Below are 57,671 nucleotides of genomic sequence, written 5' to 3' on the forward strand. Positions count from 1 at the left end.
AGGCGTGGCGTGCTTTCCGATGAAGAGTTTGAACGAGTCCTCAATCGGCGCAATGCCGAAGCGTTGCTCGGGGCGGAATCATCGATTGATGTCTTCCATAAAGCCAAAAAAGTCTTCCCCATGGGCCAGGGGCAGGCGGCTTACATCGAAGCGATCCGCCAGCATGATCTCGTCTTCTGCTCGGGCCCGGCCGGCTCAGGCAAAACCTATCTGGCTGTCGCTATGGCAGTAAACGCTCTGAGAAACGAGCAGGTTCGCAAGATCGTGCTTGTTCGACCGGCTGTTGAGGCGGGTGAAAAGCTCGGTTTTCTCCCCGGTGATATGCTGGAAAAGGTCAATCCGTACCTGCGACCACTTTTGGATGCTTTGGGAGACATTCTCGATTTTGACACGGTGCAGCGATATCTGGACCGCGATGTAATCGAAATCGCGCCGTTGGCATTCATGAGAGGCCGTACACTGAACAACACCTTCATCATTCTCGACGAAGCACAAAATACAACCACTGTGCAAATGAAGATGTTTTTGACCCGTATGGGCCAAAGATCAAAAATCGTGGTGACAGGTGATGCTACCCAGATTGATCTCCCGGATAACGTGACCAGCGGGCTTGCCGATGCTGTCCAGCGGCTGAGGAATGTCGAAGGAATCTCCGTCATCGAGCTTTCTGGAGGGGACATTGTCAGGCACCCACTGGTAAGGCGTATCGTTGCGGCTTACGATAATGGGAAGTCGAATGACTCCCGTCCTCGAACACAGTTCGATGGCAATCGTACGTCCAACCCTATTGCCGGTTCTGCCTTAACTGGAACCCAGACTGCAAATCACAGTCCCCCGGATCCCAAAGACAGCACCGCTGTGCAGGAGTGAAACCCCGATCAACTTCCGCTCGCTCTCTGAATGAATTTCAAACCTGATAGGGGTTGAAATCTCATGCCGACAGAAAGCGAGCGGAAATCAGAGGCGACACTTTTCCTGAAGGTGCCGCTTCCGGGGAATAACATCTATGCCACTGTTTTCGCCTCGCAAGACACGCATCGGTCGAGCTGCCAATCTGGGCAGTTCCAGTTCATTACTGAATCGTTTTTCGCAACAGATGGGCCAGGCTGACATCCTGCTGCGTCTGTTGCTGGTCATGATTTCTCTCGTACTGATGGTGGTGTGTGTCGAGGGCTGGACGGCCCCCTTTCCCTACCGGCAAGGGCAATACAGCCGGGATGGAATTGTCGCACGCATTGATTTCGGTCGTCTCAATGACGAAAAGACCGAAATGGCCCGGCAACGCAACGAAGCAGAAACTCCACCGGTCTACCTGGCCCACACAGCAGCCTGGCGCACTCTGATCGATGAATTAAGAGAATCACTCTTCGCGATTCTCAATGCCAAACAGCCGGCAGACGTCCCCGCGGATGTTCTCATATCTTTTGGTTTATCCATCGATATGAATGGTGATATGGGTGATACTTCCAAAGCCTGGGAGACTCTCAAATCAACTCTCGGCTCCACAGAAACAGGTGAGCAGCGCATCGAGCAGATGATTGGTGAGTTCACCAAATTTATTGAGCCTTTGCGTCAGACAGGGATTCTGGATCCATCCGAGTTGGCACTTCACGATCTGCGAGAAGATGCCGTCATCCATATCATTCCGGATGAAAATCCAGCCGACGAGCAGGATATTGCCATCACTCAGGTTCTGCTGAAAGAAGTGCTCAAAAGCACGGGCAAACTGGGACGTAGCTGGAAATCTTTTGATCTGCTGCAACCACTGCAGCCTTTGCTCGAACGCTGGCTGGTCAATCGAGCTCCCAGCACGCTGGAATTTGATGAAGCACGCTCGCGGCAAGCCCTTAACGAAGCCCGACTGCAGACCGAGATAATTGTCGATAAGTACAAGCGGGGAACACTGCTGGTTGCCCCGGGGACGAATATCAGTCTCGAAACATTAAATATTCTGAAGGCTCAGTTCGATGAGATCGCTGCAGGCATTCCCTGGTACGAAGGCCTGTTAAGGGCTGTCGTCGTCTTTCTGCTGCTCTCAGTTCTCGCTGCCGTTAATGGTTATTACATTGTTCGTTCTGAACCAAGACTGGTAAAAAGCACTGCCCGCCTGACCGTTTATTTGGGCAGCTTGCTCCTGGCCATCGCCCTGGCCCGCTGGATGTCTTTCGATCCCTGGCGAGCGGAACTGATTCCCCTGCTCTGCGTTGTCATGGTGCTGACAATTGCCTATCAGCAGGTCATTGCGGCTTTAACGGGACTCAGCCTCGCCTTGATCCTGGTGCTTTCAAATGGTTTTGACACAGGAGAATTTGTCGCGATTCTTGGTGCGATCTGTGTGGCGATTGTCAGTATTGGGCAGGTCTCTTCCAGATCCAAACTCATCAAAGTCGGGATTGCTACCGCCGGAACTTACTTTTTGCTGACGATGACGATGGGCGTCATTGTCAGTCAGCGTCCCGACAGGCTGTGGGTCGACCACGAACTCTTCTGGCATGCGTTGCGAGGTGCGGGATGGTGTATTGCCGCAGGTTATCTTGTGGCTGGCAGCCTGCCATTTATTGAATCGACCTTCGGCGTCGTGACAGACATCAGTCTGCTGGAATTGAGCGATGTTTCGCACCCCTTGCTCCAGGAACTGGTTCGCCGGGCTCCTGGCACATACAACCACTCAATTGGTGTGGCGACACTCGCCGAAACAGCCGCCGATGCGATTGGTGCCAATGGTCTGTTATGTCGGGTGGGGGCTTACTTTCATGATATTGGGAAGATGCTCAAACCCCAGTATTTCGTAGAAAACATGACAGCCGGTGAGTTGAATCGGCACGAAAATCTTGCTCCCGCCATGAGTACTCTGATTATCATCGGTCACGTCAAAGATGGAGCCGACCTGGGACGCCAGCACCATTTGCCAGACTCGCTGATTGATTTTATTGAACAGCATCATGGCACAACACTTGTGGAGTATTTCTTTCACAAGGCTTCCCGATATGCAGGGCAACAGTCTGCCGAGGTGAGAACCGAGGTTGAAGAATCATCCTTCCGGTATCCTGGGCCAAAGCCTCAATCGAAAGAAACTGGAATTATGATGCTGGCCGACGCTGTCGAAGGCGCCAGCCGAACTCTCAGCGAACCGACTCCCAAACGCATTGAAACGCTGGTGCACGAAATCCTGCTCAAGCGGTTGCTCGACGGCCAGTTCGATGAAAGCGGTCTGACGTTGACCGAGCTGGCGATTGTGGAAGACTCTCTGGTGAAGTCGCTCATTTCGATTTACCACGGCCGCATCAAATACCCTGACCAGAAAACGGCCTAGCCCATCAACTTCTCTTCGATGAGCCAGATGAACATGACCCGGATGAATTTTCTTTTGGACAAGACTTTGCGCAAATGATTGATATTGAAATCACGGATCATCAATCAATCGCCACGATCGACCCGAAGCCTATCCAGATACTACTAAAACATGTTTTCGAAACCGAAGGTTTTCCAGAGGCAGAAATCAGTATTGCCCTTGTTAATAACGAGCAGATCCACAAGGTCAATCGCGATTTTCTGAATCATGACTACCCCACGGATGTCATCAGCTTCGTACTGAATGGAAATGAGGATTCTGTCTCGCATGATCACGAGCATGCGGACTCGAATCTCCGTGAACCTCTGATTGGCGAAGTCATCGTCAGTGTGGAAACAGCAGCGGGTATGGCTGCCGAGAACAATTGGTGCATCGCTTCGGAAGTCTTGTTATACTGCCTGCACGGGTCGTTACATCTTTGTGGGTATGACGATCTTGTCGAAATTGAGCGAAACAGGATGCGTGAACGCGAGCGGTTTTATCTGTTGCCATTAGGTCTCGATCCTCAGGTTGATCCATCAGAATGATCCCACGACTTGATTGACTGGCATGACGGTTTTGTTGAACCCGTGCCTGCCTCAGCAACCCAAGAATTGAATGAAAACGTTAGGAGAGATTTTGCTGCCAGGGAATGATCGAACTTTGTGTTATCCAAGGAGCCTGGTCGCGCTGCCATGATGATTGTCCTGATTGCAATCGGCGGGTTTCTGCTGGTGGCGTGCTGGAGCGCCTTGGGCTGCTACGCACTGAGAGATTTTTCTTACAGCCGTCTCGAAGAAATTTGCAACCAGAGGGGACGTTCCCAGAGGTTCAGCGAAATTCTCAGGCAGCAAGAATCAGCCCTCTTGGGGCTTGAGTTGCTCTTATCATTATCAACCCTATGTGTGGCGGCTTCCGTTGGCCTAGGAATCGGCTGGCCGCGTGCACAGGAAGCTGCATTAACCCAGAGTTTCCCATGGGATTTTGTAGCTGAGTACGTCTTCCTGGTTCTGGCGGTACTACTCGTCGCGGACATTCTTCCCTGGTGCATCGCACGGGTTGCCAGTGAGCCATTTCTGGACCGCTGGTGGCCAGTCATCAACAGTGTGCAATATCTATTGTGGCCATTACTTTCTTTGGCCAAGTGGCTCGATCGCATGGCCCATCGTCTCGTAGGACGTGGTGAACCCGAAGAAGACGACGCCTCTGTCTTAAGTGATGAAATACGGACTGTCGTCGATGAAGGGCAGCGCGAAGGTTACCTCGAACAGGGGGCTCGCGTGATGATCCACCGGGTGATGGAGCTGCAGGACGAAGATGTGGGCGGAATCATGACCCCGCGCACTGATATGTTCTCGATCCCCCTGGGTGCCTCGTTGGAAGAAGCTCGCCAGAAGCTGATCTCATCGGGTCATTCCCGCGTTCCCGTCGTTGCCGACAGCCCGGATGAGATTGTGGGCTTGCTCTATTCTAAAGATCTTCTCAAAGCTCTCGACCCTGCCTGCGCACGCGATTCACTCCCGAGACTGAGCGAAATTCTCCGCGAACCTAAGTACATCCCCGAAACGACTGGCATCGCTGCTCTCCTCGAAATGATGCAGAGAGAGCACTTTCAAATGGCAATCGTTCTCGATGAATACGGCGGTGTCGCTGGTCTCGTGACGATGGAAGACATTCTGGAGGAGATTGTCGGTGAAATCGCCGACGAATATGACACTCTCGAAGGTGAGTCGCCTGTCAAAAAGATTGCTCCAAACATCGTCGAAATCGATGCTCGAATGCATATCGACGATTTGAACGAGCAGTTTCTTTATGGGCTTCCCGAAGATGGCGAATTCGACACCATCGGTGGCTTTGTCTTTTCTCAACTGGGCCGTATGCCGTCGACGGGTGAGATCTTCGACTGGAACAATCTCAAGATGACGATTATTGAAGCGGATAAGCGAAAAATTCTGCGATTGAGAATCGAGCAACCCAGCGAAGTCACCACAGAATCTTCGACTTCTGATTCCTGATCGAGGTGCAGTCTGACCAGTTCTTCACAGACCTGGTCAGAACTTGCAAAGGATGACTAGAGAGCAGTCTTCGTATCCTGATTCAGAAAGATTCGGCGGCACTCGCTATTCATGCTGAAGAGATCTCGGGAAAGCTCTTTCGCTTCCTCTGCCGCATTCTTCCGAATAGCCTCCTGGACTTCTTTCAACCTGAGGCCGAGTTTGCGGACAGCCTCTTCCCTCGCCTCTGTCGTGAACCTTCCCCTGAGCATTTCACTGGTTTTCAGTTTGCTCAATTGCTGATTCCAGGCGGATAATCGAGTCTCGGCAATCCCCCATTGCCCCTGATTGATCGCTGTCAAAGCTTCAGCACGAATTGCACCAATCTCATCGAACACCTCTTCAGCGGGTGGATAGTAAATATAGACCACCAGCAGAAGGCCAGCCGTGGCGGCAGCAAGACCTAAGCCTTTTAAAATTCCGGGTGAAAGTGGGCGATTGAAGCTGTTGTTTCGAGTCTTTTCCGCCGCTTCTTCTTTGGCTTGCAAGACGGCTTCTGGCAAGAACAAGCCAATCCTCCGCCATCTCAAAACACCACCGACGACAACCCCAATCAGCACGAGACTCAGGGCCCAGGCATTGGCCTCACTCGAAAAGGTCGTGGCACTGGCCCAGATCTGCATGACAGGTGGAATCGTCGAGAAAGTCCCAAAAGGCTGTGAGAGATTATCCAGAGCATGTGTTTCATCGTCGTCTGTCGGAATTCGCGGCAAGGTCTCGTTGGCAGCAAAGCCCATGGCCAGAGTTAAGGTGAAGATCATTCCCAGAACGACCAGCATTTTCTTCAAACCCAGGACGCGGCTGAAGATGATCAGATTGGAGGCTGTCAGCCCGACACCTGCTGTCTGGAGCATCAGCGCTGCCGCAAGTGACCAGTGCACCTTCTCCATCGCCGCCATCTGCATGATCCCCGTTGCGGGTGAGACGAATTGCGTCGTCACAGCGGCCATCATCAGCAAAGGTGCCCACAGATTTGTATGCACCATTTCGTGACCCAGGCTGTCAGCCGGAATGACTGCCGCCGTCGCGCCTGAGATCACCATTCCCAGTATGACCCACGCGAGTGCCGGCCCAGCCAGCATGCGGAGAGTCATGATCATCAGGTTGAGCATGCGAACGAGGCCATAAACATGGACGTGCCGCTCATCTTCCGGATTGGCAAGAGCGGAAGAATCCGGCTCGCTCTCAGTTGAAAATCTTTCAATCAGTAGGCCGGCACTGATCGAAATCAGTAAGGCGCAGCCAACAACGGTCAAGAACATGGGAATGGTGAGCACCGTCAACCCATAACAGACAGTGATCGGATTCAGCAGTGGGGCCGAGACTCCAAAGGCGACAATGCGCCCCATGTTCACCCGGGCAGATCGCATTTCAAACAAGAGGGGGATCACACCGAGCGAGCAGACTGGCACCAGAGATCCGTAGACAGTCGCCTTGACCACCCCCTGCCAGCCTGAACCCGAAAATGCTGCGTGCAATCGAGAGCGTCCCACGACGACATGCAGAAATGCAGCACAAAAACAGCCAGCCAGCAAAGTGGGGGCGGCATCGACAGCGGCTTGTAATGTACGAATCAGAAATGTCACCAGCACGATCATAAGTCACTCACGACGAAAAAGTATCAAGGCTCTCAACGACTCAACAGCTTCTGGTTGCAATCGCAGATTCACAATCAAGGGACTGGTACCGATGAAATCAGTTCTGTAATCATTTTTTCAGTCGAGTCTTCATCAATCACCAGACGCACAGCCAGTACCGGATAAGCGACCTCCTGAAGATCGCTGGGCGTGACAAAATCCCGGCCTTGCAACCACGCCCAGGCTTGCCCCAGTCGTTGCCAGATGAGCAGCGCACGAGGACTCAGCCCTAAAGCAATTCGGGGATGACTACGAGAGGCACGGGCGACCTGAACCAGATAATTCTGCACGTTCGGCTGCACATGAATCGCCGCCGTCAACTGCTGCAAATGGAGCAATTCGGCAGGGGTCAGGCAGCTTTCATCAGCAGTGGTTCTGACGGACTTACCCTGCTCTGGACTCGACTTGACTGCCGCTGCCAGCATGCGAGCTTCATCATCTTCCTGGGGATAACCAATCGAAAGCTTCATGGCGAAGCGATCAAGCTGAGCCTCAGGCAAGGGGTAAGTCCCATGCTGTTCATGCGGGTTCTGCGTCGCAATGACAAAAAAAGTGGCGGGTAACTGATAAGTCAATCCGTCAATCGTCACCTGTTTTTCCGCCATGGCCTCCAGCAGCGCACTTTGAGTTCGTGGAGTGGCTCGATTGATTTCGTCGGCCAGCAACACTTCGGTGAATACAGGGCCTTTCTGAAATTCGAACTCCTGCGTTTTCTGGTTGTAGATATTGAAACCCGTCAGATCACTGGGAAGCAGATCGGGAGTACACTGAACCCTGCGAAATCGGCTGCCGATGGATTGAGAAAGGGCAATGGCCAGCGTTGTTTTCCCTAGACCTGGCTTATCTTCCAGAAGCACATGCCCCTGTGCGAGCAATGAAGCCAGCACATACTCCACAACAGCCGGTTTTCCCAACAACGCGGAATTCAACCGGCTTCTTAACTGATTGATCTTCTGACGGAAGTTCGCCAGATCATTCTCTCCGGCGGGATTCATGCGATGAGCAGGATCGTGTTCACTCGCAGAACGACTCCATCGCGATGAATTGTCGATGACGGCGTTATTCACTGAAGTTATCCATTCCTAGAGATCAAATTGATTTCGAAACTTACAAGTTGATTGATTAAGCACTGGCAATGAGCTGATCCTGATTCAGCCTGAATCTGGCGGCTGCTTTTCGAGTATCTGCCGAAATCACCACACCTGAGGATGAAACCTCCGTGAATTCACCTGGCTGATTTTTGGCTTCGCTCAATGCCTGAATTCGCTCAGATTCCTGAGTCAGAACCTTGAGCACGCGTTTGAGTCTCCAACTGCTCCAATGGCTATCCAGTTGCTTCAGCCGGGCCAGTAGTGATTGAGCTTCAGCGAATGGGAGCCTCTCGAAAAAGTCCTCAGGGCCATAAAGAGCTGCATCGTGCAATTCTGCAAAGCACTCGAATGATCTTGATAACTCTCGAAGTGCTGGAGTCAACGCCCGAATTTTCTCATTCGTTCTTGTCAGTGATTCATCCATGTCACTTGCTGATTTGAGGCCATCGATTCTTGAAACAGCGGAATCCAGGCTTCGCCGGATCTGTTGAAGCCAGCGTCCCAGAGTGCAGGAATCTGGCTTGTCCCATGATGCGGCTTTGAATCGCAGTGAAAGCACTTGCCCTGCCTCCAGCAGAGCTTCGCGATTCAGTTGATGGCAAGATTTACGCCACCTGTAAGCTTTCCATTCCGCCAGCAGATGATGACGCTGCCAGAATGCGACAGAAATCATCGCGAGACTCGCCAGCAGAACGAAAAAATTCTGCCAGATGATTTGTAACGACCACCAGATCGCCAACATGATCGATTCGGAGATGGTGGGAACCGGCTGCAAGACTTTGTAGCCGGGAGTGGGCTCGACAGTGACCCACCAGTTGAGACCGGCATGAATCTCGACCCAGGTGTGCACATCCTCTTTGAGAATCGCGGTATGCCTCAATCGATAATCGTATCGATCATCCCGGGCATACAGGCCTGTGACTAACCTCGATGGATAACCGGCAGCACGCAGGAGCATCGCTGTCGCTGCGGCAAAGTGATAATCGCTTCCCCTTTTGGAATCGAACAGAAACCAGGCAGGGACGTTCTCACAATCGACAGGGGGGCGAATTTCTCGATCAAGCTGGTAATGAGAACGCACGTAATCTCGAATAGCAGCAATTTGAGACCAGCCACGAGGATAGGGTTTGGTAATCTGCTCCGCTAACTCTTCAAAACGCAGAAGATGATCATCATCAGGCATTCCCAGATATTGCATGGCACCGCTGGGAAAGTTCGTCGGACTCGATCGCAGTGATTTCTCTGCCACAGGTGCTGATTGAAGATGGATGACCGTCAGGTCAGGCAATCTCTCGCGATCCAGCCGTAATCGGCCGGGGGATGCCCAACGGTAAAAAGAGGCATCCGTTAACTGATCAATCATGACGGCTTCAAGACCGGGAGGCGATGGAATCGCATTGGTGTCGAGCTGCACGAGCTTGATGGCATGCAGTTCACTCTGGCCAAACCCCATGGGGCGAGTTTCCACCGGAAGTACAAACCAGGGCTTCCCCTGAATCGTCTGGATTGTTCCCTGCATCGATGCGATCGAGGGCTCAGCCTCGGCCTGCCAGACCACACCATCAAATTCTGCAAACGTCTGCAGCGACAGATGCAGTGGCACTCGTCCGACTAAAAATGCCACGGCATCCGTCGAGATGTTGGTCGGAAGAGTCTTCTTTTCCGCCTCTGATTTTCTCAACATGGAAAAAGGACGGCCACCCGTCTGAGCCTTCGCCATTTTCTGCTCGGCAGTTGATCGAAACTGTCGAGGCAGCGCAATGGCTCGATCCTGATTCTTAGGGATGATCGGTTCGTTATAGGAATCATCGAAGAGGTCGTACAGACTGAGGTCATGAGATGTCATGAACGGTGCGTCATCAATCGGGGCAAAACTTTTGACGTTCTCCGTTCCCGCAATCACGGTGTCGCCATCATTGACACCCCCTCGCGCCCAGGGGCTTGAGTCTCCATTTCCACCTGAACTGGGCATAAACCCCGACAGCGAGCCTGTCACACCCGCATAACCCAGCGGAATGGCAAGCATCGTTAATCCCAAGAGCACAGGCACAATCAATAGCCAACTGCGCGGAAACCTCCTTGTACTGGACGAGATCAGATGGGAATGCAGACTCTCCCAATGTTTTCCCATCAGCCACCAGATTCCGGCAGCCAGATATCCAAGCACGAGAATCTGCAACCACCAGGGCTTGCCAAGTGCTGCCGAAAAGAGAATCAAAAACGTCGACATTACCGCGACCATGCCGTGATAGGTCCCCGAGCCACTGATGATGACCAGTGCCAGCATGACGGCTTGCAGCGCCAGGAGCAGAAGCAGTTCCAGAGGTAGCCAAAGCCCCAGTTGTGCCCGCGTGATGAGTTCGATACCCAATAGGGCCACGACCAACCCGCTGATGATGGGCAGTGAGTGATCCTGCCCTTCTGGCCTGGTGAAATAAGTTGGCAAACTGAATCTCAGCAGCCATCCAGCCAGCAATGCCAGAACGACTTTACTAATCCCGATGACGCATGAAAGCCAGATTGCCCGCTCGGGTTCACCAAGCACAACCTCAAAGGTCATACTCGACAACACGGCCAGCGTGTATGTGAGAAGCGTGCTGACTCGCTGATTAGCCGGCATGGCACACTCTCTTCCATTCGCGTTGAAACTGCTCTCCCAGATGTGGGTTCAGATCCAGCCAGAGTCCACGCAGACAGGCATCGTCATGGGCATGCTGGTCTTCGCAATGCCCTTCGTGACAGGTTCGAATCACGATCATCCGACCGGAAACTTCATGAGGCAGGTGCATCCCCTGCACACATTTGTCAGTCACAATTGCCAGATGAAATCCCCGGCGATCGCATCGATGCCCAACATGACGACCATCTGTCGTTTCTTGAACTCGCGCCAGCGCATCCAACAGCTTTGCTTTGCCTTTGGTGCTGTTCTCCACAGTGAGTGCCTGTGGGCCCACACGAACGGTCACAGTGCTGCCTGCAGCCAGATAGGCTAACCCCAGACTGGCCGCCAGACGGGTCGCCCAGTTCAAAGAGGCGTTGAAATCGTCAATGCTGCCGGTGTGCACCGAGTGATCTGTGGGGAGATCGATTTCGACCCTGGATTGGATCGAGGCCTGCCTTTCGACAACGATCATCTGCCCATGCCGTGCTGTCTGTGCCCAATGGACGCGGCGCAGCGAATCACCCTGACGGAACGCCCGCGTGCCGAGAAGATCACCCTGATCACCGACTCGATGATCGGAAAAGACTTCGGCAGTGGGAAAAACTTCAATCGCATCCAGCAACGATGTCAAAGTCCACACCCTGGGCCAGACAATCAGTCGATTCCTGACCTGAAGTTTTCGAGAGGCGACTTGAAAGCCAAATGGAAATGAAGATTCCAGGCATGGAATCACTCGGGGATACTCACCCCGAACTGAAGGGAACCACTCCCACGTAAACGTTGAATGAGTTCCGGCAGGGATCGATGCCAGCGATGCCCAGACTTCTTTTTTGACGGGAAGACCTTCACCTGTCGCCAGACCTGCCTGCGGAGATGAGGAACATACGATTTTCAGCCCCCAGACGGGCCATGGCCACCGATTGTTGACGACGAGTTGAATTCGAGCCGACTCCCCTTCACTGCAATGAGTCTGTTCAAATTCAATTTCCCCCGAGACTCCCCACATACTCAGGTAGGGCCAGACATACCCCACCGCAAGGATCAATAACGCCCCCGCAACTCCAATAAACGAATAGGGATTGATCCAGATCGCGCAGGCGATCGCAGCGATGGTTGTCAGCGAGAGAAAAGACAATGGGTGCTTGACCCAATAGACCCATCGATTTGCCCAGGGACAAAAATCATAGGTGAGCAGACCGTGAGCCGCCGAACTGACTTTCAATAAAAGACGGCCCAACATTTTTGCACCGCAAGAGCAACAAATTTCGATTGACGACCATGCCGATGGCTGGGCTGGATCATCCGGAAAGCTCTGAGTCCGGAGATCGAACAACACTGCAAACACATAATATTTGCATGTCTTTCCAAAATACCAAAGAACCTGAGAACCTGAAGCAATAAAAGCAAGAATTCGCGATAAATTATCGTCCCACATAGAGATAGCTACACACATCATCAACTGATGAAGTGGCGGAATATGAGCGAACCCGGCTGTTCGGACATGAAATCAAGCCACCAGATCAAGTCGCAAAAGGCAGTTGGAAACCTCTGAGTGCCGTCGAGAAAAAACTGCAGCTTCGCTTTCTTCGCGACGAAGAAATTTGCCGCGAGTCCGCAAATCTGATCTGCCCGTATCAGTGAAATTCTGATATTTCCCGGCTCTTCCTCACTCGTCGAACAGGGATGTTATGCTGCGTGTTCCAGGAGCCATGGTGGGCTCGAACACTTTTCCGCCGCCTGTGATTGCCAACCGGGATCGGGGACTGGATGCCCTCCGCGGTGGTGGAGCATTTCTTGTCGTCGTGCTCCATGCAGCCATCCCTTATCTGCAACATCCCCTCCAGGGATTGGCCTGGCCGGCCCGCTCCTCAACCTCTTCGAGTCTCGCCGACGGGCTCTTCTGGTGGATCGAGTCGTTCATCATGCCACTGTTTTTCTGTCTGAGTGGCTACGGCTGCTGGCAAAGTCTGAAAAACCGCAGTGCTGTCGAGTTCATGAGATCTCGACTCAAACGACTGGGGAGACCATTCCTCGCAGGCTGCGTGATCATCCTGCCCATCGAAATGTATTTGTGGATTGGTGGCTGGGTTCTCAGCGGAGAGTTACCAGCTGTCAAACTACGAAGCCTGAAGTTAACAGGTGATTACGCTCAACTCTGGGGGTTCAGCCACCTGTGGTATCTGCAGTATCTGCTACTGATGAGCCTTCCCCTGGCCCTCTGGAAAATTCAGCCGTGGATTTCATCCCCTGAACGATCGAGCGAGACAGCAGCCGTGCTTTCGATTTCAAGAAAGAATCCAGGAACCCTGCGAGCCATACTTTGCGGGCTCGTATTTTTAGGAATCGTCAGCCTGACTCTCACCTGGCGACCAGATGTTGTGACCGGATTTCAGCACGGATTTCTTCCAGATCCTGCCAAGTTTGCTTACTCCGCTGAGTTCTTTCTCCTTGGCATAACCCTGGCTGCACTCGGCCAACCTCGGTTTCTTGATCATCCGGCAGTTCTTGGATTTTCGTTATTGACGGCCATAGCCGCCTTGATCGCCGTTTATCAACTCACTCATGCGCCCCAAATGCTGAACTCTGCCAACGAGACGTGGACCTCGCCTCACCGCTGGCTGTCAGGTGGCCTGCTGGCGTCGACAGCCTTTTTCTGGACACTCACCTGCTGGGTGATGGCCACCAAACTGCCCCCACTTTCGCCACTGGTTTTTCGCTTGGCAAAAGCCTCTTTCTGGATCTATCTGGTCCATCATCCGCTGATTGTGGCTTTAGAAATTGGTGCCGTGCGGACATCGCTGCCAGCAACGATTCAGTTTGTGATCGTTGCTGGAATAGGATTTGCGCTTTCGTGGTGGAGCTACCATGCCTGGATTGAAGGAAGCCTGGCCGATCGACTCCTTCACGGTCAATCACTACGCCGAATCCCTGACCACTTCACGAGTTCAGTCAATCGCGAGCACACAGCTCAGGCTGCATAACTCATGAACAATCAGCCATTTCTATCGATATTTGACCTTGCGATCGGCTTATTGAGCCTCTGGCTTGCAAACGACCACCTGCAGGTCTGCAGCGGCTGAGTGGCCAAGATTGAGCGGTCGCCCCGAGAGTTCGAACGAAACCATGCCGGCTTCAGGACTGTTGCTGCGAACGATTCCTGTTGATCCAATCTCGATTCCAGCCTCAGTCAGAAATCTCAAAAATGCTGGGTCCTGGTTCACCACCCGACTGACACGAAACCATTCACCACAGGGGATTTCTGCTAAAGGAAACGTGGCTTCTTCCACGCCTCGCATGACACCATCAGAGGCCGGAATGGGGTCGCCATGAGGATCGGCGACTGGTCGGTCAAGAAACTCATCAATCCGCTCAACCAGAAAATCACTGACGGCATGCTCCATGTGCTCGGCTTCTTCATGGACCTGATCCCAGGTCAACTTCAATGTCTGCACGAGAAAGAGCTCAATCAAACGATGTCTGCGAAGCATTCGCAGAGCCAGAGTTTTCCCGGTTTCAGTCAATGCGACTCCGCCATAAGGTCGATACTCCGCCAGATGGGCCTCGCTGAGTGTCTTGAGCATGCTGGTGACCGAGCCAGGCGATACATTGAGCTCGGAAGCCAGTTGACCGGTCGTGACCCAGTGCTGCTGATGCTTGAGGCCGATCTGAAGCATGGCCTTCAGGTAGTTTTCGACAGTCAGACTGGTCATCTCAGCTCTCTCGACATTCGGGAATACCGCGCGAATTTGGATACCGAGTGTTCCTTTTCAGAGAACATTCTGCAACCGCTCTTGTCGAATCGGCAGTTCTTGCCATAGAACGTATGGCTCGCCGAAGAGGTGCTGGATAAACCTCTGCAGCCAATGTTCTCGACAAGGATGTCACGAATGCCTCGAATAAACTGCAGTTTTGCACTGATATTGAGCCTTTTGACCTTCGCAGCTGCTGGCTGCAGCGACACTGCCGGCACAACATCTGTGGGCGCAAACTCAGCCTCCGAGGCTGTCTCTCCCGGTGCCAATCCGTCCCCTGTCACTTCAAACCAGCCTGGAAGTGCCCTGCCTGTGGCTTCGATTCCTGCCCCGGGAACTGCGGCAACTCCCGGAAACGCGGACAACGATGAACCTGAAGAACCCCTCGAACCACTCACTGAGACGCCTGAACCGGAGAAAGGCTCACCTGAATGGGCCGTTCGTGAAATTCTGCGAATTCGCCTGCTCCCCTACCCTGTGATTGAGACTGCATCCGCCGATAAGCCAGCGGCTCAGGATAAACTCCGGGAACAAATGGAAGCGCAGAAGAAGCTCCGCACAGAACGAAACAAACAAATTATCGAGCTTGCGACCGGAGCCTTGGCAGTCACAGCGAAAGACAAAGCTCAGGAGCGACTCTTTACCGTTTCAGCTCACCACCTTCTCGAAAGCCACCTGCAACTGGCTTTGCAGGGTGATGCCGAGAGTACGTCGGCCTTGTATGACATTGCTGCTGTCTTTTTCGAGAATCGACCGGAATCCGATGCCGCTGCCGAAGCTCAGCAGACGGTGGTCAGTCTGGCACATTCCAATGCACTGCGTTCTTCAGAAACCGAGCCGCGCTGGCTGATTGAACTTTCCAGACAGTCGCAATTGTACGCGACACGTTTTCCCAAGGATTCAGCCAAAAGCTTACCTTTCCTCCTGGCTGCAGCCACAAGTTGCGAGATGAATGGTCAACTCGAAGAAGCTGTGACCTGCTATCGCCTCATCGAGCAGAAATTTCCAGGAACTCCCGAAGCACAGCAAATTACCAACGTCCTGCGCCGGATTGATCTCCCTGGGAAATCCCTTGAACTCGCCGGGCCCGCTCTCGATGGCAATTTTATCACCATGGATGAGTATCGCGGCAAAGCCGTGCTTGTGGTCTTCTGGTCGACAGCATCCAAACCATTTCGCGATCAACTTCCCCAACTGCTCGAAATCTCGAAAAAATACGAGAAGTACTGCGTCACGTTGGGCGTCAATCTGGATCTCGAAGAATCCGCGGTCGATCGATTCCTGGAGGAAACAGGTGTCTCCTGGCCACAGATTTTCCATTCAGAGCGAGCCAAGCGCGGGTGGAATCATCCTCTGGCTGCTCACTATGGAATCAATACCTTGCCCACAATTTGGCTGATCGACCCTCAGGGAACCGTCATCTCAACGCAGGTTCAGCCTTCAACCCTCGAACCAGAATTACGAGAAGTGCTGCTGAAGCATTTGCGGGCAGCGAAAGCTCAGGAGACGAATCAGAACTAAGGTCTCAGTCTCGATTTCCAAAGCCAATCGATCCAGTCACGGCTGTTCGCATTCTCTGCGAGCACCGTGGCTGTTTCGTTTTTTGGGGCGGCCGTTTCATTTTTTGGGACGGCAGTGCAGAAAAACATGGAATGACTCATTTCCCAAATACACCGCCTTGATCGAGGAATTTCACGGTGATGTGCAGAAAACAATAGATTTCCTGAAAGAGATCATGGAGAATACTGTATACATTTGGTCGGGCTATTGAATCATCACATCTTTGTTATCTGGATAAGTATCCATTCTGGTTTTTACTAAAGAAATCTGTCACATGTGGACAAAGGTGTCGATACTCACTTGTCACGTTCACGTCAGTATATTAGGATTTTTTCTAGTATCGCCGGCATGAGAAGACTTCGTAACAGGCGACGATTTTCATTCCCTGCCGGCGTGTATTCACCATGAAATGTCGAAAGACAATGCCTAGACACAGGATGGCATGAGCATGAAGGTCAATCTGACAACGCGGCAAAAAGAGATTTACGATTTTCTCCGCGACAAGATTATGAATCGAGGATACGGTCCGACTGTCAGAGAAATCGGAACTCACTTTGGTATTCGCTCTCCCAATGGCGTGATGTGCCACCTGAAGGCCCTCGAGCGAAAAGGACTGATCTCCCGAGAATCTCACATGTCGCGGGCGATTCAACTCGCTGACAGTCCAGCCTCCCGTATGACTCTTCCCATGGCTGGCCAGATTGCTGCCGGTATCCCGGTGTTGGCAGAACAGCAGGAAGAACGAGTCGATTTCAGCCATCTCTTCGATTCCGAAGATCATTTCTGTCTGCGAGTCAAAGGTGACTCCATGATCGAAGATCAGATTGCTGAAGGCGATTATGTGGTCATCAAGCGGCAGTCTGATGCCCGTGATGGCGAAATCGTTGTGGCCCTCGTCGATGGCGTGGATGCCACACTCAAGCGGTTCTATCGCGAACCAACTCGAATCCGTCTCGAACCTGCTAATAGCACCATGAAGCCGATCTACTCGAATCGAGTCGAAGTCCTGGGCGTGCTGGTCGGTGTCATTCGCCAATTCAACTGAGAGACACCAGCGAACTCACTCGCTGATTGTTTTTTGCTGACTGTTTTTCAAGAAGAGCCCGGCACGGATTTCAATCCTTGCCGGGCTCTTTCCCTCTTGCGACGAACAAAATGATGGCTGATTCGCAAACGGCATGCGCAGCCTTGATTTTCGGGATCGTGGCGGCGGCCTCTGCTTCGTTCTCAGGCAGAAGTGTCCAGAAAAGACTCAATATGACCGCGACATGTGGTTGGCCGACCAATGGTTGAAAATTGTTCGCCAGACTTGTCAACCGCTGGGGCAACTGACGAAAGAGATTGAACTTTTGATGGCGTAGCTGGCACCTTCCGTAGAATCCCCGCAGATAAAACGTACTCAGACTACTGGTCTGAAGAATGAATGTCTGAGCGACACATTGGCCGTCCCAGGTGCAAAAGCCCAATGAAGGGTGATTGCCTGCAACTGAGTGACTTGGCGGACAGATTGATTCATCTCAAATGGCCGAATAGACCGTGCGGCCATTTGGAGGCTACGCCAGTCGGCTGAAGACCATCAACGTAATATCGTCGTTCTGAGGACGGCCATTGGCATGGCGGCGGACATCCTGCAGAATCGTCCGTCCTAACTCTTCAGCCCCTTCATGCCCATGAGCCTGCATCAGTTCCCGAATCCGTTCAATGCCATAAAGATCACTGTTGTGATTCATGGCCTCGCTGACGCCATCGGTGTAAATCAGGCATGTCTCGCCTGGTGCAATCTGTCTCGTGACGACATCGAAGGGGTAATCTTCCATGACTCCTAACGGAATACCGACAGCTTCAGCTCCGAATTCCTCGACTGTCCCATCGGCCTTGCGGATCATGATGGGCATGTGCCCGGCATTCACGAGAGACATTTCGCCCGTTTGCGTATGAATGACACCCAGGACGAAGGTCACAAACCGACCTTCGACAGCTTTCGCACACATCTGATTGTTGATTCGTCCGACAGCCACGCCAACGTCTGTCACGAAGGCCATCACGTTCTGCACGACGCTGGAAATTCGGGACATGACCAGAGAAGCGGGGACCCCCTTCCCTGCCACATCGCCAAAAGCAAAGAAGACACGATCACCTTCGAGCTGCATGCAGTCGTAGTAATCACCACCCACTGCCTGTGCCGAATCATAAGAAGCGTAGAACTGATAACCCTCGACTTTGGGAAGACTCTCCGGCAGGAGGGCCAGTTGCACATTGGCCGCAATCTGCATCTCACGGTCCTGCTTCTGTTTTTCCAGTGCCGTCACCATGAGTCGGGCGGTTTCATAGGAAAGACCAGCCTGACCGGCAACCGCGATCAACAGATCGAGGTCATCTTTTTTGAACTGGTTAAAAGCATTCTGGGTATCGATATGAATGACACCCAGAACATCTCCGGCGACGCTCAGCATCGGGACTGCCATCATCGAGCGGATGGTGAGAGCCGAGATCGACTCGCTGGCTTCAAAACGAGAATCGTTCGTCGCGTCTGCCGAAAGAATCCCTGCTTTTTGCTCGAGCACAGTATTAAGGACAGTCCGGCTCAATTTCACCGATTCATCTTCATCCGAGCGGCGATGTTTAATCGCTCGCGGAATGAGTTTGCCATCGTCTTCTTTGAAAAGAACTACGCCACGATCTGCATGCGGAAAGATGTTGAACAGCGTGTCGAGAATTTTAGGGAGCAATCCATCAAGATCCGTGCTGCCTGCCAAAGCACGGCTGATTTCGAGCACAGCTTTCAGCTTGGCTTCGGGCTGAACTTCCAGGGCACCAAAGCCTTCAACACGCCCGGATGTTCCCATCACAGTCGCGACGTCGTCATCCCCAGAGGCAAACTCCAGATTGAAAGTCGCTGTCGCTGCCTGGTTTCCTGCTCCACTGACTCCACTTCCCGAGGCCAGCGCAGGGCGACTGGCAGGATTATCAGGATCTTCAAATCGCAGAAGAATCGGCCCCAGTTTAATACGGTCGCCATCTTTGATTTTTGTCGCTGCTTCGAGTTTTTTGCCATTCAAGAACGTGCCGTTACCACTCCCGAGATCCTCAATGACAAAGCCATCATCATGTGAGAATACTCGGGCATGCTTGCGGGAAACCATGTTCGAGTTGATCTGGATCGAGCATTCAGGATGTCGCCCCAGCACCACTTCGCCACCAGCGATTTCATAAGGGGTGGCTTCCCCTCCTTGAAGCAGGAGCAATTTGGCCATGTTCGACTCCAGAAAGGCATGAGAAGTAAGGATCAAAAATGCTGATCAGTCGTGATGATGAATAGGATAGCGGCATTCTAAGGACAAATGACCACATCTCCAAGTCGGGGGCGGCTCGTTTGCCCTGATTTCCCGGACTCATCATCAGAATTTCGGATGGCTGGTTCATTCAGGCTATGAATGAACGTCTAGCACGCCCCCGAAAAGATGGTCTCGACGTTGCCTCGAAGGATCTGCCGCCCCAGTTCGACCGCTCTCTCTTCCGACCAGTGGCGTCCGACCACAAAATCTTCGAAGAGAACTTTGGCGAGAACTCGACGATACATCTGGAACTTCGGCCAGCCAAACTCCAGTTTGTACATGTCACTGTAGTAGCCAATGTTCTTATTGCGAGGAATTGCTTCCAGACGGCTGCGGCAATCCGGTTCAATGAATGCAGGAATATTCGAATACCACCAGTGTCCATTGGCAATAACGTTCGGAAAGATCCACGCATAGCTCACCAGTTCCATATTGCTTGCGTGCGCCAGCACAGAGATCGGGAACTTGACTCTCGGGAAGGCATTGAACAGGCGGCGGTACTGATACAGCGAGACCCGTTGATCGAACAGATCCTGTCCCTGATAGACACCGGATTCATAGACTCGGCGGTTAACTCCGATCATGAGGTCAAATGGCAGGTGGTGCTCTGAACAGAATTCAGCAATTGTCCAGAAGACAAAGCGGCTTAAAACCTGCGATTGCTCAGTCGTCAGCACCTGGCCTGCGTACGCAGCCCTCAAGGGGCCTTCGGCATCAACGTGACTGACGGGAGTCGGTTCAAAATCAGGTGGTAAGGAAATGGCGCAGGCTTTGGCTCCGCGGGCAACGAAATGGGTAAAGAGCTGTCCGATGGCATGAATCAATTTGGCGGGGGTGGCACAATCAAAGCCAGTCGCTTTGGCCAGTCTTTGCCTGACTTCAGGCTTCTGCAGATGAAAGACAAGATCGTCAGTTCTTAAGCAGGGAATGTATTTTCTGGTGTCGAACCCAGTGAGTGGATCATCAAAGTCATTGGTCAGAAACACGGCTTCAAGATGACTTTTCTGCAGGACGGTTTGCTCCCAATCCGGTGCCGACATCAGCTTTTCTGAGTGATCATACAATGCCTCCCAATTGTCTGGAGTCAGTCGATCATCTTGAAAACCAAAGAAACGCTCGCACAGTTCAATCAACCATTTGACCTGGATCGTGTTGTCCAGGTGTGCCAGACCTTCAACAATTCGCCCCACCTTTTCTTTGGCAGTTATTCCGGGAGCTTCAATCACTTCTCTGGGCATGCCGGCTGAATGGGCCAGTTCGGTGAAATAGTGATATCCGAGGATATCCCCCAGATTTTTCGAAGCCGCTGCATGAGGGTTGATATGCGAATGAGGATCGATCAGCACAATCTCATCGAGTTGAGCGCAGAGTTGATCAATCGGCAAGCTGTTGTTCGCAATCATGGCGGTCGAATCCTGGAGGGAGAATGGTGCTTGATCGTGGATGTAAAGTCTGTCGAGGCGATGCTGGAAAACTGATCAAATACTTAAAGAGCGGGTGATTGGGGCAAGCCTGGCAGCCAACTGAAAAGGAACATGGCTCTCGGTGTCGTGGCATCGACGAGAGCCTGCCATTGGGCTGCGCTGACATTCTCGGTTTTGCTTCCGAGTAACAGATCGACAAGCTGTGGCTGTGAGCGATATTCGACGACGCGGACTTGATCCAGCTTTAACGATTTCTGCAGGGCCGCCAGGGCATCTTCTTCGAAGCCAATTTCATCAATCATCCCATTGGCTCGCGCGTCACGTGCCGTATAAATCTGACCGGTGGCGAGCTTTCGAGCCTGTTCCCGGTCGAGAGTGTCGCGGTTGGTGTCAATCAACTCGATGAACTGCTCAAAAGACTGATTGAGAATTTCTTCCCAGACTTTTCGCTCAGCTTCTGTCAGCGGATGAAACGGACTGAGTGCGTCTTTGAATTCCCCGGTCTTCAGCGGATCCGAACTGATACCAATTTTCTCCACCAGTGCGCTCATATCATACCGGGGAATGATCACACCAATCGAACCCGTCCAGGTCGTTGGTTCAGCAAAGATCTGCCCTTTGGTGCCAGCACCCATCGCGATGTAGTATCCGCCGGATGCTGCCAGTCGCTTCATTTGAATACTGATTGGCTTCTTCGCGCGGAGTTTTTCAAGTGCGTGGTAAATCTGGTGGCTGTCAGCGACAAACCCACCTGGGCTGTCAATCGTCAGGAGCACCCCCTTCACGCGTTCATCTTCAGCAGCAACTTCAATCTGTCGAATGATGCGTTCGGTCAGTGGTGGCATGATCGTGCCACTGACTCGCAATACGGCAATCCGCTGCGTTGTTGAGGAATTTCCCGAAAGAAATCGCTCACTGACTTCCGGACTACGGGCAAAATAGTCGCGAAAGGTGGCATACAGGCCCATGTTGAGGAGTACTGAAAACCCCAGAATGATGGCCATGCCGCGGAAAGCCCAGCTTTTCCAGAACGACTTCCCGGCATGGACAACAACGGTCGGCGAACTGGTGGTGGACATGGTGAAAGTTGTTTCTGTTCCGAATTGAGGGAAATGGCCAGGCAGAGGCTCATGATCCTAACAGACAACTCAATCTCTGACAAAATGGGAGGTTCGAAAATCAACAGGATGAGAGATGATCCTCAGATCTGAGGGCATTTCACTTCAAGGTTGTGCAACGACGGGTGACAAAATGAGTTTTCCCGCCGCGACCTGAAGTCGTACTTTTCCCGCGGGGAACAGGCTTTTGACGAACTCATCCAATGCCATGTTCTCGGCCACGACATCGATTTTTTGATCCAGCGGTAATCCCTGGGCGATGAAATCTTTCTCGCTGTACTCAATAACCATTCCACTTTGTGAGAGTTGCTCGAGGACTGCCAGTCGAGTGGCCTGTGTCGGTTTGAGTGTGATTTTGAGTTTGGCAGGATGAAGCCCCGTCGGATTCTCTGGTGTTTTCTTCTTGGAAGACTTCTTCCCCTGGGAAATCCCAGGCTCGACGGCAGTTGTTAATCCATGAAACGGAGGAGAATCTTTCGGTTGAGAGGCAGTGGTTGAACTCTCTGATTTGCCGCGTGTGAGCCAGTACAACTGCCTCAAGTCTGGTTCAGTTCCGGTAACGATCACTAAGGGTTTTTGATCCACGATCTTGATGTGCGGTAAATCGGCAGCCAGTTTGAGCAACCTGTCCTGCGGGACATCAGGAAATTGAACGCGGATTGTCAAATCATCTGGTTGCAGGGGACGAAATCTGCACGCCTCGCCCGAAGAGGAAACGTCAAAGGTCTGGTTGGAATTGGCAGCGATGAGTGAGAGAACATCGGCTAGAAGCACATTGGTGAGATGACCAGCGGGCAACAGATCGTGAGGAATTTCTCCTTCAATTCGCACATCCCATAATTGTTCCGCTTGTTCGATCAGTTCTGACATCGACGTCAGATCGTCCCAGGCGAGGCTGTGACGTGATTTCCAGGCTTGCTGGCGATGAGCAGGCCAGTGGATCAGTTGGGCGTGAAGTTCCAGCTTACGTAATGCTGCTGTTGTCACCACGACTGGCGTGTTTTCTGGCGAGCTGACATAAACAATCGTGTCGATGCGGAGAATTCCGAGGCCCGTCTTTTCGGCAAGTTTTTGTAACGCTTCCGCAGTGGTGTTTTGAAGGGCCTGAAGTTCCACCTGATGTGTCCCGTCAACTTCCGGATCAATCCAGCAGGACCATTTCTCGTTCTCCACAATCTTCAGGAGTGTCTCTCGCAGAGATTGTCCCGAAAGAATCATTGTTCGTGTTAGCTGCTTCTCAACAGCAAAGTTCAGATCTTTGATATCAAAGTATTCTGGACGCCGAATTTCTGGTTCCTGGGCAGCGAGGGATAATCCCCTGAACATCACCATCAGAGCCAGAAGGCACACGGATTTTCGGAAGAGTTGCACAGAAAGCAGCCTTGTGCACCTTCGGTCGAGAAAAATCGAGCTCATGCTCAGCAGCACTTTCGGTAGAAATTTCATCCAGTCACGCAGGGAAGTCAGCCAATGGGAAACTGATTATTACAGCTTAGATTTTGACTTTCTGGAACAGGCATGGGAAGGTGTGTTCTTGCCCTGATTGCCGGAAGTGGATTAAACTCCTCTCTCAACGGCAGAGAGTTTTACCACGTTTTACAAAACTTTGTTGGGAAAAGACGGGAGCATGGCGAAGGCGACTGACCTCCAGATAAAAGACGTAACTTGCGCCTTTGAGCCGATTGCGTTTAGAACGCCTCTCAAATTCGGTGATCGAGTCCAGAAGACTGCAGTTCTGGTGAATGTCGATGTGGTCGTCGAATCCCGTGATGGGAAGCACAAAGGACAAGGGTATGGAAGCATGCCCCTGGGAAACCTTTGGTCGTGGCCATCGACGGTTTGTACGCCCGATCAGACCGAAGCGGCAATGAAGCTCTTCGTCGAGGAAATCGTCAATCTCGCTCAGATCTGTACGGAGGCAGGGCATCCCATCGATCTGGTTTATCATCTGGCTGGTGAATATCCCCACCTCGCAAAAACTTTAGCCGTGCGGAATAAAATGCCAGAGGCCCTTCCCGCTTTGGCTCAACTGGTAGCCGCCAGTGCGCTGGATGCGGCTCTTCATGATGCCTTTGGTCGCATGCATCAGATGAGCAGTTACGACGTTCTCACCAAAAAGTACATGACCTTCGACCTTTCGGAGTATCTCGATAAGTCATTTGCGGGTGAATATCTCGACAAGTACACCTTGCGAGCACCGGCCGAGACGTTGGCGCTTTATCACCTGGTGGGAGCTGTCGACCCACTAACGGCTGGTGACGTGGCACAGAAAATCGGAGATGGTCTGCCGGAACATCTGGGCGAATGGATTGTTCGAGATCAATTGACGCATCTGAAAATCAAGCTCAAAGGGAATGATCCTGAGTGGGATCGGGCACGAATTTTAGGTGTCGATCAGGTAGCCACAACGACTGCCCCACAGACACAATGGCATTATTCTCTCGATTTCAACGAGCAGTGCGAATCCGCTGATGTTGTGCTCTCTTTGCTCAACTTTCTGAAGACGGATCACCCTGCCATTTATGAACGGATCGAGTACATCGAGCAGCCGACTCATCGCGATCTCGCAGCTCATGCGATTTCCATGCATGAGGTGGCCAAACTCAAGCCAGTGGTGATCGATGAATCACTGGTGGATTATGACGCTCTGGTCGCTGCACGTGATCTTGGTTATTCCGGTGTGGCGATCAAGGCTTGCAAGGGGCAGACTGAATCTTTGTTACTTGCGGCGGCAGCACAGAAGTTCGGGATGTTTCTGTGTGTGCAGGATTTAACCTGCCCAGGCGCCTCATTCCTGCATTCCGCCAGTCTGGCGGCTCACTTACCTGGTATCAAAGCTGTGGAAGGAAATGGTCGCCAGTATTGCCCGGCAGCCAACAAAATCTGGGCTCGCGACTACCCCGAAGTCTTCACGGTCAAAAATGGAGTGATCCAGACAGCCGGAATGAATGGGCCCGGCCTGGGCTTTTGACAATCCGCATAGGCCGGTTCGGAAAAATTACCAAACTTATTAACTCAGCCGCAAGTTACGCAATGTACTTGTGGCTGAGTTTGTATTTGGGTTGCTAGACAACCTTCACTCTTCGTTTTTCACGGTTTATTTAATATGTTCGATCAAAGTGATGAAGCTCTCTGGGCGCACTATGAAAAGTACAGCGATCCACCGAAAACAGAGGATTTTCAAATCTATGATGACTTCTCTGCCCGGCTTGTGAAACTGGCAGAAGATTCGCTGGAGATATCGATTAAGGCCCCAGAACGGAGCAATCAACTGACCTCCTGGGCGGCGATATTTCTCGCACGCGCCGCCTTCTTGAAATCCAAGGGTGCCTGCCCAGGCGATGCGACGTATATCTACCAACGATCACTGGATATCGTGGATTGCCATGAAGTCCGTGAAAACTATATAGAACTTCTCTGCCGCATGGGAAGCTTCACGTTAGCTGTCATCGAGTGCAACAAATGCGACATGAGCCTGGCAACAGGTCAGCTGTACTCAACCGCGAGAAGTATCCTCAACATGATCTGCGATCACCCAACACTTGCCTGGGGTGTCAGCGACGCCACGTTGCGGGCCTGCGTTGTGGCGTGCAGTAAAGAAAAAGAAATCCTGAAAAATCCCGCATAGAACAGTTTGCTGAATGGCTCTCGCTGTGCCACATTTCTGCTATGTATCGGTCCACTCACGAAGGTCATATATGGAGAGCAAGCTCACAAGGTCAAAGCAAAACTTATCTCTGGAGATTGCTCCATTCGTTACACTTGCGGCAACTGTAGAAAAACTCATTACATATTGAAGAGGAAAGTACTCCTGATCTGCCTCGCATAATCGATAGCGAAACATCATTGAAAGTAAACACTCAATCAGCAGATCGGGAATGCAAGCGGCGTGCAAATCTGGAGCCGTAAATCTTGCGTAGCATTCCCATAGAAACTCGTTAGAAGTTTCGCTGGCAAACTCGAAGAGTTCAATGGTCCTGTCTGAGCCTGCACGAATGGATTCAAACTGGATATCAAAGTTACTCCCGAGCGGATCTTGCGGATGAAAGATGAAATGATAAATGCCATTCGCGATTGAATGGATTTCATGATTACTCAACGGTGGTTTTGCAAAGAATGCGTAGTCGCTTTTGGTAACGATCGATGAGCATGCCGACAGCATTTTCTCCTCGGTACTTTCGAATCCAGCCTCATCGAGAAAATTCCGTGCGCCTTTCAGGAAATCCCTCATAAAACTTCCTCAAAACAATACAACCTAGAAGTGAGTAAGAATCGCGATCTCCAAATTTTGGACTACTTTTTTGCTTTACGAAGAGGCTTTGTCGTTTCTGGTTGAGCAGAGATCGTGGTGCCGTTTTGGCGTAGACCGAAGACGAGTGTTTCGAGGACCATGCGGGCGATTTGTTTTGTGGATCGACCGCCGGTCAATGGGCGGTCCTGCATGCCGCCGTCGATAAACAGGAAGCTGATTCCGTGCATGGCGGCCCAGCCTGCCAGTGCAGCATCGCTGGTGGATTCGCAGCTCAGGACTCCAGCCGTGACGCAGTGGGCGAGTTCCAGTTCGAGCATTCCGAAGGTTTTTCCGCGTTCCATTTGCAGGGCAGCGGATTCATCGCGAGCGGCTTCACTGGAGAACATCACGCGAAACATGGCTGGCCTCTGCATCGCGAATTCAGCATACCCGACGCCAATCGCCAGCAGTTTTTCCAGAGGCGTGCCATCACTCGCTTCGATGGCTTTTAGCAGTTGCTCTCGCAGCATGCCGTGGCCCTCCACGGCTAACTCCCCCAGCAGGTGCGAGCGGCTGGGAAAGTGACGATAGGGCGCGTTGTGAGAAACACCAGCGGCACGGGCGGTTTCACGTAATGTGAACTTATCCACGCCCTGCTCTGTGATGAGTTTTAAGGCGGCGTCCAGGAGAGCCCTTCGCAAATCGCCATGATGATATGCCTGAGATTTGGCCATTTCGCCCTCCTGCTGGCAGGTGGAAAGCCACGACAAAAACAAACTCTTAAAATTATGTTGACACTCGCAACACTCCATGTCTAGGCTATGTTGCTGATGTCAACATTAGTGCTGGTTCACTGATTCATGAGGTTGGTTATGCCGGATGGAGTTCCAATTCAGAGCGACAAGTCTGGGTACCGTTTGTGGGTGCCGTGGGGGCTTGTCTGTTGGCGGGGAATTGTCGCGCCGCCGGCTTTAGTGCTGTCGCTGATGTACGGCCTGCCTACAGTGGCCAGCGTGATTGTCCTTGTGACGTTCTTTTCCGACTGGATGGACGGTGTGCTGGCACGCCGCTGGTCGACAGCCACTGAGAAACTCAGGCGTGCCGACTCCCGAGCTGATGTGGCGTTCTATTTTGTGGTTGCAGTCAGCCTGTTGATCTGGCGAGCCGAGTTGTTGCAGCCCTACCACATTTTGATTGCCGGGCTGATTGCCTGTGAAGTGCTTTGCCAGGTTCTCAACTACAGTCGCTTCGGCTGCGGAACGGCAACTCATGCCTGGCTGTGCAAAGCCTGGGCTGTGATGCTCTGCCCTACCACAATTCTGGTCCTCTCTGCAGACAACTTTCCGGAACTCGCCAGCACCGCTCTCTGTTTGTCGCTGCTTTGGGGTTTTCTCGCTTATCTCGATGTGCTGCTCATTATCGCTCTGCTGCCTTATCCGGCTGTAGACGTCCCGACAGCCTGGCACGCATGGAAACAGCGACAACTTCTGCTAGTAGCCACGAATACCATCACTCCTGAAGTGAAAGGACTTTCATAATGTCGCACTGGTTGACAGGAGAGATCGATTCTCTGACCTGCGGACTGTTTGTCGCCCTGGTCATGGCGGGATGGTGTCTGACGGGGTGGTTGCATCATCGAGGCTGGCTGCGAATTGGCGATGCTCGCAAGATGAATCATGTGGCGATCCTTGCTGGCGGAGCCATATGGTTTTGGACAGAAAACCCCGCCAACGACCGCATGAATGCGATCGTGGCGATTGGCTTGCTCTTCGTGATACTCCTCGTGGCCTGTCGTTTCCCTCAGCATGCGTTATCAAATATTCTGCTCAGAGGTTATGTTCGCATGGAGGACTGGCCAAATCCTCACGGCCACCTGTGGATTTCCTGGCTGGCCAGCATTGTCAGCCTGGTCGCCATCGAGTTGATTTTCCGCTCGACCGAGATCACACGGATGTCAGCGTTTGTCTTGGGGATTGCCGATGCACTCGGCGAACCGATTGGCACTCGGTTTGGCCGCCATCGCTTCCCTGTCTCGGACCTGCTTTCTTCGACAATCCGTTATCGCTCGTGGGAAGGAAGTTTCGCCGTGGGGTTTGGAGCGATGTCCTCGGTCGCATTCCTGCTTCCGGTCACTTTCGGCTTGCCGGCCATTCTCACGATTGCCTGTGGAATGGGAGTGGTCATCGCCGCCATCGAAGCCTGGTCGCCTCACGGTTTGGATAATCTTACCATCCCGCTCGTCACCGGCCCCTGCATGGCCTTTATTTTACTTTGAACAAACAAAATGAAGCGGGGCAGCTTCTCCTCAGAGAAACCACCCCGCTTCAAAGTCTCGCACCCAAGCCATGACTGCTTCGTGAGTTCTGAATCTCTCTAAACTAAAGAACTGTTTGGGAGGTTCGATCACTGAAAACAGGAGTTTTCAGCCGAAGCATGCTCACTCTGCTTTGCGATGTGAGCATGGCACCACAAGCACAAAACACAACTGAAATTGGTATAAGCGCCAAACTTGGTGCATTCCGCTTCGCTACATGGCACCCTAAATGATTCCAAGCCATGAGTCCCAGGATCAGCAGGCCAACGAGCCTGCAGCCCTTAGAAATTGGCCCGCACGATAGTGCCAAGCCCCGCAAGGGGTTAGCCAAGGAGGGTTTTGCCGGTGCTGAGGAGGTCGTCGCAGGCCTGGCCAAGACGGGCGGCCATGCCAACTTCGGCCCCCTTCAGATAAGCGCGTGGGTCGTACTGCTTCTTGTCACCAATTTCGCCGTCGACTTTGAGCACACCGAGATAGTTCTTGAACATATGGTCGGCAATAGGACGTGTGAAGGCGTACTGAGTATCGGTGTCGATGTTCATCTTCACGACGCCATAGCCCAATGTCTCACGGATTTCTTCCAGTGGTGTGCCAGAACCACCATGGAAGACCAGATCGAATTCAGCCGATGCGCCGTACTTCTTCATCACGGCATCCTGGCCGTTCTTGAGGATATCTGGTCGAAGCTTGACGGCCCCTGGCTTGTAACTGCCGTGGACATTGCCAAAGGTGGCAGCAAACAGGAAGCGACCAATACCACTCAGAGCTTCATGGACAGCGACCATGTCTTCCGGGGTGGTGTAAAGCTTCTCTGCAGGATGGTCTGAGTTATCAATCCCGTCTTCTTCACCACCCACCACACCAGCCTCCACTTCGAGAATGATTTCATTCTCCACGCAGAGCTTGAGCAGATCTTTGGAAAGAGCCATGTTCTCGCCCAGTGGTAGCTCTGAAGCATCCAGCATGTGAGACTGGAAGAGATTGTTCAGCCCTGCTTTGCGACGGCGTGCTGTCTCTGCAATCAGGGGCTTCAGAAAGGATTCAACCTTGGCTGGCTGGCAATGATCAGTATGGAGAGCCACCAGCACGTTGTGCTTTTCTGCAAGACGATGTGCCGCTTCGGCCAGAACAATGGCTCCAAAGGCCATGTCTTTCACGTTTTGACCTGAGGCAAACTGGCCACCACCCGTGGAAACCTGAATGATGCCGTCGGACTTCTTGTCAGAAAACGCCTTAAGCGCTGCATTGATTGTGACGATCGACGAGACGTTCACTGCGGGATAGGCATATCCGCCCTTCTGAGCGGCGTCTAACATTTGGGCGTACTGCGCAGGGGTGGCAATTGGCATTTCGGGCTTTCCATTTTCGAAAAAGTGTCAGGTGGCACTACAGCCAGCAAGGACAGGCTTGGGATCATCGACAGTTTTCACTGCCAGAACGCGAAAGTTCCTCAGGCATATCGCAACATTGCGGCGTTACCTGCAAGAAAATCTACGCGAATGGTACGGCCTTTTGATCTGAAGTTGAAGTGTCGAGCAGACTTTTCAACTTTCGCTTCCGGCAGGTTTCCCGGGCCAGGAAAATCTGTCGTTTCAGCGAGCTGTAACATCCAGCCTTATGGCATATTCGCTGGTGTTTTGCTGCGTCCAGGCCAGCGAGGAATCAGACCTCGTAAACGAGAATTCCCACTTCCTTCGGGTTTGGAATGTCCAGTCGCTGACTCTGCCGGGGAGAGCTTGCGTACCTGCAGGTTGTCAATTAGTACTTCTCCACTTCCACCCAGTTCCAGAATCCATTGCAATTGGCCAGCTTCGGTACAGGGGCGTACCATTTCAAATCGTTGCCAAGTGGGCGATGGCTGGAATCGATGAGATCCCGCTTTACCGGAAAGACTTTCCGTGATCGTCAATCCTTCCCACGGGCCCACAATCGGCTTCGTCATCAGAATGTTGCCACTCATGTAAACGATGTCACCCGGTGAAACTTCAACGGCCGGTGAGCGGATTGTCAGCAGTGGCTCGTGATCGAGCATTTGATCGGTCGGAGGAGTTTTTTCGTCTTTCGATTGCTCAAAGGCAGCGAGGCGGAGTGCATACCGACTCTCCTGCCCCTGGGGACAAAGTTCTGCCAAGGCCATCCAGCCGGGAACATCGTTCTGCCAGTGTGTCCAGCCATCAGAAATCAACTGGTCAGGCGATTCAAAATCACCCGACTTGAGCAGGTTTTCTCCCTGAAGCAGATGAGATCTGCCCATGCGGGAAATCAGCTTCCAGTGCAGAGGTAACGTCTGAAAGCAGACGCTGTAAGGGCTGCTTAATGGTGAATTCCCTTTACGGACAGCCTCATCCCAATGGGCCCGCTGGAGAATTCTGGTTAACTGTAGAGCCGCCTGACAGGCATTTTGCGTCCCGCGATAATCCTGATTTCGAAAAGCGTACTCGGCCTGCTCGAAATAAATTCTCGCCGAACCTAAAAGCTGCGGGCTGTCTGCCTGGCCCACACCCATCTGTTGCAATTCCTGATCAACCAGCCGAACACGTTCGAGTTTCAAACGCGTCAACTCGAGGCAGGCTTCTGCATAAGCCGCCTGGTAGATTGCCGCCCGCTGTTCCAACTGGGCAATCAACTGTCTGTCCGAAGTCAGGAGTATTACCGCCGTCTGATCGAATTTTGGCAAAACCACCTCTAACCCACCTGCGACTCTGCGATGCTTACGACTGTCGATCCCTGTCGGAGTGATCTCGTAAGCCATGGCAGCTTCATTACCCTCAGGAACCAGAATGGTTGCCGAGTTGGCTGCGAGCTGTGCCGGAACATACTGCGATCTGGATTCGAGCCACATGGGAACAACGAGAGTTCCAGATTCTGTACGCAGCACGGCGGCAATCAATTCCTGTGAGTCGCTCTCGGAGGGCTTAGTCGCCGTCGATTGACCTTCCCGCCGGTTAGAACTTTTTCGCCGTTCGACTGTGAATGTGGTTTCTGCAAAAGGAGTACTGGTTGCCAGCCATGGTTCGAGCAATTCCAACTCGAGATTTAACATCGTCATGGCGAGTCGTCGTTCACGGCTCAGTACAGAATCATCAGTGAGTGGGGATGTTGACCAGAAGCCCAGACCTCGGTAGCCACTGGTGGCCGCAATCCAGGCCTGTAGTCGGAGCTGCTCAGGTTCTACATAATGCACAAAAGGAATGTTCGTCGGGCTCTGCCCCCGGCTGATATCGACCGGAGGGATTTCGGCAGAGACGGTCGATAATCCACTCCCCTCCTGCTGAAGAGAGTTTGCCGTGAATTTCCGCCAGTTGGGTGATGGTTCCGTTTGCAGCCAGGTCCAGGCAAATGTTCCAGGGCGTCCGCGCAATTTCTGCTCAATGAGCCAGCGGCGATAATCGGTAAAGCTCATCGAAGAATGGACGACGTGGCGACTCATTCCGAGCATGTCGATGTAACGGGAGTAAAGCCTTTCCCCGCCAATCACATCGGCACACAGCGGGCGATTGAACTGGCGATCGGCTGTCTGGACCTGTTCCACCCAGTTCAAAAGGTCGTCTTTGACCTGGCTGGTGACTCGAGTCCCCAGGTTCCAGAAGAGGATTGGCGAAGTGTTTGGTAAAAATGGTGGTAGACCTGCCTCATCAGCAGGGAGGTTTTCACCTGTGGCCGATTTGGGTTTGGGCGGCGTGGCTGTGGCCCAGAGTCCCGCCTTTCGGAGTTCGGACAGTGATTCGATATCCGACCAATCGGGTGCCCACACCAGGTTCAGTCCCATCTTTCGCAAATCCGATGGTGATTCGCTGTGCCACGGCACAAAACGAGGCATCATCGGTTTGCCATCCACGACCAGACGATCCAGGCGAAAATCAACGTGCGAGGCCTGCTCGATGTCTGATGGCGTGGTTAACGTGTGGGGATGAGTTTCTACTGGCACGATCGGGCTGACTTTCAACTCATCAAGTGAAACATCGATGAGGCCTCTGTCAGCAGGAATCGCGAGCATGACGGAATGCAGGACAAGCTCACTCAATGGGATTGGTTGCCGGTATTTGGCACGCAGCGGGCGAACTTTCTCGGCGAGTTTCTTTTCAGTTAAAGTGCAGGAGAGTTTTTGCCATTGTCCAGAAGAAACATAGGTGTTTCCTTCGATGATCAGTTCCAGTGGATGACCTGTTTCAGGATGGGTGGTTGAAGCACAAATCAGTTTGAGAGCCAGTACAGCTCCCGGGCGATTGGATTTGAGAAAGATTTCGGCACTGACACCCTCCAGAGCACGGCCCTTGGAAATTGGCATTTCCGCCTGAATGACATTCCCGTCTTCAATGATCTCAACGCGGAACATTTCTCCACGGAGACCAGACTGTGCCGACTTGGATTCGCGGGAATGATTCAAAACTCGACTGCGAGTGCCACCCACCCGAATGCGGAAACTCGTCTGCTCGCTATCGAATGTTTCGGCAAAGTCGGCATAACCGGACAGAGTAACCCCGAGCCATCCCACCAGGACAGCAAGGCACAACCACGATTTGCGGAGTAGTCGCAAATCGGCCTGAGGAAACGAGTATGTCGGGCCCGGTGCATCCATGCAGGGTTACTTAGTAAATCGGCAATGATCAAAATGAGATCAAGTCAGGGATTTCTTATTAAGAACTGATCGACTTTCCGGCTCATCGGACTCCACGTTGTCGCTTTTTTCAAACGCTCGCTCCGTCACAGTCTATTTCCTAAATGCTTTTGCGTAAACGTCTTTGCGCTCCACGAAACTGACAAGAAGTGGCAATTTTGCAACATCAGGGACTAATGTTGCGTAATGCCGAATGTCTCTAAGTTGTTTTTTTGAATGAACTTATATCAATCAGTTGCGTTTGGCTTACTCGTTGGCACAGAATCTGAATAGGAAAAATTGATTCCCTTCTCTGCACGCACGGAAAAGAGTCACCATGGATTACGCGTCGAGATTGCCAAACCCTGAGACTGAAGAGCTTCCACGTGAACTCTCCGAATTGGGGCGGCAGATCGCTGTCTTGAACGCGACCCGGCGCCACGAAGAGCTTCAAGTGGCTTACGATCAAGTGGTGGATAGCGTGAAACGACGCCGAAGAATTCTGAATCTTGTCCAGGAGGCACTCAGCCAGCTTCGATTGGATATCAAATACCTGATGTTCGATCTGGAAGTCACTCGCAGCGAGAGAGATGAACTTCGCCAGCGGCTGGAAAGTAATGACTGAGCGTGTCGTAAGATTCACGATCTGCTTGTCCCTTTTGAAAAAGCTGTCGTCTCGGGTCAGCACCGAATTTCAGGGAACTCCCCCTTTTTTTCCGTTCTGGCTGGGAAATCGTTGCCTCTAAGCAAGCTCACATCTCCCGACCAACGGTCGAGTTGACGGTGGCGGGCTTTCGCTGCAAGCTCATACAAATTCACTGTGTCTAATCTCAACTGTGTCTAATCTCAGTCGATCTGTAACGACTGTGTGAGCGTTGCACTTCCGAAAGTCACCATCGATGAAGACTGTCTGTTCGATCGGGGCATTCGTTCAGGCGCTGGCAACTCAATCACAAACTCCGCACGGTTTTGACCTGGCCTCTTCGGGAAGAGCGGCTGAAGCGGAATTGATTCGCATCACCGTCGCGGTCGATCCTCGGGAGGAACTCTTCGAGATTGTTCGCCAGATCGACCAGCTCACAGAATTTCCTCCCGTCATCGTATTCGACGATGTTCGGGGAAGTCAGTTTCCAGTCGTGGTGAATCTGCTGGCAACAGAACAGCGCTGTGCCCGAATGCTCGGTGTGCCTCACTGGAGCGACATCAGCCAACTGTTTCCATTCAGCCGGGCCACAAACTCGGAAGCGAAGGGTTTTCTCTGGAGTACTTCGACAGAGCCAATCATCAGACAGCGAACAGTGGCCTCACAGCAGGTGATCCGTCTGGGAGGCGAGGTTGATCTCAGCACTCTTCCTGGCATTTATCGACAGAGCCAGAGCCCTCATCCAAGCCTGTTTCATGCACATTCGATAACAAGAGGAACGGGAGGCGATCGATCGGTTGAGCGATGTCATCTTTCAATTCTCGACAGCAAAACCTTGATTTGTGATTGGCCTTTGGGGAGTGCTTCCCAGAGACATCTGGAAGAGGCTCGAGCTGCCGGGCAGCCCTTGCCTGTGGCCTTCGTGATTGGCTCGGATACGGCCAGCTACGCGATGGATGGCCGCTGGATGAACCTGCATCCGGCATGCTGGGGGCGCGATCTTTGGGAGTTTCTCGGTCGTCAACGAGAGTCTGGCTTTGTGGTGGCCAGGGCTCGAACTTCCGACATCGATGTCGCGGGTGACGCTGAGATGATCCTCGAAGGGGTCATCGATACAGGCGTGGTCAATGTGCCACATCATCTGGAAACTCGCCGCTCTGGTTGGCAATCTGAGGTGGCTGAGTTTCCTTTGGCGAGGATCAATGCCGTGACACACAGGGCTTTGCCACTTGTGCCCATGGTCTTGCCGGAAACCCGGGAATCACATCTGGCTGATCGACTTCTGGAGCAGGTCTCCCGAAGCCGATTGTCAGCGATCATTCCGGAACTCAATGAACTTTACTTCCCTGCCCTGCAGGAAGGTCATCAACTGATCGTTGCCAGTTTGAGAAGTTCCGAAATTGGGCGAGCTCGACAGTTCATCCATGCCCTCTGGTCGCTGCCGATCTTGAGCGAAGCGAAGCTGGTCATCATTGTGGACGATGACGTCAACATTCGCGATCAATCGGCCGTCTGGCGGGCAATTGTCCGGGAGGCCGACTTTTCTCAAGATATTGAATACTCGAGAGGAACTGGTGTCCCCTGGTCAAAACCGCCGGGTTCCAACGAGTTCTTATCCCAATATCATCCTGGAATGCCATGGAAGTTTTCCGGTCAAAAGATCGGGATTGATGCCACTCGTAAGAGGCAGGGATCAGGCCCAGATGATCAATCAGGCAGTGCGACAATTGAAAAAGTCAAAACCCGCTGGGATGAATACGGATTGTCAAAGTTCTTGAGAACGCCTGGGCTCTTGTAAGCAAGTCAGCAGTATTCGGGTGAAAATTGACAGGATTTGAATTCAGTCCCGTCATCGGAAATCCCGGTTATCAATCGATTGTTTACTGCGGTTCATCTTGTAAAACATGACTGAGAAGTTTCCGAATGATGAAATTCGTCTCGTTTTGTTGATGGAAAACAAAATGAGTTGCTCATGAGAAATTCTGTGTCGATCAGTGAGGTTCAGACAGGCCCCATGGCAGCTACCGTCGATAAATCGGAAAATCGAATTCGCCAGATGTTTGGTGAGATTTCCAGTCGTTACGACCTGATGAATCACTTGCTTTCCGGTGGGGTAGATTACTACTGGAGATGGTTCACCATTCGAAGATGCCAGATCCGTAATCAATCGCCCATTCTCGATGTCTGCACAGGAACGGGTGATCTGGCAATTGCTTTCTGGAAACACAGTCAGCAGCAGATTCCGGTGATCGGGACAGATTTCACCCACGAAATGCTGGCCATCGCCCGTAAAAAGACGAGCAAGAACACTCGTCAACCCGCTAGTTCCAACTCATCACCCATTACGTTTATTGAAGCGGATACCCAGGCGTTACCATTTGAGGCGAATCAATTTCAATTGGTTTCAGTCGCCTTTGGACTCCGAAATGTCACGCGAATGGCACTGGGTCTGGAAGAGATGACCCGTGTCTGTCAACCAGGGGGCCAGGTGGCCATTCTGGAGTTTTCACTTCCTGGCAATCCGATCATTCGCAACATTTACTGTTGGTATTTCCGCAATATTCTGCCGCGAATTGGGCAGTGGCTGGCTCGTAATCGTCAGGCAGCGTACGACTATCTTCCGAGTTCGGTGGCCGAGTTCCCTTATGGAGAGGCTCTCGCGGAGCACATGCGCAGTGCCGGTCTGATCAACGTCAAGTTCTGGTCGCTCACTCTGGGAATTGCCACGTTGTACATTGGCCAGAAACCCGACGTTGGTCACCGTGCCGAGTAAACCTGGATTTGTTCGCTTGATGGAAAGATTTTTGCCATGCGCCGCATTGTCCTCGCCATTACGGGTGCCAGTGGTGCAGTTTATGGCTTACGGCTGTTAGAAACATTGGCTGCAGCAGGTGTGGAAATCCATCTCACAATCAGCCCGGCTGCGCAACAGGTTTTTTACCATGAGATGGGTATCGAGCTTTCTTTGGATCATTTCGAACCCCGCTCATTACTCCCCGAACCATGGGGAACGTGGAAAAACACTACGTTATCGCATTATCAATTCCGGCCACTCCTTGATGACTCCATCCAGGCGGCAAGTATTGGCAAGCTGTTCTACTATCCGGTGCGTGATTACTCAGCAGGGATTGCGAGTGGAAGTTTTCTGACAGATGGCATGGCGATCTGCCCTTGCTCGATGGGAACACTCGCGTCCATCTCTCACGGTCTCTCCGGTAACCTGATTCACCGTGCCGCTGATGTTCATCTGAAAGAACGACGAAAGCTGGTGCTCGTGCCGCGAGAGACGCCGCTGAGTTCGATTGCTTTGGGAAATATGCAGAGGCTTTCTGAGGCTGGTGCCGTCATTTTGCCTGCCATGCCAGGCTATTACCACCAGCCGCAATCTCTGGCCGACTTGGTCGACTTTGTCGTCGCCCGAGTCTGTGATCAGTTAGCTGTGCCTCACAAACTCGGCCGACGATGGAGCGAAATTCCAGCCGCAGGGGAATTTGAATAACTCCAAAAGAAATCACGCGGCGACAATCCCGTCGATTTACGATCCAGCCAGCTTTTTATAACGCATTGGCTTGGGCTTATTGGCATCTTCGCCCAGCCGCTGTTTCCTGAGCGTTTCATACGACTGGTAATTGCCTTCGTGCCAGACGACCTGGCTATCTCCCTCAAAGGCCACAATGTGCGTGGCCACGCGGTCCAGGAACCAGCGGTCGTGGCTGATGACAACCGCACAACCAGAGAAGTTCAGAAGACCTTCTTCAAGGGCTCGCAGCGTGTCGATATCAAGGTCGTTGGTCGGTTCGTCGAGCAGTAGGACATTCCCACCAACAGTCAACGTTTTGGCCAGCAATAGTCGGTTACGTTCCCCACCAGAGAGGAACTTGACCTGTTTCTGTTGATCGGGGCCCTTAAAGTTGAATTTCCCGCAGTAGGCCCGTGAGTTAATCGTCACGTCACCATACTTCAGATTGTCATTACCCCCGGAAATGTTTTCGTACACCGTCTGCTCGCCATTCAGTGATTCCCGGTTCTGCTCGACATAAGCAATCTTGACTGTGTTGCCGACCGTGACGGTTCCTCGATCCGGCTGTTCCAATTGCATGATTAACCGGAAAAGTGTTGTCTTACCGGCACCATTCGGACCAATCACACCGACAATGCCTGCTGGAGGCAAACGGAACTCGAGCGAGTCGAACAGCAGCTTACTGCCGAAAGCCTTGCTGACGCCGTCAAATTTAACAACGAGTTCTCCCAGTCTTGGCCCAGGGGGGATCTTGAGTTCAATCACGTCATCCCGCTGTTCCTGCTCTTCTGCCAGCAGCTTTTCATAGGCCGCGAGACGAGCCTTACTTTTGGCTTGCCGAGCCTTTGGTGACATGCGCACCCATTCCAGCTCGCGCTCCAGTGTTTTCTGTCGAGCTGAGGCCTGACGTTCTTCTTTGCGAAGCCTCTCCTGCTTCTGTTCCAGCCAACCGCTGTAGTTCCCTTTGAAGGGAATCCCGTGTCCCTGGTCGAGTTCGAGAATCCATTCGCAAGAGTTATCGAGGAAGTACCGGTCGTGGGTCACCGCCACCACCGTTCCCTGATAATCGTGCAGATATCTCTCCAGCCAGGCGACCGATTCTGCATCCAGATGGTTCGTTGGTTCATCCAGCAGCAGCATATCGGGATGCTGCAGCAGAACTTTGCACAGAGCGACCCGACGACGTTCCCCGCCTGAAAGCGGCCCGATCTTGGCATCCATGGGAGGCAAACGCATGGCGTCGGCAGCGATTTCCAGTTCCCGATCAAGCTCCCACAAGTTCTGGGCGTCGATCTGTTCCTGAATCTTCCCCTGTTCGTCAATCAGCTTATCCATTTCGTCCGCATCCGGACCTTCACCAAATCGCTGATTGATCCAGTCATATCGAGCGAGCAAAGCTCTTTTGGGGGCGACGGCCTCATTCAATTCATCGAGAACCGTGTTTTCGGGATTCAGCACAGGCTCCTGTGGCACAAAGCCACACGTAAATCCTGCTGTCAGCCGGGCAGTCCCCATAAAGTCTTTATCCACTCCCGCCATGATTCGCAGGAGAGTACTCTTCCCGGCTCCGTTCCCGCCGAGCACACCTATTTTTGCGCCGGGATAAAACGACAGCCAGATTCCCTTGAGAACTTCCTTTTTGTCATGGAACTTTCTCAAGTCTTCCATTGTGAAGATGTACTGTTCACCCATCTGGCAGCTTCCCGGGAGGATTTCGGATTGATGATTTATATGAAGGATTGGTCGCAAGTATTTTTTAAGTAACGACTTGTGATCTGGAGCTGGTTTCTTGGGCTCTTTGCAGAGGAGTAAAGGGTCGTCCTCTGATTTCCGCATGTTCGACATTGTGACTGATTCCCAGTCGCATCGGAAGTGAAGCGAAACTGACAATTCAGCGGATGCAAGCCGGACGGGAGCGGAATTTAGAACTTTCAGCATCAGTGAAGTGCAAATTCGTCATACCGCGCCCGACAGCACCCAATCTGAAGGTTGGAGCTCGCCACAAGGTGAAGGTGATGAATTCTTGCCAGAAGCTTGCCGATAACTCTGTCTGTCAGACGATTGAACGCCGATGAGAAGCATGCAACCCTCTTTGTTGTATGATGTTGGGAACTTTCCCAGTAATTCGTGCCAGTTCGTCTGTCAATGTGGGAAATCAAGAGGTTTCCTCGGAATTCGTCGGGATGACGGCCAAAATCAGTGTCTGTTGTCCCGATGGAGCCCACGTAATGTCTCACTCCTCAAACACCAGGTTGAACCTGTCCGACGATTTACGGTATCATTCTGAAGAGTCATTGCTCGAAATCTCGAACGAAGACGAATTCATTGATACGGTGTTCCGGTGGATCGAACCTGGAGTAGTCGGCATGGATGTCAGCGGAGTGAATCCTTCTTTCCGCATGTTGACGAACCAACCCACAAGGGGTGTTTCGTCAGGTGACAACCGCTACCCTGCAGTGACAACCTCTCCTCAGGATGAACTGCATATTTCGACAGCAGGCCGAATGCTCGATCAACTCACCCAAACGCCGGAAATTCGCGAACAGCGTCTGAATGCCATTCGTGAAATGATTGCCAACGGTACCTATGATACAGAAGCCAAGTTAGAAGCCGCCCTTGAGAAGATGTTGAATGTCTGGCGAAATGAGGATTAAGGATTTCCCCACGCGACAGACGACATGTCTTCGATGGCTTTTTTCCCAGCCAGCCGTTGGAGGTTGTTGTGCATCTCGCTGCATTTGATGAAGACATCGACCCGACCGAAAAATTTCGGGAATTTCTGCAGACCAAAGGGATGCGGCTGACACCCGAGCGAGAGGCCGTTGTCACAGCTGTCTATGCCACGCATGATCACTTTGATGCTGAGCAATGGGTGGCGAATCTTTCACAGCGCGGGCGGAAAGATGGTGCCAGTCGCTCGACGATTTACAGGACTTTAAGTCTGCTCGTTGAGGCTGGCCTGCTGCGTCGAGTTGCCCGCGCCAACGACCGCGAAGTCTACGAACACGATTACGGTTATCCTCAGCACGACCACCTGATTTGCAGCAAATGCGGCGACATGATCGAGTTCGCTAACGATGTGATCTCCGAAACACTGGAAAAAGTGGCCAACGCGCATGGTTTCCGGATGTCTGGGCATCGTCTTGAAGTCGAGGGGGTCTGTGCCAAGTGTCTCAGGCCTCCCCAAAGATCGCATCGCCGACTGGATATGATCTAGGTGATGATTCTGACTGGAAATCCCGGTGCTGGGCCTGGGACTTTCGCTCTGGGAGACTTGCCTGTTTGACGAGCGTCAAGTATTCTTCACGAAGTGCTTGCCCAGGTGGCGGAACTGGCAGACGCGCTAGCTTCAGGAGCTAGTGGGATCACTCCCGTGCAGGTTCGATTCCTGTCTTGGGCACTCGACTTACGGAAAACACAATCACAGGTGACCTAGTCAAGCTGTGAGTTCTCCGTAGGGAAACTACGCACGCCGAACCGGCAGCCCGATTGGGCGTGTGGGTTCGGCGTGTTTCCTTTTCCTGAGGCCCCCAATGGCAGATTCGATCGTGCGTTTCGACTGCCCCTGCGGGCGGAAGCTCAAAGTCAAAGCCGGAGCAGCCAGCAAAGCTGTAAAATGCCCTGGCTGTCAGATATCGCACACCATCGAACGCATGACCCCGGAAGAAATGGGTTCCTATTCGCCAGTGCTGGCCAAGCGGCCTTCTCTCTGGCAGCGGTGGACAACGAAGCCGGCACTCTCTGCCAGCGAGCAACGCAAAGCCCTCGAAGCCAAATCATCAAGCAGCGAAGCGGCCTTCATGTTCATGGGTGGCATGCTCTGCCTGGGCCTGCTGGGTGTCTTTGCGGCGGTGATCATGCCGCAGATTCGCCCCGAGCCATCATCAGAAACAGCGGTAGCTCAGACAACACAATTGGTGCCAGCTCAGACAACGCCCAGCGGCCAAAAAATCGGGAGCTACATACGAGGGGCCGGTAACGGAACTGAAAGGAGTGATCGCAAAGTCACTGCCCCGAATTCCGAAAAGGTTTCCGTCAGCGGATACATCAACTCAAAGGGCAAGTATGTGGCCCCTTACGAACGCAGCAAACCAAAACGAAACGATTGAAGTCTAGGAAATGTTCTCCAATCAAGTAACATGAGGGCATGGAAACCGTGAAGCCAAACGAACTCCCCGAAGTTTTCTGCAAAAATCTGAAGGCTGCTCGAATGCGAGCTGGCCTGAGTCAACGCGCTTTGGCTGGCCTCATCGGATCATCGCCAAACTCCGTTGTGGAGTGGGAAAACGGCAAGGCCTCACCCAGCCTTACCACTGTTGTGAGACTGGCTGAAGCCCTCAAACTGTCCCCCGAAATGCTGCTGACCAATTTCGGCTCGGAAATGTTGCAACCAATTTCCGCTTGACAGTGCAATCCAATTGGATACCATGAGCCCCCGTGAGAGCCACGGTGGGTGCTGAATTGCTACCGCCGCGATCCTCACAGGGTCAGCGGCGTTTTTCATTTCGCTGCGGCCTTTTCTCTTCACAAAGGGTCACTAGCTCACTGCCGACTGTGCTGGCGTGAACTAGCTTTTCAGCGGACGGATCCATGCGAAACGCGACGGAGCGAATCAAAGACCACGTTTACCAAACGGGCCCCGATGATCGCACAAAATCCCTACACGCTGGCCTCTGCCTCTGCTGCTGCTCGCTTCGAGGCACTCTTCAAGGATTCCGCACCAGTCGAGGAGAGCATCACGCCCACCACTGCTGCACTCACGGAAGACGGGCCCACCATGATGTGGATTGTCTTGAAAGAGGTCTATGGCCAACGCTGCGAAATGCGTTTCTCCCCCGTCTTCGCCGCCAACGTCAAACGGGTGCTGGATCGCTTCACCAGGTATTGCCATCTCCTCGAAAGACGGCTCGGGTCAATCACCTCGATCGATCTCGAAAACTATGTGCATCGACGGCAGCGGGATCAGTGGCGAGGAAAACCGCTCACCAATACGACGATCAACAACGAGATTGCCATTCTCAATTCGGTCTTCTTCTACTGCGGCCCCAAACAGCCACGCGGGGTCGGTCGTCGCAATCTGGGGCTGCTCCACAACCCGCCCTATGTCGAGCCATTGCCCGAGATGGACACGGCCCCCGTCGATCTGGCCGACGAGCAACTCCGGGCTTTCGTGGCGGCCACGGCCCTGGCGAAGTCGCCACGCCTGCCCGGATGCAGTCCCCAGACGTTCTGGATTGCGGCCTTGATTCTCGACGGAATCACAGCCCTGAGGCGAAACGCATTACTCAACATCCCTCGGCCCGACGATGCCACGCTGTGGGAGCTGCGGGAACTGGTGCTCCCTGCCAAACTCAACAAGACTCGCAAGGAACTCCGCATCAGCCTGGGCCGCAACGACGAAGTTTTGCACCTGCTGGCCTCATTGCCCAGCCAGCCGGGGGAACCGTTTCTGCCCTGGGTCGATCGCCTGGGCCGCCGCATGTCGGAGTCTCATTTCAATGCTGTGATGAGGCAGTTTCAGCGAGAAGCGGGAATCAAGGATTCCCAGCGGGTGTTGACGAAACATCTGCGATCGACGGCAGCCACGGAGATTCTCGACCAGTTCGGGGATTCCGTGGCCAAGAAGAAGCTGGGCCACGGCCCCAAGTCGAACGTGATTCACACGAACTATCAGGCCCGCAAGATCACCGAAAACGATCGAGCGGCCACCGATGCTTTGTCTTCGCGGCTGCTTTCCATTCTGGGGAAGGTGCCGGACTTGAAACTAGCCACGGGCTGACAATCGGGGCCCCGGCCTCACGCGCTGACAGGAGGGCCGCATGATTCAGTTCAATCAGCAGATATTGAGCATTGGAGAGGCCTGCGAAACGTGTGGCGGCAGCGGTCACACCCATCGCGAAAACGGCCACCTCAAGCCCTGTGTGGCCTGTGATCAGGTGGGGTTTACTCGCCTGTTTGACCTTCGATGCCATTTCCCCCCAGGGAGTCCCGAGAAGATTGCCATGCTGGCCTTTCGCCAACGGCTCGGCATGCCACTGTGGCAGGCTCACGATGCGACTTTTGCGGCGGCGGCTGATCAACAAATGGAGGTGTTAGGCGATGATTCAGCATGTTAATCGGTTAGAGGATTTGGCAAAACGGATTGAAGAAGACCCAACCACCAAAGAGTTCTTCAGTCGAACAGTATGCCTGGAATCAGATGCGTTCTCGTTCTTCTGCGTGATTGCCCAGGTGCAACTGGCCCTGCGACATCCGGGAAACAATGAAGGTAATGAATGTGCCCGGAAGGCTCGCCGCATGATCATGGCGTTTCGCGAGCAGGTGCCGCCACTGCTGCAGGAGCTGATTGACGAGGGGTTTAAACCAGTTCCTAACCTTGGAATTCTCGGTCTGTAACAAGTCTGGGGGACGGGCCGCAGCGGTGGCTGGCCCGCCGCCGCGATGTTCGCAGGCGCATCACGCGGCCCGTTCCCGGCTTGTTGTTTTCAACAAAGAAAGTCGAGAGACCGACCATGAACAAAGTTGAGTTGAGAACTGTTTTCGCCTGGGTTGTGCCCATCGATGCGCGGGACTTCAAGCCAAGGCAGCAAACGGTACCTCAGAGCTATTTTGATGAGGCCCAAAAACGTGGTTCCATGCTTTGCGAAATGTTCAACGTGATCGTCTGCAAGGATGAAATCACCGCCTTACGCCGGGCTAATGACTTGGCCGGGGCAAAGCTCGTCTCGCTGCATGAGGAGCTGAAGTCTGTCAAAGAGACCCTGAGGTGGTCTTTTGAGAGCAGTTTGTAAACCGAAGAGCAAAGTTCAGGAGGAACGCCCAGCATGACTTGGATTCAAACATACAGCGGGAAGCGGGTTGATCTGCTCGACCCAAAGCCCGACCAGATACATATCGATGACATCGCCCACGCCCTCAGTGTGGTGAACCGCTTCAACGGCCACACGCGGCGAGCTTATAGCGTGGCGGAACATTCGATTTTCGTCTGCAATCAGCTTCCGAAAGAGCTGCAACTGGCGGGGCTGCTGCACGATGCCGCCGAGGCTTACCTGGGCGACGTGACACGACCGCTCAAGGCCTTGATTGCAGATATCTACAAGCCCATCGAAAACCGCTTCAATGAGGTGATCGGCCAGAAGTTTGGCGTCGATCCGCAGCTCTTTGACCATCCCCTGGTGCATGCGGCTGATCTGCTCGCACTGGCTTCCGAACGCCATCAACTGATGCGGACGCCCTGCCCTCACGAGTGGGAAATGGAATTGCCCGACCCCGTGGCCATTGATCCCTCACGAAGGGAGCCCGGCCAGGTCTATGTCCACTTCATGCAGGTGTTCCACGCCTGCCAATAGATCACTTCCGATACGCATCGGAACTGTGAACGTCTCCCATCACATACGGAAGGAATCCGAATGTTAGTGCTGTCACGGAAAAAAACTGAGGCCATCACGCTCTACACCTCAGACGGCCCCATCACTGTGCGAGTGGTTCGAGGTGAGCAAGTTCGGCTGGGGATTGAGGCCCCCCGGCATGTCCGCATCTGCCGCGAAGAGATCGAGCCCCACAACGAGAACACGGAACCCGCACCCATAGCCGCTTAGATGTTGGAGCAAGGATGCCCATGCAGAAGACTTTTCGCCCAGACCCGGCACCCAACAGGCCCAACAATTGGTTCATGGCTGATTGTCTCCGGGCCTTTGTGAATGCCGATCTGGTGCAGCAGCTCGGGGCCCTGCCCTTTGCTCTGCTGGCCTTGCTGCTCAGCAAAGAGCATGGGTGGCATTACAGCCGATTGCCGCACTACTCCGAGCGGCAACTGGCAGAAGCCCTGGGCTACAGCCCCAAGAACCGAACGCCCGTTCGCAACGCCATTGAGGTGCTGCGGAAAGCGGGCTGGCTTGAACGCATCGACGGAGGAGGAAATCGAGAGGGTGACTGGTATCGAGTGGTGCTTCCGGCCTGGGCGAGTCCCGAGCCTGTTTTCAGTGGTTCTTTTTCGGACGAAAAAAGAACCACAAGCGAACCACTCGAAGACCGCTCGAAGACCACAAGAGAACCACAAGCGAACCAACCTATATACCCAACCCAATCCCCACCCATCACCCACCCCAAAGACGTTTGGGCGGAGGTGGAGGGGGAAATGTTCAGGATGGGAATACAGGAAACCAAGACGCCCATCGCCTCATTCCGTGAGCATGGCGTCTCGGTGGAGCTGGTGCTGGGTGTGCTCAGGCACGCCAGCCAGCTCAAGGCCTGGAACGCGGGGAAGATTCGGCGACGGCTGATCAACCTGCGACCTGGGCAAGACCCCGCCGGACTCTGGCCCACGCCAGACCGGCAGCCAGTGGCCAGCGTAGAGACCAGAACGCGGGTGAACCTCGACGAGGAACGCCGCCAGCGAGAGGCCAGCAATCGCGCACTGGATGAGAAATGGCGTCAGCTCGAATTGCAGTTTGGCTCCGAGATGGACGAGTGCCAGACCCTGCAGGAGCTGCTGCAACGGATCGGAGCCAATCCCCTTGCGGACAGGCTCCGCTTCATCCGTCCCGATGCATGGAAGCGTCGGGCGGCTGGAGACATCACGTTCGAGCGTGGGATCGCTCTGGAGGCCTGGGAAATGGCCAAAGCCAACGCTGGCAGCAACTGACCAACTCAACCTGAAAGGGAGGATATGATCACACGCGAAGTGCCCCTCGACTTCTCGAATCTGGCCCATCTCGACGATGGGAAAATCAATCATCTGCTGAGACATCACATTCAGCGACTGGCCCAGGACTGCACCCACCGGCCCTACGACAAGACCAGCCGCAAAGTAACGATGGACTTCCACATTAAGCCGGTCATGGGTGCCGATGGCCAACTGGAGGAAGTTGGCGTCGAGATCGAGGTGAAGAGCAAAACGCCCGTCCATCGCTCGAAGCGGTACGCCATGCGAGTCGTGCAAGGGGGGCTGGCGTTCAACGCCGATTTCCCCGATTCGGTCGATCAGGCCCCTCTGCCATTCGATCAATGATTAGGCCCCGAGCTGCTGCAGCTCATCGATTTTGTGTTTCCCGTTCATTTGTTTCATTTCAGGAAATCTCAACATGCAGTTACGCGACCCCGAAACGCTGAAGCTCATCCAGGAGACAGCGAAGCAAGCCGCAGGATCAAAGGACAAGGTAAGCATCATCACGCTGCCAGGAGAGCCGGAAGGCGTCTATGGGGTGGTCACTCCTGACGGTCAATTGCAACGCATGGTGGCTGCTCCCAGGCCCCGCCAGCACAGTATTCTTACCGTTGACCAGGTGCCGCTGCTGGTCAATCACTTCCGCGAAATTGAAGGCTTATCAGCACCATCGATCTGGTATTCAGCAGCCCAGGTGATTGTGCTGGCGACCGATAGCAAGCTGGAACAAGACCTGCGGCCCCGAGGTGTGCTGAAGCTGAAGCCGACACCGCAATGGGAACTGATGAAGAAGCTGGAAGAATCGCCCCAATGGCTTGATCAAAAGCAGATGGTGAGTCTGCTGCGAATCAAGCTCAGCGACTCGATTGAAGTGCGAAGCAAGGGAATTGTGCAAACACTTCGCCGCATGAAGTTCAACATGACCGTGAACCAACGCGGAAACATCGAGCATGGCCGGGAGTCGATCGGTAGTGACATCGTTTCAGATGTTTACGGCTCGGAAGATGCGATATTGCCCGAGTCGGTCTGGCTCGAAATCCAGGTGTTCGATGATCCGTCTTTGAAAAGCCGTGAAGTGATCCAGTGTGCTTTGGAAGTCGATGCACAGAAAGGCCTGCTGGCACTCATTCCCACGGCTGGTGAACTCACCAAAGCCATGGACAACCAAATGAGCAAGCTGCGTGATCTGTTCGATCAGACCTGCAACGCGGCCCCGCTCTTCCACGGCCAGCCCTGAGTCATCGAGTGAAATGAAGCGGGGGCTGTCGCAAGGGCCCCCGCTTTATTGGCACCTGTCAGTTTTTCCAATAGGAGGCCCGATGTTGCACGAAGCCCCTCAGCTATTTGACGATGACTCAGTCACTCCCAAGAAATCTGGCCGGAAGATGCCACCCTGTATTCCAGCACCATCAGGAACAGGGCCTGTCGGTGAAACCTGCAAGACCTGCCGCCACTTATGCAGGTTAAGGCATAACGACTACGTCTATCTGAAGTGCGGCCAAATGCGGCATGAGTGGAGCCATGGAGCCGGGACTGACATTCGAGCTGGATGGGCGGCTTGCAGAAAGTGGGAGAGAAAAGTCGATGCCCTGTGAATCATCTCGCATCTTCAAGAGCGGACCGAAGATCTTCGACGCAAGCGTCTAGCTTGACTAAAAGTTCGAACAATTGGGAATGCGGGCGATGGCCCTAACAAGGGTGGTTTAGCTTTAGAAACCCGTTTTGGTTTGGGTTCACAAAAGTTCTTCACCCACAAACGGATAGATACAAGTGGCTTCGAGGGAGTCTTTGATTGAACCAAGTTATCAAACCCACGAACCATGACATATAGGCCAGCAAAACAACCATAGACCAGCCTCGCCCATAGAGTTCCTGCATCGTTCGGGCTGACATAAACCAGCAAAGCTACGAGAAAAGTTGCAAACCCTATTACCACTTCACCAAACCCATACCATCCATCAGCCTCATACTTCCATTGAAGGAGACCAAGTGACAGGACGACGGCAGAGAGCATGATTACCACAATCATGACTATCACCAACACGATAATCGCAACGAACATCAGCACTTTGAGACCCTCCGTGGCGGTGAATGTCTACTAACTAATAAATCTGTTCAATAGCAAGTGAAAGATGAAATTCCTCATGGCCACAAAGACCACCAAAAAGCCAAAGAAGACCACAAAGCCAGAAGCCCCGGCCCCCAAATTCCAGATGATGGGCCGGGAAGATGTGGAGGTCGATCTGCTGCTCGATTCCCCATGGCAAAGCCGACTTGAGCCGAAATCCGACTGGCTCAATGAGCTGGCCGATAGTCTTCGCATGGGCCAGACCACGCCCTGCCTGGTGCGAGTGCTCGAAGATGGTCAGTTCGAGTTGATTGCCGGGCATACACGCAAGCGAGCTGCCGAGCTGGCCGGATTGCCCACATTGCGGTGCGAGCTGATCCAATGCGATGACGAGACGGCCCAGCGGCTGGTGCTGCTGGAGAATGCGAAACGAAAGGAGCTTTCGACACTCGAAAAAGCCCGGGCCATGGCAGCCCTGGTAGAGTCGTACAAGCAGGCCGGGAAGTCGCAGCGGGAGTTGGCGGCTGATGTGGGGATCAGCCAAAGCGAAGTTTCTTCGCTGGCCAGATTAACCGAGTTACCCGACCCATTTGATACTCTGCTGCACAATGAGAGCATCACGAAAAGCGCCGCCGAAAAGCTGGTGCCCTTTCTTCGCCATGAGGTGCTCGCCAAGAAGCTGTTCGCCGAGTGGCAGAACTATGTGAGTGCAATGGAGCCCGAGCAGTTCAGCCGAGATGTCGACTATGAGATCAGATCGGCTGTGAAGGAAGCCGGGTTGCCCATCGGCCAAGGGCTCACTGTCAATGGTGTGGTTGTGAGTTTTGAGGCCACGAAAGAGCAGTTGAAGCAACTCGATGTGGTGCAGTTATCAGACGGGACAACATGGGCACTCAATCAAGAGCTATGGTGGGAGCTGCAGAAGGCGGCAGAGGCTGAATCGGCCAAAGCTGAAACGACCAGCAACGAGGAAGAAGAGGCCACAGAAACTAAGCCCATGACACCCGAAGAGGCCGCCGCGAAGAAACAGCAGCAAGCCGAGCTGCTGGCTGGGAAGATTGCGATGTGGAAGGCCCGCATTCAGCGGGATGAGCTGGCCGACTGGGTGACGAATGACGCCGACGAACGGCAATTGATCGCTCTGTTGGTGTGGTGCATCTTCGAGACGACCGACTGGCAGGCCATTGGCCAGATGCGTGATTTTCTCAAGGAATATCTCAATGCCGGGGGCCATAAGGTTGACCGATCTGTAGAACGCACGGAGCTATCCTGGGCCGTTGTGGAGGCATTGGCCGGTGTGCCACCAGAGACCAGCGAGCAGATAACCATCGTGCGTCGATGCCTGAGCGATTGGCTGCGATATGTAGGGAAAATCGGAGTCGGCAAATTGATCAGCCCCGAGCTGATTGACCGTATGTGGAGGATGACCGGCAAAGACTTTGCCAAAATGGTCTGGGGCCCCACTGCGTGCAAAGACGATGTGGAAGAGTTTTTACGCCTACATAGCACAGCCCAGCTCAAGGAATTGCAGCAAGAGTTGGGGCTGAAATGGAGCGGCACAAAAGACGAGATGGTGAGCCATTTCGTGGATCACTACCAGAGAAAGCCATGCCCCAAGTCGATCATCCAGGCCAAAGTCATGGATGTTCCCGCCCGGATGTGGTGAAAACCCTCTGGATTACCACACGAAATTGCAGTCATCGTCCAACGGGGGCGGACTGCTTGAGCCGACCGAAGCCCAGATGTTTGCAACGAGGGCCTTTGCGACCGGCAACAGAGACTTCTGAGAAAGATCAGTGACATCCAGCTCTGGGAACATTATGTATTTCCGGTCAAACTGCATGGGCAAACCTCCCCTGAAACGTGTTCGAAAATCCCAAAGCTCTTGTCCATCTACATTGGCGAGAGAAAAATACATCCAAAGCCGCGCCCGATAGTCCAATTGCCTCATTTTCTCCACTGCACTGGCTACCGCCAGAAGGGACTCTGTAAAAAACAAAGGGTGAACTCTCTCAGTGCCATTTCCGTCCGCTTGGAGCAGATTCCCGTGCGACAGTTCGATAATTCCATTTCGGTAAATCTGAACTCGCTCACCTTGCCAATGGCCCCTATCTCCGAGTTGGATCCCATCAACATTAAGGATCCAATTCCCATCGCCTATATGAGGCAAAGTCTTGTAACGGAAAACATCTAGTAATTCTCGGTGCGAAAAAGTGTTGGGGGTGCCAAAAGCATCCTCAGGGACAACATGAATATGTAGAGTAGGATTTCCCCCGACGCCGGGCAGCTCGCTTCCGTCCGTCATGCCAGAGACACGACGATACACAAAGTTCTGAATTGCTTTTGCGGCCATGTCGCTTTCTCTAATGCATTCTCTGAGTTCGAAGGTTCGCATTTGTAGTGTTTGAGTTCCCACCCTCTTTGGGATAGAACATTTCCCATCTGGATATTCAATTCGGTGTGGAGCCTTCACACTTCTGAACACTCGCAAAACCACCGCATCCAGCGAAGTACTTAGTGGAATCCGCTTTATCTTTATCGACAGTGGCGGGTCAATCCTGCGAAGGAGGGCGTTGACCTGCCGTTCGAGATTATCTTCGTCGATTGGAGCGATCCCGGTCAGTTCACCTGCCTTTCCACTTTCAATTTCGCCAATGCCGAAGATGATGTCGCCGCCTTCGGAATTGGCCATTGCAGCGACATCCTTGAGGAGTTCGAAAATCTGTTCTTCTTTTCTAGGCCCTTTATCGAGGGCGTAAAATTCCTTTTTGAAGTCGAGAGTCTGTGACTCGGGCGTACTGTCGTTGACCAATGACTGAAGATCGGCTTCGGTGACTTTGGAAAGGTCGGCGAATTGCATTGTTGTCCTTGTCCGGGTTGGCATGGTTTTGCTATGCATGCGAAAGTTTAGTGGCCTTGACCCAGGCAAGACCATCGGTGATTTTACTACCTGAAATGGTTGGAAGTTGGGATTCTTGAGCAAACTCCGAAAGGTACTTCCTGCCCAATTGATTTTGATACCATACGTTGTGGTCGAGAGAGTTGACACACTTTCTTGCCTGCCGAAAGGGTGATCATGACAGAGAAAAAAGTCATCGATTTGGTTCGTGGAGAGATTCCAGATGTCTCAGCGTGGATCAATCCGGATAAGTCGAAAAGCCTGTCGGAAGCAATCCTCAAAGCTGCAAAACTTGGTTGCAGTTGTGAGTTTGGGGCTCATCGAGATGTGTTGTCTATCACAATGACGCATCCGCAAGTTTCACAATCCTGTCGTTACCAAATCCCACTGAGCCCACAGAACACAGTGCTTTGCGAGACCCCGGGGGATGTTTTGCTTGCCAAGGTGATCGACGGACTAGTCTCTATGATTAAAGGCAAGCTCAATGCTGCCAATTGATTCCACGCGGAATCAACTGCAACTGTCAGCCAATCCGCTGTTGGCCACTCATGCCGTGAAGTCGGTCGATGTGGCCGAGCTGCAGGCCCCCACGATCCACCGGCACCTGCTGCGTGAAACGAAGCGGGACATTCGCGACCTGCGGCGAAAGCAGACCGCCGCCGAGGCCATTGCGGGCCTCGACCACGTTCATGAGATTTATGGATTCACGAAAGGCCAGTTCGGTCTGCTGCAACTGCTCGAAGCGATACTCGAGCGCACCGGCCCGGCCCGCGTCTCACTCTCGACCTGGACAGCAGCCCGCCACGAAATCCAGACGCTCGATCGACACGTCAAAGCCGGTCGACTGCTCTCGATGCGTTGGCTGATCGATTTCTCTTTCGCCCGTCGCGACCCCGAAGCCGCCCACCAAATCCGCCAGACGTTCGGCCTCGATGCCATCCGAGTGGCCCAGAACCACAGCAAGTTTGCTCTCATTGAGGCCGAAGGCTGGGAACTGGTGCTGCGTACCAGCATGAATTTGAACATGAACCCCCGATTAGAGGATTTCACACTTGCGCATGACCCCGCCCTTGCGTCATTCTTGAGGGAAGTATTGAACGATATCTGGACACGGCAAAAAAGGAGTCTTGCCGATGCCAGCGGAAGAGAGCAGCGACAATTCTTCACTCACGAGCTTTGACCATGCCGCCCAGGTGGAGCAAGTGGCCAAGTGGATTCTCACGGGTGCCCGAGATCGCGATGTGCTGGAGGCCATCGAAAAGACATGGCCGCAGGCTGACCCCATGGCCCTGGTGCAAGAGGCCATTGGCGGCTTTGCACTGTCGGCCACACTCTCGCGAGATGCCGTCCGGGGATTCTGTTTTGAGGCAACACGCGACCTCTACCGGCGAATGACCGAAATCGGGGACTTCGCGGGAGCCCTCCGAGCCCTGAAACAGCTTGCGGACTTGGCAGCTTGAGCTTCTTTGCAGGAAAGGATGCCGAGCCGCCAGCACCTGATCCAAAGAACAAGCAAGAGCGGTACGAAGCGAAGAAAGCCCGCGAAGGCCAACGCCAGCGAGAGCAATCGGCCCAGGCTCGCGACATCGCCCCGGACATGCCCGAGGTGGCCGAACCGGCACGCCGGGAGCGGGCCGCCCACGATCTGCAATTCTTCTGCGAAACGTATGGGGCCAAGACGTTTTGCTTGGGCTGGTCTCCCGACCATCGCGAAGTGATCAAGACCATGCAAAGCACCATCACGGATGGAGGCTGCTATTGTCTCGCCATGCCCCGAGGGAGCGGCAAGACCTCACTGGCATTGTGGGTCTGCCTGTGGGCCATCCTCCACGGTTATGAACATTTCTTTGTGTTGATCGGTGCCACCGCAGAGGCCGCCAAAGAAATGCTGGCCGGGATCAAAGACGAGCTGGAAACCAACGAGCTGCTCCTGGCCGATTACCCCGAAACCTGTTACCCGATCGCACGGCTGGAAGGAGTGCCGCAGCGAAGATTGCTGTTCGCCGGAAAGCCCGTGCGGATGCTCTTCACGAAAACCCGGATTGTGCTGCCCAACATCCCCGGAAGCAAAGCCGCAGGGGCCATCATCGGCGTAGCTGGTCTGACGGGCCGCATTCGAGGCCTGCAGCACAGGCTGCCCGATGGAAAGAAAATCCGCCCCGGCTTTGTGTTGCTTGATGATCCGCAGACCGACAAATCGGCTGTGATGCCCGCCCAGAACGACAAGCGGGAACGTCTCATTTCGGGGGCTGTGCTGGGACTCGCAGGCCCCGGCCAGAAAATCTCCGCCGTGATGTGCTGCACGGTGATTGCTCCCAAAGACCTCTCCGACCGCTTCCTTGATCACAAGCTCCACCCGGAGTGGCACGGCAAGCGGTGTGCCATGCTCGCCATGCCCAAGCTGGAGGGGGAGCAGTGGCAGCGGTGGCTGGAATATGCCGATGTGATGGTGCAGAGCCACCATCTGAATGACGGGGGCCAGTTGCGGAATGCGTTCTACGAGAAGCATCGGGCCGAACTGGAAGAAGGTTTCACGGCGGCCTGGGAGGAACGCTTCGAAGAAGATGAAATCAGTGCCATTCAATCGGCGATGCACCTGTTTTTCAAAGACCGCTATGTCTTCTTTGCCGAATACCAGAACGACCCCGCAGCGGCTCAGGAAGATGATGCCGCCCTGTCGGCTCACGCCATCAAAGAGCGGCTGAGTGGATATGCTCGCGGTGTGGTGCCGCCGGAAACTGTCCTGTTGACCATGGGAACCGACGTGCAAGGCGAGCTGCTCTTCTATGTGATCGTGGCCTGGGCCGCCAACTTCTCGGGGGCAGTGATTGACTACGGCTCGTTTCCCGATCAGGAACGGGCCTACTATTCGCTGGCCGATGCCCGCCGGACACTCTCCCGCAAGTTCCGGGGGACTGACCGCCCGGGCCGAATCTATCAAGGTCTGTCGCAGCTCATGAGCGAAAAGTTAGCCAAGGAATGGAAAAAACCCGATGGGGAAACCTTGCGCATTGAGCGGGCTTTTGTTGACATGGGATTTGAGACCGACACCGTGCGGAAGTTCTGCGCGGAGTCGCCCTTCAAATCGCAACTCATGCCAGCCAAAGGAAGCGGAAAACCGCTGCGGTACATCAATGACGTCAGGCATCAACAGGGAAACGGCTGGTGCATTCCACCCGTGGCCAAGGGCCGCAAGGTTCGGGAATGCACCTTCGATTCCAATCTCTGGATCAAGTTCCACCGCGACCGGCTGACCGTCCCTGTGGGGACTCGGGGAGCACTCACACTCTGGACAGCACGCCCTTCCCCGCACCAGATGTTCGGCGACCACATCGACGCCGAAATCAAGACCGGCACATTCACAACCACCACGGGCGAGATTCACGACCGCTTTGACCTGCGGCCTGGACTCAGTGACAACCACTTCGCCGACTGCCTGAAAATGGCGTGCGTGGCGGCTTCGACCACAGGCAAGATCAAACTTTCATTGGCCAGCGAGGAAGCGGCCAGCACCAAGCCCAAGGGCCGCAAGAAGCGGGAACCCAAGGCGTATGAAATGACCTGGTAAAGGAAGACCGATGAAGGCTGACACATCAAAAGATAAAGACAATCAAAAAGGCCGACCCAAGGGAGCGGCCAACGTGACGCAGAAAACCACAACCATGCTCTCCCGATGCCCCAAGTGTGGGAGCACTGAACGGAGTGTGCTGTCGACGACATCGCAGCAGTTTGCCGGGATTGCTCCCGATGGGGAGCCGTACAACTTCATCATTCGTCGCCGGGTGAGGTGCTCAGGGTGCGGCCAGGTGCGAATCGATCGCGAGTTCAGCCAGCGGCGAGCCCCGGAAAAGGAATAAATTTTGAGCGGATAAGCAGGGCCTGTTTATCCGGTCTAGGAATCTCATGAGCTGGCAGCAGAATCGACTGCATGCCCGAACCCACCCCCACATTCGCCGAAGAAATGCTCACGAAGGTTGAAGACCTATTGCGCAAATCGGCTGGCCTGAAAGTGGTGACATGGGACGGGAAAACCATGCAGTACGACGACCTGGTGGCCCAGCGCGAAAAGTGGCGGCGAGAAGTCGCCCAGGAGCAGGGCAAACGGAATCGCGTGCTGGGCGTTGACCTCAGCGGATTCTAATCTTGCCCATCGGTGCCTATCTGCCGCCGTTTGTCCGTCGCGCTGGTCTGGCCTTTGCCAAATCACTCGAAGGGGCGTTCGCGTATGACGCGGTCAAAAACAATGGCCGCCGCCGTCCGGCTGATGGAATCGTCCGCAGTGCCGATGCGGAACTGAACGCCGAAGACCGCCGCCGGTTGCTCTCAGACAGCCGCACGATCGAGCAGAATTTCTCCGTGGTCGGCTGGATGGTGCGCAAGCATCTCGACTACACGACTACCTTCTCATTCGATGCGAAATCAGGGGACGATTACACCGATCAGTGGCTTGAAGACTTTGTCGCTGAGTGGAGCCAGCCCGAGAACTTCGACGCCGCGCACCGCATGGATATGGATGCCTTCCTGCGAGTCGCCGAGGGCCGCCGGTGTATCGATGGCGATTGCGGGCTGCTCAAGCTCGAGAATGGACAGTTGCAGGCCATCGAAGGGGATCGCATCAGGACGCCTTACAACGGGCTTCCCAACGATGTCCCCAAGGATGAAGTCATCCATGGCGTGCATACTGATGTCTACCAGGCAGGCCGGGCTCTGGCTTATGCCGTCTGCCGCCGGGCCAAGACCACCGACTATGGCCAGATTGGCCTCGATTTTCAGTTTGAACGCATGGTGCCCGTGCGGGACATGCTGCTGTATGCCAGCTTCGATCGCTTCGACCAGACACGCGGCATCAGCCCTTTGGCCGCTGGCCTCAATCCCCTGAAAGACCTCTACGAGGGATTTGATTACACCCTGGGCAAGATCAAGCTGGCCCAGCTCTTTGGGCTGGTGCTCTTTCGTGGTGATCCGGACAGCATCACGAAAGATACCTATGATGAAGAGGAAGCCCAGGACTATTCGAAGATCAACCTCAACAGCCAGAGGATTCTTGATCTTGATGTGGGCGACCGGGCCGAGTTTCTCGAAAGCCGCACCCCTGCCGCCGATACGGCGGCCTTCTTCCAGCAGATGCTGGCCTTGACTCTGAAGACTTTCGACATTCCCTACTCGTTTTACAACGAGAGCTTTTCCACGTACTCCGGCAGCCGTCAGGCACTGCTGATGTATGAGCAGTCGGCCCACAACAGCCGGAAGCTCCCCATTCGCACGCGCAACCATCTCCTCAAATGGCGGCTGGCTGTCGCTCTGCTGAACAACCAGATTCCGAGCCGCGTCAAAATCGAGCTGATGCGCTGGAGCTGGATTCATGCGGGCCTGCCGTGGATCGATCCACTCAAAGAAATCACAGCCGATCTGGCGGCTGTTCGCGGGCGGCTGGCCTCCCGCACTCAGATTTGCCGACTTCGCGGGACGGACTTTTACCAGATCGTCGATGAGCTGGCCCGCGAAGAAGACTACATGCGCAAGAAGAGCGTTTCGGTCTCCGAGATCGACGACAAGACGCTCTCCGAACTGGCCCACGCTGCCGAGCCATCACAGCCCCCAAATGGAGAGGGAGAGGACAATGCCTAGTCTCACAAAGCCACTGGCCCAACGCGCCAAGCCGACCGCCAAAGCGATGTGCTTTGCGGCGGCCCTCACGATTGAACCCCGCCAGAAGAAGGGTGCCTTCTCCGACACCTCGACCGACGAAAAGACCAAAGAGGGCTTGTCCGATGACACCGAGGAGCCCGAGAGTGGAGCCAGCAAGGATGGACTCTCCGAGCCCACGAAAGAGGGCATGGGAGACGACGGCAAGCCGCAGGAAGCTGCTGGCTTTGCGGACAGTGTGGCCGTCACGGTCAACGCTCGCACAGGTGGCGTGGCTTCCCACTGGTATTGGGATCGCTGCGTGCATGACTTCGCCGGGATGACTGCCCCGGCCCGCATCACGATCGATTACTGTCACAACCCCAGTGAGGTGCTGGGTTATGCCGATGTCTTCGAGCCTTCAGACGCGATGCTGGTCATTAAGGGGATGTTGACCCCGTTCGGCCAGGATCGAGCTGCCGAAGTGCTGCACAAGTCAGCGCTGGGCGTCCCCTACCAGGCTTCGATCCTCATGAATATGAGGACATACAGCATCGAGGAACTCGGTGCAGGACTGACAGCTCAAGTCAACGGCATAACCGTGGAAGGCCCTGTGGTCATCTTCCGCCAATGGGAACTGCTGGGGCTGGCCATCTGCCCCTATGGAGCAGACACCGGCACTTCGGTGGCACTCGATGCCAACGGAGGAGTCACGGAGGACTCAGCCGGTTTGAGCAATGACGAGCAGGCCACCGAGCCCGCAAAGGATGGTCTTTCCGACGATGAGGAACAGGAGGACGAAGAAAAGCCATCCGGCGAGTTCTACATGCAGACCTTCGGCGAAACGCATGGGGCCAGGTATTTCGCCAAGGGGCTCTCGCTCACTCAGGCCGCCGCCCAGTTCGCTCTCGATGTGGGCGAAGAAAACAAGCAACTGCAGAGCAAGCTCGATGCTTTGCGAGGCCTGGGAGTGGCAGGAGCACAGCCCGTCAGCTTTTCCGCTCCAACAGCCAAAGAGCCTGAGAAAGAAAAACTGGCGGCCAAGGCTGCTGAATTTGCCGATCGACTGCCCCCCGGTCTGTCGCGGTTTGCGGCAGGTTTCCAGATGCCCGGCCAAACGCAGCAGAGTTAGGCCGCACGCTTTC

Annotated in this window: 52 protein-coding genes and 1 tRNA gene (1 of these 53 cut by a window edge); 38 read left to right on the forward strand and 15 right to left on the reverse strand. The window is 53.7% G+C overall.

The features are described 5' to 3' along the window. The 4 genes from A6X21_RS22465 to A6X21_RS22480 form a co-directional block, all read left to right on the forward strand. Window positions 1–870 carry the 3' portion of a PhoH family protein gene (locus A6X21_RS22465; RefSeq protein ID WP_068853098.1) on the forward strand. Its footprint begins 201 nt before the window's first position, so the window shows 870 of its 1,071 coding nt (coding positions 202–1,071); its start codon lies off the left edge, out of view; the stop codon is at window positions 868–870. A gap of 136 nt (window positions 871–1,006) precedes the next feature. Next, complete coding sequence (locus A6X21_RS22470) at window positions 1,007–3,313, forward strand: HD family phosphohydrolase (protein ID WP_068853101.1); 2,307 nt, start codon at window positions 1,007–1,009, stop codon at window positions 3,311–3,313. Between the two features lie 74 nt (window positions 3,314–3,387). Further along, window positions 3,388–3,879, forward strand: a complete 492-nt coding sequence (ybeY, locus tag A6X21_RS22475; protein ID WP_083233843.1) for an rRNA maturation RNase YbeY — start codon at window positions 3,388–3,390, stop codon at window positions 3,877–3,879. A gap of 117 nt (window positions 3,880–3,996) precedes the next feature. After that, window positions 3,997–5,346, forward strand: coding sequence for a hemolysin family protein (locus A6X21_RS22480; protein WP_240490375.1), 1,350 nt, complete (start codon window positions 3,997–3,999; stop codon window positions 5,344–5,346). A gap of 56 nt (window positions 5,347–5,402) precedes the next feature. Here the strand turns inward: A6X21_RS22480 and A6X21_RS22485 are convergent, their stop codons facing one another. From A6X21_RS22485 to A6X21_RS22500, 4 genes are all read right to left on the reverse strand, one after another. Then, window positions 5,403–6,977, reverse strand: coding sequence for a permease (locus A6X21_RS22485; protein WP_165603906.1), 1,575 nt, complete (start codon window positions 6,975–6,977; stop codon window positions 5,403–5,405). 80 nt (window positions 6,978–7,057) lie between these two features. Next, complete coding sequence (locus A6X21_RS22490; protein ID WP_205847511.1) at window positions 7,058–8,089, reverse strand: AAA family ATPase; 1,032 nt, start codon at window positions 8,087–8,089, stop codon at window positions 7,058–7,060. 55 nt (window positions 8,090–8,144) lie between these two features. Beyond that, window positions 8,145–10,733: a transglutaminase-like domain-containing protein gene (locus A6X21_RS22495; protein WP_068853107.1), complete on the reverse strand. Its 2,589-nt coding sequence runs from the start codon at window positions 10,731–10,733 to the stop codon at window positions 8,145–8,147. Further along, the gene (locus A6X21_RS22500) at window positions 10,723–12,015 is read right to left on the reverse strand and encodes a DUF58 domain-containing protein (RefSeq protein WP_165603907.1); all 1,293 of its coding nucleotides are present in this window, start codon (window positions 12,013–12,015) and stop codon (window positions 10,723–10,725) included. Before A6X21_RS22500 ends, A6X21_RS22495 begins: the two co-directional genes overlap by 11 nt. 448 nt (window positions 12,016–12,463) lie before the next feature. Between A6X21_RS22500 and A6X21_RS22505 the strand changes: the two genes are divergently transcribed. After that, window positions 12,464–13,756 (forward strand): acyltransferase family protein, encoded by a 1,293-nt coding sequence (locus A6X21_RS22505; RefSeq protein WP_068853113.1) that lies wholly within the window; start codon window positions 12,464–12,466, stop codon window positions 13,754–13,756. Window positions 13,757–13,804: 48 nt separating this feature from the next. Here the strand turns inward: A6X21_RS22505 and A6X21_RS22510 are convergent, their stop codons facing one another. After that, entirely contained in the window at window positions 13,805–14,485 is a 681-nt protein-coding gene (locus tag A6X21_RS22510; RefSeq protein ID WP_068853116.1) for a metal-dependent transcriptional regulator, read from the reverse strand. A gap of 177 nt (window positions 14,486–14,662) precedes the next feature. Between A6X21_RS22510 and A6X21_RS22515 the strand changes: the two genes are divergently transcribed. Further along, the gene (locus A6X21_RS22515; protein ID WP_165603908.1) at window positions 14,663–16,048 is read left to right on the forward strand and encodes a TlpA disulfide reductase family protein; all 1,386 of its coding nucleotides are present in this window, start codon (window positions 14,663–14,665) and stop codon (window positions 16,046–16,048) included. A 487-nt stretch (window positions 16,049–16,535) separates the two neighbouring features. Beyond that, window positions 16,536–17,132 (forward strand): transcriptional repressor LexA, encoded by a 597-nt coding sequence (gene lexA / locus A6X21_RS22520; protein ID WP_110766519.1) that lies wholly within the window; start codon window positions 16,536–16,538, stop codon window positions 17,130–17,132. Between the two features lie 508 nt (window positions 17,133–17,640). Here the strand turns inward: lexA and A6X21_RS22530 are convergent. From A6X21_RS22530 to A6X21_RS22545, 4 genes are all read right to left on the reverse strand, one after another. After that, entirely contained in the window at window positions 17,641–19,341 is a 1,701-nt protein-coding gene (locus tag A6X21_RS22530; RefSeq protein WP_068853127.1) for a SpoIIE family protein phosphatase, read from the reverse strand. A gap of 188 nt (window positions 19,342–19,529) precedes the next feature. After that, window positions 19,530–20,825 carry a glucuronate isomerase gene (locus tag A6X21_RS22535; protein WP_068853129.1) on the reverse strand — a complete coding sequence of 432 codons (1,296 nt, stop codon included), beginning with the start codon at window positions 20,823–20,825 and terminating at the stop codon, window positions 19,530–19,532. A gap of 83 nt (window positions 20,826–20,908) precedes the next feature. Beyond that, window positions 20,909–21,925, reverse strand: a complete 1,017-nt coding sequence (sppA, locus tag A6X21_RS22540) for a signal peptide peptidase SppA (protein WP_068853132.1) — start codon at window positions 21,923–21,925, stop codon at window positions 20,909–20,911. 144 nt (window positions 21,926–22,069) lie between these two features. Then, on the reverse strand, window positions 22,070–23,290 hold the full coding sequence (locus tag A6X21_RS22545) for a hypothetical protein (protein ID WP_131818504.1): 1,221 nt from the start codon (window positions 23,288–23,290) through the stop codon (window positions 22,070–22,072). Window positions 23,291–23,591: 301 nt separating this feature from the next. Between A6X21_RS22545 and A6X21_RS22550 the strand changes: the two genes are divergently transcribed. Together A6X21_RS22550 and A6X21_RS22555 are read left to right on the forward strand one after the other, a co-directional pair. Next, window positions 23,592–24,935 carry an enolase C-terminal domain-like protein gene (locus tag A6X21_RS22550; RefSeq protein ID WP_068853137.1) on the forward strand — a complete coding sequence of 448 codons (1,344 nt, stop codon included), beginning with the start codon at window positions 23,592–23,594 and terminating at the stop codon, window positions 24,933–24,935. 135 nt (window positions 24,936–25,070) lie between these two features. Beyond that, window positions 25,071–25,592: a hypothetical protein gene (locus A6X21_RS22555; protein WP_068853140.1), complete on the forward strand. Its 522-nt coding sequence runs from the start codon at window positions 25,071–25,073 to the stop codon at window positions 25,590–25,592. A 39-nt stretch (window positions 25,593–25,631) separates the two neighbouring features. On the opposite strand, the gene A6X21_RS22560 is transcribed toward A6X21_RS22555, so the two are convergent. Next, window positions 25,632–26,195, reverse strand: coding sequence for a hypothetical protein (locus tag A6X21_RS22560; RefSeq protein WP_068853143.1), 564 nt, complete (start codon window positions 26,193–26,195; stop codon window positions 25,632–25,634). 62 nt (window positions 26,196–26,257) lie between these two features. Further along, on the reverse strand, window positions 26,258–26,929 hold the full coding sequence (locus A6X21_RS22565; protein ID WP_068853146.1) for a TetR/AcrR family transcriptional regulator: 672 nt from the start codon (window positions 26,927–26,929) through the stop codon (window positions 26,258–26,260). 138 nt (window positions 26,930–27,067) lie between these two features. Between A6X21_RS22565 and A6X21_RS22570 the strand changes: the two genes are divergently transcribed. Both A6X21_RS22570 and A6X21_RS22575 read left to right on the forward strand, forming a co-directional pair. Continuing rightward, on the forward strand, window positions 27,068–27,733 hold the full coding sequence (locus tag A6X21_RS22570; RefSeq protein WP_165603909.1) for a CDP-alcohol phosphatidyltransferase family protein: 666 nt from the start codon (window positions 27,068–27,070) through the stop codon (window positions 27,731–27,733). Continuing rightward, a complete protein-coding gene (locus A6X21_RS22575) occupies window positions 27,733–28,470 on the forward strand; it encodes a diacylglycerol/polyprenol kinase family protein (RefSeq protein WP_068853151.1) in 738 nt (245 codons plus the stop codon). Before A6X21_RS22570 ends, A6X21_RS22575 begins: the two co-directional genes overlap by 1 nt. Window positions 28,471–28,832: 362 nt before the next feature. On the opposite strand, the gene fbaA is transcribed toward A6X21_RS22575, so the two are convergent. Together fbaA and A6X21_RS22585 are read right to left on the reverse strand one after the other, a co-directional pair. Continuing rightward, on the reverse strand, window positions 28,833–29,858 hold the full coding sequence (gene fbaA, locus A6X21_RS22580) for a class II fructose-bisphosphate aldolase (RefSeq protein ID WP_068853154.1): 1,026 nt from the start codon (window positions 29,856–29,858) through the stop codon (window positions 28,833–28,835). A gap of 266 nt (window positions 29,859–30,124) precedes the next feature. Continuing rightward, window positions 30,125–33,088 (reverse strand): hypothetical protein, encoded by a 2,964-nt coding sequence (locus A6X21_RS22585; protein WP_068853157.1) that lies wholly within the window; start codon window positions 33,086–33,088, stop codon window positions 30,125–30,127. Window positions 33,089–33,443: 355 nt separating this feature from the next. Here A6X21_RS22585 and A6X21_RS22590 point away from each other — a divergent pair, with 355 nt between their 5' ends. From A6X21_RS22590 to A6X21_RS22605, 4 genes are all read left to right on the forward strand, one after another. After that, on the forward strand, window positions 33,444–33,731 hold the full coding sequence (locus A6X21_RS22590; protein WP_013110409.1) for a hypothetical protein: 288 nt from the start codon (window positions 33,444–33,446) through the stop codon (window positions 33,729–33,731). Between the two features lie 274 nt (window positions 33,732–34,005). Next, window positions 34,006–35,547 (forward strand): UbiD family decarboxylase, encoded by a 1,542-nt coding sequence (locus tag A6X21_RS22595; protein WP_068853160.1) that lies wholly within the window; start codon window positions 34,006–34,008, stop codon window positions 35,545–35,547. Window positions 35,548–35,721: 174 nt separating this feature from the next. Then, entirely contained in the window at window positions 35,722–36,522 is an 801-nt protein-coding gene (gene ubiE, locus A6X21_RS22600) for a bifunctional demethylmenaquinone methyltransferase/2-methoxy-6-polyprenyl-1,4-benzoquinol methylase UbiE (RefSeq protein ID WP_068853162.1), read from the forward strand. A 36-nt stretch (window positions 36,523–36,558) separates the two neighbouring features. Further along, on the forward strand, window positions 36,559–37,248 hold the full coding sequence (locus tag A6X21_RS22605) for a UbiX family flavin prenyltransferase (RefSeq protein WP_068853164.1): 690 nt from the start codon (window positions 36,559–36,561) through the stop codon (window positions 37,246–37,248). Between the two features lie 36 nt (window positions 37,249–37,284). On the opposite strand, the gene ettA is transcribed toward A6X21_RS22605, so the two are convergent. After that, complete coding sequence (ettA, locus tag A6X21_RS22610; RefSeq protein ID WP_068853423.1) at window positions 37,285–38,961, reverse strand: energy-dependent translational throttle protein EttA; 1,677 nt, start codon at window positions 38,959–38,961, stop codon at window positions 37,285–37,287. Window positions 38,962–39,497: 536 nt separating this feature from the next. Here ettA and A6X21_RS24475 point away from each other — a divergent pair. The 15 genes from A6X21_RS24475 to A6X21_RS22685 all read left to right on the forward strand — a co-directional run bounded on the left by A6X21_RS24475 (window position 39,498) and on the right by A6X21_RS22685 (window position 49,668). Beyond that, window positions 39,498–39,923, forward strand: a complete 426-nt coding sequence (locus A6X21_RS24475) for a flagellar biosynthesis anti-sigma factor FlgM (protein ID WP_165603910.1) — start codon at window positions 39,498–39,500, stop codon at window positions 39,921–39,923. A 68-nt stretch (window positions 39,924–39,991) separates the two neighbouring features. After that, complete coding sequence (locus A6X21_RS22620) at window positions 39,992–40,486, forward strand: Fur family transcriptional regulator (protein WP_013110403.1); 495 nt, start codon at window positions 39,992–39,994, stop codon at window positions 40,484–40,486. Between the two features lie 99 nt (window positions 40,487–40,585). After that, window positions 40,586–40,669 (forward strand) — tRNA-Leu (locus tag A6X21_RS22625). Between the two features lie 133 nt (window positions 40,670–40,802). After that, on the forward strand, window positions 40,803–41,378 hold the full coding sequence (locus A6X21_RS22630; protein ID WP_068853171.1) for a hypothetical protein: 576 nt from the start codon (window positions 40,803–40,805) through the stop codon (window positions 41,376–41,378). 38 nt (window positions 41,379–41,416) lie between these two features. Beyond that, complete coding sequence (locus A6X21_RS25650; RefSeq protein WP_068853174.1) at window positions 41,417–41,674, forward strand: helix-turn-helix domain-containing protein; 258 nt, start codon at window positions 41,417–41,419, stop codon at window positions 41,672–41,674. A 237-nt stretch (window positions 41,675–41,911) separates the two neighbouring features. Next, on the forward strand, window positions 41,912–43,048 hold the full coding sequence (locus tag A6X21_RS22640; protein WP_068853176.1) for a site-specific integrase: 1,137 nt from the start codon (window positions 41,912–41,914) through the stop codon (window positions 43,046–43,048). Window positions 43,049–43,088: 40 nt separating this feature from the next. Next, window positions 43,089–43,385, forward strand: a complete 297-nt coding sequence (locus tag A6X21_RS22645) for a hypothetical protein (protein ID WP_068853178.1) — start codon at window positions 43,089–43,091, stop codon at window positions 43,383–43,385. Then, window positions 43,369–43,665, forward strand: a complete 297-nt coding sequence (locus tag A6X21_RS22650) for a hypothetical protein (protein WP_068853180.1) — start codon at window positions 43,369–43,371, stop codon at window positions 43,663–43,665. The genes A6X21_RS22645 and A6X21_RS22650 overlap by 17 nt, the downstream gene beginning before the upstream one ends. 116 nt (window positions 43,666–43,781) lie before the next feature. Next, window positions 43,782–44,060 (forward strand): hypothetical protein, encoded by a 279-nt coding sequence (locus A6X21_RS22655; protein ID WP_068853182.1) that lies wholly within the window; start codon window positions 43,782–43,784, stop codon window positions 44,058–44,060. Window positions 44,061–44,093: 33 nt separating this feature from the next. Next, the gene (locus tag A6X21_RS22660) at window positions 44,094–44,618 is read left to right on the forward strand and encodes an HD domain-containing protein (RefSeq protein WP_068853185.1); all 525 of its coding nucleotides are present in this window, start codon (window positions 44,094–44,096) and stop codon (window positions 44,616–44,618) included. A 60-nt stretch (window positions 44,619–44,678) separates the two neighbouring features. Further along, a complete protein-coding gene (locus A6X21_RS22665) occupies window positions 44,679–44,867 on the forward strand; it encodes a carbon storage regulator (RefSeq protein ID WP_068853188.1) in 189 nt (62 codons plus the stop codon). Between the two features lie 20 nt (window positions 44,868–44,887). Then, window positions 44,888–45,913, forward strand: coding sequence for a helix-turn-helix domain-containing protein (locus A6X21_RS22670; RefSeq protein ID WP_068853191.1), 1,026 nt, complete (start codon window positions 44,888–44,890; stop codon window positions 45,911–45,913). A gap of 24 nt (window positions 45,914–45,937) precedes the next feature. After that, window positions 45,938–46,279, forward strand: a complete 342-nt coding sequence (locus A6X21_RS22675; protein WP_068853194.1) for a hypothetical protein — start codon at window positions 45,938–45,940, stop codon at window positions 46,277–46,279. A gap of 73 nt (window positions 46,280–46,352) precedes the next feature. Beyond that, window positions 46,353–47,171: a hypothetical protein gene (locus A6X21_RS22680; protein WP_068853197.1), complete on the forward strand. Its 819-nt coding sequence runs from the start codon at window positions 46,353–46,355 to the stop codon at window positions 47,169–47,171. Window positions 47,172–48,078: 907 nt separating this feature from the next. After that, window positions 48,079–49,668, forward strand: a complete 1,590-nt coding sequence (locus A6X21_RS22685; protein WP_165603911.1) for a ParB/RepB/Spo0J family partition protein — start codon at window positions 48,079–48,081, stop codon at window positions 49,666–49,668. Between the two features lie 12 nt (window positions 49,669–49,680). Here A6X21_RS22685 and A6X21_RS22690 read toward each other — a convergent pair whose 3' ends face one another. Further along, window positions 49,681–50,862, reverse strand: coding sequence for an AlbA family DNA-binding domain-containing protein (locus A6X21_RS22690; protein WP_068853203.1), 1,182 nt, complete (start codon window positions 50,860–50,862; stop codon window positions 49,681–49,683). A gap of 216 nt (window positions 50,863–51,078) precedes the next feature. Between A6X21_RS22690 and A6X21_RS22695 the strand changes: the two genes are divergently transcribed. The 8 genes from A6X21_RS22695 (at window position 51,079) to A6X21_RS22730 (ending at window position 57,658) form a co-directional block, all read left to right on the forward strand. Further along, on the forward strand, window positions 51,079–51,399 hold the full coding sequence (locus A6X21_RS22695) for a hypothetical protein (RefSeq protein ID WP_068853206.1): 321 nt from the start codon (window positions 51,079–51,081) through the stop codon (window positions 51,397–51,399). Beyond that, window positions 51,386–52,081 carry a hypothetical protein gene (locus A6X21_RS22700; RefSeq protein WP_068853210.1) on the forward strand — a complete coding sequence of 232 codons (696 nt, stop codon included), beginning with the start codon at window positions 51,386–51,388 and terminating at the stop codon, window positions 52,079–52,081. Before A6X21_RS22695 ends, A6X21_RS22700 begins: the two co-directional genes overlap by 14 nt. Beyond that, window positions 52,035–52,361, forward strand: coding sequence for a hypothetical protein (locus tag A6X21_RS22705; RefSeq protein ID WP_041401598.1), 327 nt, complete (start codon window positions 52,035–52,037; stop codon window positions 52,359–52,361). The genes A6X21_RS22700 and A6X21_RS22705 overlap by 47 nt, the downstream gene beginning before the upstream one ends. After that, complete coding sequence (locus tag A6X21_RS22710; protein WP_068853213.1) at window positions 52,358–54,469, forward strand: terminase gpA endonuclease subunit; 2,112 nt, start codon at window positions 52,358–52,360, stop codon at window positions 54,467–54,469. The genes A6X21_RS22705 and A6X21_RS22710 overlap by 4 nt, the downstream gene beginning before the upstream one ends. A 10-nt stretch (window positions 54,470–54,479) precedes the next feature. Then, complete coding sequence (locus A6X21_RS22715; RefSeq protein WP_068853216.1) at window positions 54,480–54,758, forward strand: hypothetical protein; 279 nt, start codon at window positions 54,480–54,482, stop codon at window positions 54,756–54,758. A gap of 71 nt (window positions 54,759–54,829) precedes the next feature. Next, entirely contained in the window at window positions 54,830–55,042 is a 213-nt protein-coding gene (locus A6X21_RS22720; protein ID WP_068853218.1) for a hypothetical protein, read from the forward strand. Window positions 55,043–55,044: 2 nt separating this feature from the next. After that, entirely contained in the window at window positions 55,045–56,529 is a 1,485-nt protein-coding gene (locus tag A6X21_RS22725) for a phage portal protein (protein ID WP_068853220.1), read from the forward strand. After that, entirely contained in the window at window positions 56,522–57,658 is a 1,137-nt protein-coding gene (locus A6X21_RS22730; protein WP_068853222.1) for a hypothetical protein, read from the forward strand. The genes A6X21_RS22725 and A6X21_RS22730 overlap by 8 nt, the downstream gene beginning before the upstream one ends. Window positions 57,659–57,671 lie beyond the last annotated feature (13 nt).

It is taken from the genome of Planctopirus hydrillae (genome assembly GCF_001707835.1).
GTDB lineage: Bacteria > Planctomycetota > Planctomycetia > Planctomycetales > Planctomycetaceae > Planctopirus > Planctopirus hydrillae.

What these genes read in the sequence shown, in the direction of transcription:
- A6X21_RS22495 (WP_068853107.1), bottom strand. Translation starts at nt 10,733, where the DNA reads ATGCCGGCTAATCAGCGAGTCAGCACGCTTCTCACATACACGCTGGCC.
- A6X21_RS22535 (WP_068853129.1), bottom strand. Translation starts at nt 20,825, where the DNA reads ATGATTGCGAACAACAGCTTGCCGATTGATCAACTCTGCGCTCAACTC.
- A6X21_RS22505 (WP_068853113.1), top strand. Translation starts at nt 12,464, where the DNA reads ATGCTGCGTGTTCCAGGAGCCATGGTGGGCTCGAACACTTTTCCGCCG.
- A6X21_RS22550 (WP_068853137.1), top strand. Translation starts at nt 23,592, where the DNA reads ATGGCGAAGGCGACTGACCTCCAGATAAAAGACGTAACTTGCGCCTTT.
- A6X21_RS22695 (WP_068853206.1), top strand. Translation starts at nt 51,079, where the DNA reads ATGACAGAGAAAAAAGTCATCGATTTGGTTCGTGGAGAGATTCCAGAT.
- A6X21_RS25650 (WP_068853174.1), top strand. Translation starts at nt 41,417, where the DNA reads ATGGAAACCGTGAAGCCAAACGAACTCCCCGAAGTTTTCTGCAAAAAT.
- lexA (WP_110766519.1), top strand. Translation starts at nt 16,536, where the DNA reads ATGAAGGTCAATCTGACAACGCGGCAAAAAGAGATTTACGATTTTCTC.
- sppA (WP_068853132.1), bottom strand. Translation starts at nt 21,925, where the DNA reads ATGTCCACCACCAGTTCGCCGACCGTTGTTGTCCATGCCGGGAAGTCG.
- A6X21_RS22585 (WP_068853157.1), bottom strand. Translation starts at nt 33,088, where the DNA reads ATGGATGCACCGGGCCCGACATACTCGTTTCCTCAGGCCGATTTGCGA.
- A6X21_RS22570 (WP_165603909.1), top strand. Translation starts at nt 27,068, where the DNA reads ATGCCGGATGGAGTTCCAATTCAGAGCGACAAGTCTGGGTACCGTTTG.
- A6X21_RS22720 (WP_068853218.1), top strand. Translation starts at nt 54,830, where the DNA reads ATGCCCGAACCCACCCCCACATTCGCCGAAGAAATGCTCACGAAGGTT.
- A6X21_RS22515 (WP_165603908.1), top strand. Translation starts at nt 14,663, where the DNA reads ATGCCTCGAATAAACTGCAGTTTTGCACTGATATTGAGCCTTTTGACC.
- A6X21_RS22500 (WP_165603907.1), bottom strand. Translation starts at nt 12,015, where the DNA reads ATGTTGGGCCGTCTTTTATTGAAAGTCAGTTCGGCGGCTCACGGTCTG.
- A6X21_RS22705 (WP_041401598.1), top strand. Translation starts at nt 52,035, where the DNA reads ATGCCAGCGGAAGAGAGCAGCGACAATTCTTCACTCACGAGCTTTGAC.
- A6X21_RS22555 (WP_068853140.1), top strand. Translation starts at nt 25,071, where the DNA reads ATGTTCGATCAAAGTGATGAAGCTCTCTGGGCGCACTATGAAAAGTAC.
- A6X21_RS22605 (WP_068853164.1), top strand. Translation starts at nt 36,559, where the DNA reads ATGCGCCGCATTGTCCTCGCCATTACGGGTGCCAGTGGTGCAGTTTAT.
- A6X21_RS22665 (WP_068853188.1), top strand. Translation starts at nt 44,679, where the DNA reads ATGTTAGTGCTGTCACGGAAAAAAACTGAGGCCATCACGCTCTACACC.
- ettA (WP_068853423.1), bottom strand. Translation starts at nt 38,961, where the DNA reads ATGGGTGAACAGTACATCTTCACAATGGAAGACTTGAGAAAGTTCCAT.
- A6X21_RS22640 (WP_068853176.1), top strand. Translation starts at nt 41,912, where the DNA reads ATGATCGCACAAAATCCCTACACGCTGGCCTCTGCCTCTGCTGCTGCT.
- A6X21_RS22650 (WP_068853180.1), top strand. Translation starts at nt 43,369, where the DNA reads ATGATTCAGCATGTTAATCGGTTAGAGGATTTGGCAAAACGGATTGAA.
- A6X21_RS22715 (WP_068853216.1), top strand. Translation starts at nt 54,480, where the DNA reads ATGAAGGCTGACACATCAAAAGATAAAGACAATCAAAAAGGCCGACCC.
- A6X21_RS22685 (WP_165603911.1), top strand. Translation starts at nt 48,079, where the DNA reads ATGGCCACAAAGACCACCAAAAAGCCAAAGAAGACCACAAAGCCAGAA.
- A6X21_RS22730 (WP_068853222.1), top strand. Translation starts at nt 56,522, where the DNA reads ATGCCTAGTCTCACAAAGCCACTGGCCCAACGCGCCAAGCCGACCGCC.
- A6X21_RS22565 (WP_068853146.1), bottom strand. Translation starts at nt 26,929, where the DNA reads ATGGCCAAATCTCAGGCATATCATCATGGCGATTTGCGAAGGGCTCTC.
- A6X21_RS22595 (WP_068853160.1), top strand. Translation starts at nt 34,006, where the DNA reads ATGAAGACTGTCTGTTCGATCGGGGCATTCGTTCAGGCGCTGGCAACT.
- A6X21_RS24475 (WP_165603910.1), top strand. Translation starts at nt 39,498, where the DNA reads ATGTCTCACTCCTCAAACACCAGGTTGAACCTGTCCGACGATTTACGG.
- A6X21_RS22470 (WP_068853101.1), top strand. Translation starts at nt 1,007, where the DNA reads ATGCCACTGTTTTCGCCTCGCAAGACACGCATCGGTCGAGCTGCCAAT.
- fbaA (WP_068853154.1), bottom strand. Translation starts at nt 29,858, where the DNA reads ATGCCAATTGCCACCCCTGCGCAGTACGCCCAAATGTTAGACGCCGCT.
- A6X21_RS22690 (WP_068853203.1), bottom strand. Translation starts at nt 50,862, where the DNA reads ATGCAATTCGCCGACCTTTCCAAAGTCACCGAAGCCGATCTTCAGTCA.
- A6X21_RS22700 (WP_068853210.1), top strand. Translation starts at nt 51,386, where the DNA reads ATGCTGCCAATTGATTCCACGCGGAATCAACTGCAACTGTCAGCCAAT.
- ybeY (WP_083233843.1), top strand. Translation starts at nt 3,388, where the DNA reads ATGATTGATATTGAAATCACGGATCATCAATCAATCGCCACGATCGAC.
- ubiE (WP_068853162.1), top strand. Translation starts at nt 35,722, where the DNA reads ATGAGAAATTCTGTGTCGATCAGTGAGGTTCAGACAGGCCCCATGGCA.
- A6X21_RS22660 (WP_068853185.1), top strand. Translation starts at nt 44,094, where the DNA reads ATGACTTGGATTCAAACATACAGCGGGAAGCGGGTTGATCTGCTCGAC.
- A6X21_RS22680 (WP_068853197.1), top strand. Translation starts at nt 46,353, where the DNA reads ATGCAGTTACGCGACCCCGAAACGCTGAAGCTCATCCAGGAGACAGCG.
- A6X21_RS22545 (WP_131818504.1), bottom strand. Translation starts at nt 23,290, where the DNA reads ATGTTCAGGGGATTATCCCTCGCTGCCCAGGAACCAGAAATTCGGCGT.
- A6X21_RS22575 (WP_068853151.1), top strand. Translation starts at nt 27,733, where the DNA reads ATGTCGCACTGGTTGACAGGAGAGATCGATTCTCTGACCTGCGGACTG.
- A6X21_RS22630 (WP_068853171.1), top strand. Translation starts at nt 40,803, where the DNA reads ATGGCAGATTCGATCGTGCGTTTCGACTGCCCCTGCGGGCGGAAGCTC.
- A6X21_RS22510 (WP_068853116.1), bottom strand. Translation starts at nt 14,485, where the DNA reads ATGACCAGTCTGACTGTCGAAAACTACCTGAAGGCCATGCTTCAGATC.
- A6X21_RS22655 (WP_068853182.1), top strand. Translation starts at nt 43,782, where the DNA reads ATGAACAAAGTTGAGTTGAGAACTGTTTTCGCCTGGGTTGTGCCCATC.
- A6X21_RS22645 (WP_068853178.1), top strand. Translation starts at nt 43,089, where the DNA reads ATGATTCAGTTCAATCAGCAGATATTGAGCATTGGAGAGGCCTGCGAA.
- A6X21_RS22560 (WP_068853143.1), bottom strand. Translation starts at nt 26,195, where the DNA reads ATGAGGGATTTCCTGAAAGGCGCACGGAATTTTCTCGATGAGGCTGGA.
- A6X21_RS22675 (WP_068853194.1), top strand. Translation starts at nt 45,938, where the DNA reads ATGATCACACGCGAAGTGCCCCTCGACTTCTCGAATCTGGCCCATCTC.
- A6X21_RS22530 (WP_068853127.1), bottom strand. Translation starts at nt 19,341, where the DNA reads ATGGCCAAATTGCTCCTGCTTCAAGGAGGGGAAGCCACCCCTTATGAA.
- A6X21_RS22590 (WP_013110409.1), top strand. Translation starts at nt 33,444, where the DNA reads ATGGATTACGCGTCGAGATTGCCAAACCCTGAGACTGAAGAGCTTCCA.
- A6X21_RS22670 (WP_068853191.1), top strand. Translation starts at nt 44,888, where the DNA reads ATGCAGAAGACTTTTCGCCCAGACCCGGCACCCAACAGGCCCAACAAT.